Below are 57,671 nucleotides of genomic sequence, written 5' to 3'. Positions count from 1 at the left end.
GGATTTACGAGCATGCACTCCCTCATTGTCATATTGGTAATATTGACAGTAAGTATTATCTCGTCAATAATTTTTGCAAAAAAAACTGAAGAAATTTAAAATCTCTTACCGGAAGTTTAAATTAAGAGGCAATATAGCTTTCAAGGAAGCTAATGTGTTGTTTTTGCTCTTGCAGCATTTCATTCACAATATCACCTACACTCAAAACACCTATCACCTGGCCGTTTTCGACAACGGGCAAGTGCCTGAAGCGTCCCTGGCTCATAAGCTCCATACATTCTCTGGTAGTAAGTTTTGATTCCACTGTAAACACATTGCTGGTCATCACCTCAGTCATGGGAGTTGTCTTTGCTTTACGTCCTTTTATTATTCCTTTTCTGGCGTAATCACGTTCTGAAAAAATACCTACCAACTCATCCTGAACCATAACGAGCAAAGCACCGACATTGTATTGGGCCATCACCTCAAGGGCTTCATATACAGTAGTTTCGGGATTTACTGACAATACATTCTTTATGTTTTTGTTTTCAAGTATTTTTTTGATAGATGTAGGCATATCGGTTTTAGGTTAATATTACTGGCTTCAAGATAGATAAGCAAAAATCAATTTCAAAAAAAATATAAAAATAATTTAAAAAAATTGAATATTTCTTTGAGAAAACACGATCTAAAAATTGCAAGCTGATTTTCAAACAAACTCTCAGGGCACACAAAGCTTATCATTGGCAAGATTTTTGTCATCATAAGAATAAAAAGCATTCGTATTGAGGATTATTCTTAAAATATTGTTAATTGGACTTTCAAGCCTTTTGTTTTTTTCTTGTAAAAAAGATAAGGAAGAAGTTATTCCGGTCCCAAAAAACAGCTTATCGGCTCCTGCATCAAATTATGAAAGTGTAGTAGCATCTGATTGGCTTGACATGCATTTGTTTTTAATAAAATCTACTCCGGGATTTACTCCTCCCGTAGCGGCCAGAGCATTGGGTTACCATTCATTGGCTTTATACGAAAGCGTGGTTTATGGCATGAAAAACTACAATACCTTAAATGGTCAACTCAATGGCCTTACAAGTTTGACTATAGCTGACACCTCCGGGAAAGAATACAATTGGCCAATGGTAGCAAGTACTGCTCAATATACCGTACTCAAAGAGTTATATATCACAGCCAGCGATAAAAACAAAGCAAAAATAGACTCTTTAAAAACCTTGTACGAAAACAAGCTAAAGGTTGGCATTACTAATACCGTTATCGACAATTCTGTAAAACTGGGAGCCTCTATTGCTTCCGGGATACTCGAATACGCTAAAAAAGACGGAGGAGCAACAGGGCATTTGAGCAATTATCCTTCGGGTTATGTGGTGGCAACCGGAATAGGGTATTGGAAACCTACCAGTTCACAAAAAATACCATTACTGCCATTTTGGGGAAAAAACAGGCCGATGGTTAAAGAAAACGTATCTGATTATTTAGATTTACCCGTTTCTTTTTCATATGAAAAGTCTTCTGATTTTTTCAAAGAAGCAAAAAATGTATATGAAACTTCGCAAAAACTCACTACAGAACAAAAAGCCATAGCCGCATTTTTTGAAGACGGAACCGGGTCTGTTACCCCTCCTGGTCATCATTTTAATGTGGTAAAGAATATTCTAAAAAGTAAAAAAGCAAAACTTGACGAAGTAGCAATTGTGTATTTGAAAACCGGATTGGCTTTAAATGATGCTTTTATTGCTTGTTGGAAAGGAAAATATACCTACAATTTGATGAGGCCAATGACTTATATCAATGAAGCTCTCGACAAAAACTGGAAACCAATCCTAACTACACCACCTTTCCCTGAATACGCTTCGGGGCATTCAACAGCGGCCGGTGCGGTAGTTTCTATAATGGAAGATGCTTTTGGAAAAAAATACGCATTTGACGATATCACTAATCTGGGCGTATTGCCCAGCCGAAAATACAGTGATTTTGAAACCTACGGTCAGGAGACTTCCAATTCAAGAGTTTATGGAGGAATCCATTATAAATTTTCCTGCGATAATGGCTATAAAAATGGCAAGAAAATAGCCGAAAATGTTTTAAAATTGAAGCTAAAAAAATAATCTCTTCTTATTCCGGTTAAAATAAAATAGCTTTCAAGCAGCTACTCTTAGCTTTAATATTCTTTCCATTTCACGGGCCATGGGCACTAACACATGATCTTCAATAATAGCGTGTTTTCTGAGTTCCATCTCAAATATCTCTACTTGATTAAGAAAAACACGGTAAGGCAATGGTGTCTCCTGATTTTTGGAGTAATCCTGAATTATAACCGATACATTTTTTAAATCATCTTCGATGGGACCGTGGTTGTCGTTATAATCTTCAATTGAGTTACTTTTTAACAATTCCTTAGTCTGATCATCAGTCATTTCTCCTTTTTCAGCAGCAATTAGTTTTTTTATAAATGGAAAGAAATCTCTTTCTTCGGTTCTGATATGTTCAACAAGGCGATTTTTATAATCGTTAAAAAATATGGTTAGACTAGTAAGCAAGGAGTGAGTCTGTCCGTATTTATTGAAAATATGAACCATTGTCTGCTCAATTTCCGGGAGTTTTTTTGAAAGGTACAATTTATGTGAAGCCTGAAGATATGCCAATACCTGCTCGGCAGAGAATTTATGAAGTTTATGATAAGAAATATTATCGTCCTCCTGATTATAAAAATCAAGAATCAGCTCCATTAATTCTGCCTCCATGTTAAATCTGGCGTAAAGATTTTGAGCATCGGGGTCAATTACCTCCAGTCTTTCAGTCACCAACTGATACATTTTGTTGGTTTCAATCAAGTCATCAAAAGTTTTACTTTCCATATCAATCAGTATTTAAAATTATTAGAGCTACAAATCTCTTTTATCAAAGATAATTTATATATGAGAAAAATCATAGCTGCAAACACAAAAACTAATGGTATAATTTGCGAAATTTGAAATTATTTTACCAATCAAAAGGTATTGTTGTCACAGAAAGTGCAAAACCTTTTTTTTATTATTGGCCTTACTTTTTAGAATTGATATTTTTTGGGTATTATTACTCAAAAATTCAACCCTGAATATGAACAACAAAAAAAGTAGAAGAGAGTTATTAAAGACGATTGGAGTGGTTTCAACTGCTTCTTTGATTGGAGTTAAGGAAGGTTTTTCACAAAATACCATTAAACTGAAAAGCAACATCAAGCATTCAGTGTGCAGATGGTGTTACGGCTCTATACCATTTGAAGAATTGTGTCAGGGTGTAAAAGATATTGGAATGGCTTCCATTGAGCTTACAGGCCCAAAAGAATGGCCAATTTTGAAAACCTACGGTCTTACGGCAGCGATTGGATGGGGAGATTGGCCGAATGGCATGGGTTTACATAATTTTTTCAACAACCCAAAAAACCACGATGCTCTGGTTGATTTATATGAAAAATTAATTCCGGAAGCAGCAGCAAACGGGGTTTATAACCTGATTTGTTTCTCAGGTAACCGAAACGGGATGAGTGATTATGTGGGAATGATAAATTGTGCCAAAGTTATAAAAAGGATAATTCCGACCTGTGAAAAGTATGGTGTAATGCTTACAATGGAGCTACTTAGTTCGAGAGATTCCCATCCAGATTACCAGTGTGACCATATTGAATGGGGAGTCTCGCTTTGTGAAATGGTGGGTTCTGAAAAGTTCAAATTGCTTTATGATATTTTCCATATGCAAAGCATGCATGGTGACCATATTCGTAACATCAGAAAGTATGGAAAATACATAAATCATTATCATACCGGTGGTATGCCCGGCAGAAATGAAATTGATCATACTCAGGAAATTTATTATCCTGCAGTAGTGAAGGCCATTATTGACTCTGGTTACAAAGGATATTTAGGTCAGGAGTTTGTTCCTACCCCAAAAGATAAGGCCGGCATGTTGGCTTCATTGAAAAGATGTGTTGAGATTTGTGATATATAAAAAAAATTAAATTAAAAATAGATATGATTCCCGTTTTGATTGTTTCTCTGATTTTGGTGGCGTTGGCGTTCTTTATGTTTAGCCTTAGAGTATTGTTTGTGAAGGAAGGCGAATTCAGAGGTACTTGCTCCAGCAACAATGGCTTGTTTGAAAAAGAAGGACTTGCTTGTTCTTGTGGAAAGGATCCCAATGAACCTTGTGAGAATAGAAATAAAAAACACAAACATCATCATCATTAATAATAAATAAGTCGTTTCATGTCCAAACGAGAAACGACTTATTCTTCTATTACTTTCTTAAATCCTGATGTAGAATAATACTTGTTTTTGCCATTTTGATCATAGATGGCAAAGAAATCAATTCCTTTAGCCTCAGCAAACTTTTGTGCTTTTTCCAAACCCATCACTAGCAAAGCCGTTGCATAAGCGTCGGCGTCGGTACAATTATCGGCCAAAACCGAAATACTTAACAGATTATGTTGTACAGGATACCCGGTATGTGGATCAACTGCATGGGAAAACTTTTTGCCATCTTTAATAAAAAATTTTCTGTAACTGCCGGAAGTAGCCAAAGCTCTATTTTTTAAGTTAACAACCGAGGCAATTCCCTGTCTGTCTTCTTCAGGTTTTTCAATACCTACTTTCCAGAATTTACCTTCCCGGTTTTTACCTTTACCATAAACCTCTCCTCCGATTTCAACTAAATAATTTTTTATGCCTTTTGACTCTAAAAATCGGGCAATCACATCTACGGTGTAGCCTTGAGCTATAGCATTAAAATCAATTTGTAAATTGGGTTTATCCTTAAAAAACTTTCCGTTTGAATCTATCCCAACTTTTCCAATCAACGCTTTCAGGCTGTCAACCTGAGCATCTGAAGGTGCGGGCATATTTTTTTTAGTCACAAAACCCCAGGCTTTAACCAATGGCCCAACCGTAACATTAAAATAACCTTCTGTTTCCTTCTCGACCCTTAAAGAAGCTTCCAAAACATTTTTGAAATGGCTATCAATGGGTTCACTAAAATCGTTTCGGTTAATTTTTGAAATCAAAGAAGTAGAATCCCACAGAGACATACTTTTGTCGATAAAACGAAAGAGGCTATCGACCTCTGCTGAATAATCAGCATCATCGATAGCCTCAAATGTAATTGCAAAACTGGTTCCCTGAGCCTGTCCGCTAAGACCGACATATTCACCTGTAGGTTTGCATCCAAAAAGACTTACACCTAACAGAACTAAAATCAGGAAATTTCTCATCCTCCAAAATCGTCAAAGAATACACTTTCTTTTGGAATACCCCAATCATCACACATTTTAATTACTGACTGGTTCATCATTGGAGGTCCGCAGAAATACACTTCTAAATCTTCAGGACTTTTATGTTTTTTCAGGTATTCATCAATAACTACATTGTGAACAAAACCCTTGAATCCGTCTCCTTTAGGGTCGTCAATATCACTTTTAAGTACCCAATTGTCTTCAGGCTGAGGACTATCCAAAGCTACAACAAATCTGAAATTAGGGAATTGTTTTTCAATTTCTCTGAATTCTTCGATAAAGAAAAGTTCTTTTTTGGTACGGCCTCCATAGAAAAACGTAACCTTGCGGTTTGTTTTTAAAGTATGGAACAAATGGAACAAATGCGAACGCATTGGAGCCATACCGGCACCTCCACCCACATAGAGCATCTCTTTGCCTGTGTCTTTGATAAAGAATTCACCAAATGGACCTGAGATGGTCACTTTGTCGCCAGGTTTCCTGCTAAAAATATAACTTGAACAAATCCCGGGATTTACATCGGCCCAGCCACCTTTTACTTTATCAAATGGCGGAGTAGCAATCCTGATGGTTAGTTTTACGATATTTCCTTCAGCCGGGTGATTGGCCATAGAGTATGCCCTGAATACAGGCTCTTCATTAACCATTTTCAAATCCCAAAGCTTAAAATGATCCCAGTCTCCTTTAAATTTATCAGGGGAATCATGATAAGAAGGATGGGCGGTAATATCAATATTTTTATAATCAACTTTAATCTCAGGTACGTCAATTTGAATATATCCTCCGGCTTGAAAATCGAGGGTTTCTCCTTCAGGCAGCTTAACTTCAAATTCTTTGATAAAGGTGGCCACATTGTAATTGGATGTAACTTCACATTCCCACTTTTTCACACCAAACACTTCGTGAGGAATCTCAATCTCCATGTCTTCTTTCACCTTCACCTGGCAAGCCAATCTCATGTGCTCGGCAACCTGCTTACGATTAAGGTGGTTGGTTTCTGTTGGTAATACATCACCACCGCCTGAAAGCACATTACATTTACACATGGCACAAGTACCACCCCCACCACAAGCTGAAGGCAAAAACAAGTTTTGAGATGCCAAAGTCGAAAGTAAGGAATCTCCTTGTTTTACAACTATTGGATTTTCTGTTTGCCCATTGATTACGATTGTTACGTCTTTTTGGGGTAATAATTTTTCTTTTGCCTGAATTATTAAGAAAACAAATAATAATACTACTAAAATAAATACTACTATACTGCTGGCTAAAATAGGGATCATCTCTGTCAAAAATTAAAGTTTGATGCCGGAAAAACTTAAAAATGCCATGGCCATTAGCCCGGTTATTATCATTGCTATACCCAAACCTTGGAGAGGTTCAGGAACTTTAGAATATCTCAATCTCTCTCTGATAGAAGCTAATAAAACAATCGATAAGAAAAAGCCAATACCGGTACCAGTTGAAAACACTAATGTTTCAGAAAAATTATATTCACGTTCCTGCATAAAAAGTGAAGCACCTAAAATCGAGCAGTTCACTGTAATCAAAGGAAGGAAAATACCTAAAGAGCTGTAAAGAGCGGGTGAGAATTTCTCAACAATCATCTCTACCAACTGAACTGCTCCAGCTATGGTACTGATAAACAAAATAAATGCTAGAAAAGTAAGGTCGACTGTTGCCAATGAAGGATGTATCCAACCGAGGGCTCCCTCTTTAAGCATATAGGTTAATATAAGGTAATTAAGCGGGGTAGTTAGCACCATTACAAAAATTACTGCTACACCCAAACCAGCCGCTGTTTTTATTTTTTTTGAAACCGCCAAGTACGAGCACATTCCTAAGAAAAATGCAAATATGGCATTTTCAATAAAAATCGATTTTATAAACATTCCAAGTAAATGTTCCATATCTAATTTTATGAAATATTGGTTAATTTTTTATTTCTGGATCTATGGAACCAAATAATGATTCCGATTAAAAACAATGCCGATGGGGGAAGCATCATTAAACCGTTGTTTACATATCCATGGTCGTAGGCCCATTGAGGTACCACCTGAGTTCCGAATATTTTACCACTTCCTAACAATTCACGTATGAAAGCTACGGTGATCAATATCAAACCATAACCCAAACCGTTACCAATACCATCTAAAAATGAAGGCCATGGTTTTTGTGAAAAAGCAAATGCCTCCAGGCGACCCATTACAATACAATTGGTAATAATCAAACCTACAAACACTGAAAGTTTTTTACTTACATCAAACATGTATGCCTTAAGCAACTGGTCAACAATAGTAACCAAAGTAGCTACTACAATCAGCTGAACAATCATCCTTACTCTGTTAGGAATACTGTTTCTAATTAAAGAGATAATCAGATTGGAAAAAGCTGTAACCACCGTTACCCCTAAAGCCATAATAATAGCCGGCTTAATTTGAACCGTAACAGCAAGGGCAGAACATACACCTAATATCTGAACAGTAATGGGGTTGGAGCCATCAAGCGGGTCCTTGATTACCTCCATATTTTTCTTTGAAAAAAGCCCTTCTTTTTTCTTTTTTTCTATAGTTTCTTCCATAAGAATTATTCTTTGATTTTTTCAAAATATTTTAAATATCCTTCCACACCATTTTTTATCATGTTATTGGTACCATCTGAAGTCAAAGTACCGCCTGAAATAGCATCAACTCTGTGTTCAGGGCCGAAAGTAACTTTCGCAGTGGTCTTAATTACATTGATTGAAACAAACGTGTTATTAGCATCTTTTATTTTTTTCCCAATAAACTGACTTTGGAATGGTTTTTCGGCAATTTCCGCACCAAGACCAGGAGTTTCACCTTTGTGGTCAAAATAGGCACCCTTAACTGTGTTGAGGTCCTTTTCAAATGATAAATAGCCCCAAACAGGGCCCCACAAACCAACACCATAAAGTGGAACTACGTAATTTTTGGAACCATCAGTATTTTTGAAAATATATACCGGCAATTTTCTGTCTTTCACTGGCTTTGCTACCTCTTCTTTCATAACAATTCCTGTTGGTTTTTCTCCATCAATAACCTCTCCATCACCATTCACCACGATTTCCTCTATTTGAGAAGTATAAATTTTCTCAATTTCCTGGGCTGATTTTCCATCAATCAATAAAGATTTAAGGATATTGGTTTTTTGATCCAAAGCTAGATTGAATTCCTGCTTTGGTTTTAAAGTTTCTGATGTTAAAACTAAAACTATTGCTGTAAGAATAGACAGTCCAATAGAGTACATGAAGGTATATTTATTACTATGCATTTTTTAGTCTCGATTTAATATGTTGCTCTACTACTAAATGGTCAATAAGAGGTGCAAATACGTTCATCAATAATATGGTAAGCATAACTGCTTCAGGATATGCCGGATTAAACACTCTAAGAATTACAATAAAGAAGCCTATGAAAAAGCCATAAATCCATTTGCCTTTTGTGGTCTGGGCAGCAGTAACGGGATCCGTAGCCATAAAAACTACGCCGAATGCAAAACTTCCCATAAACCAATGCATATACGGAGCCAGATGCATTGCGTGCTCAGGATTAGAGGCAGGTGCCAAAAGATTTAATAAATAACCGGTGAGCAAAGATCCGATAAATGCGGAAAGCATTACCCTCCAACTACCCACACCTGTCAAGATTAATACAGCTGCACCAATCATGATTGCGATGAAGGATGTTTCCCCTATAGAACCCTGTTCTACACCTGAAATCATGGTCCAGAGTGATGGAAGCTGCGATATACTTTTATCAAAAGTTACAAGACTGGTTGCTCCCGAAAATGCATCTACTATTTGATGACCAACTTCAGGGGAAAGGTCTGTCCAAATATCACCACTTAAAAAAGCCGGAAAAGCAAAAAACAAAAATGCTCTGGCTAATAATGCCGGATTCATGAAGTTCATTCCGGTACCACCAAAAACCTCTTTACCTAACAGTGTACAAAAAATAGCACCTAAAGCGACCATCCAAAGGGGAACAGTAACCGGTAAAGTTAAGGGAATCAACAAGCCTGTCACGAGATATCCCTCACTTATGGCGTGTCCTTTAAAATAGGCATAAATAAACTCTACTCCTAAACCTACACCATAGGATACTACAATGATGGGAAGTGTTTTAATGAGGCCAAACAGAAAGTTTTGCATCAGTGTACTATCCATTCCGAATGCATGATAATGCTGGTATCCAACATTCCACATTCCGAAAAGAGTTGCAGGTAGCAAAGCTAAAATTACTACCGTCATGGTTCGTTTCAAATCCATCGCATCTCTAACGTGAACTCCAGTTCCATTGGTGGGAGTTTCGGGCACAAAGAGGAATGTCTCAAATGCAGTAAAGAGATGATGAAATTTTTCGTATTTACCGCCGTGCGAAAAGTTCGGCTTTACGGAATCTACAAATTTTCTTATAAAACTCACTTTTATTTTCTTTTAAGATTACTCAATTTATTTATCAACCCTCTGATTTTAGAAGATCAAGTCCTTGTCTGATAATATTTTGCACGTCGATTTTTGAAGTACAAACAAACTCGCAAAGTGCAAAGTCTTCTTCAGAGACTTCATGAATACCCAGATTTTCCATACGTTCGATATCCCCTGCAAGTATTGATTTCAATAAAACCACAGGCATGATATTCATTGGTAAAACCTTTTCGTATTCACCGGTAACTACAAACGCTCTTTCTTCCCCGTTGATTCTGGTATCGAGATTATACACTTTTTTGGGCATTAGCCAGGAAGGGAACGAATGATTGAGACTGAGCTTACTAAATCCAGGCAAGGCCCATCCAAACAACTCAGGCTCTTTACTTTCCTTAATTACGGTAACTTGATTTGTATAATATGACAGGAAGTCGTCTTTCGTGGTAATTTGACCATGAAGTACATTTCCTTGTATAATTCTCATAGGTGCATCTGTAGTTTTTCCAGCAACCAAACTATCGATAGTTTGACCTGAAATCACACTATAATATTGAGGATTTTGTACCTCACTACCTACTATGGCAATTTTTCTTTGAGCCTGATATTTTCCAGAATTAAAAACTCTGCCTATAATAACCGCATCCTGAGGTGCAACATACCAAACAACCTGTCCAGGCCTGATAGGGTCGATATGGTGAATCTGAACACCCACATTTCCTGCAGGATGGGGACCATCAAATGTATTGATAGTGGCATTGACTCCCTGATACAATTCCGAGTCTGTATTTGAAGATACGCCGATATTTAATTTCCCGTCGGAAAGAATTCCAAGTACTTCCAAACCTTTCTTCAAATCGGCTAGTTCGTCTTTCAATACATAACTGTAATCTGGTGCCAAAGGGGAGGAATCAAATAAAGAAACGAATATTGCTTTAGGTTCTGAATCTATATCAGGAATAGAGTCAAATGGACGCTGCCTGATATAGGACCATGTACCTGTACTTAAAAGTGTTTCTTTTACCGATTCTTTTGTTAGGCTTGAGGGGGTTTCGAAAGTTTTGAATTTGGTATCCTGGTCGGCAAGGATCCTAATGTGAGTTACACGCCTTTTTTCAGCTCGAACGATTTCGACAACCTCACCACTCACTGGAGAAGGAATAAAAATCTCAGGTCTTTCTTTATCAAAAATAATACTTTGGCCGGCAAGAACTTCATCGCCTTCGGCTACAGATAATTTGTAGCTGAAATTTCGAAAATCTGAAGGCTTAATTGAGAATACTTTTGAAGGCTGTAGTTGGCCAATTTGTTTTTGGGCAGCACCCGGAATTTTTATGTCAAAACCTTTTTTTAGTTTTATCTGTTTACCCATTGATTTAATTATTAGGGTTTATCCGAAAACAATTCTTATGTTTTCTATTTACGCAAAACTATGGCTTAGTAATTAAAAACCCAATAAAAAAATGATTTTTTTGAACCTTTATTAATGCCTGACATTCAGGCAGGAACAGTATAATTGTAAATAAAAAAAAATATTAGGTATAACAAACTATGTTTCAACACTTAATATAAAAACATAACCAAAGTCATTGTTTTTTAAATGATGATATTTTCATGTGTTTTTCAAAATAATCTTATAAAAGCTCGTCAGAATCTTTAGGTTTTAAATCCTGATTTTGCAAAGCCGGAGCCTCAGATGCCGGGAAGCCTTCATTGGGACTAAATACGCAATCTCCGCTTATTCTTATGCCTTCTGGTACTTTAAATTTGGTCTTTTTAAATTCGATGGTTTTGTCGCCATAAACCTTTTGCATAAACATTCCCCAGGCAGGCATAGCGACTCTGGCACCCTGCCCCAACTCTATGTTTCTGAAGTGAACGGCACGGTCTTCGCCTCCTACCCAAACGCCTGCTATCAGATCTTGGGTAAGACCCATAAACCAACCATCAGAGAAATTTGAGGTTGTACCAGTTTTTGCGGCTACTTCATTACCATCTAATACGCCGTAACGACTGAGTCCTATTGCTGTACCACCGGGCAGGGTTGCTCCCCGCATCAGGTGAATCATTTTAAAAGCAGATTCTTTACTTAAAACTTCTTTTTGTTCAGGAAAATATTCTTTCAGCACTTCACCATTTTTATCTTCGATACGCAACAAAACCTGAGGCTCTGAATAAGTACCCTGATTGGCAAAAACGGCATAACCTGCCAACAATTCATAAAGGGAAACTTCTCCAACCCCTAAACATAAAGACGGTTGGTCAGGCAATTCGCTTTTTATTCCTAACTGATGGGCTTTTTCTATTACTTTTGAAGGTTTAAACTCTTTAATCAATCTAGCACTTACGGTATTGATTGATTGCCCAAGTGCCTGTCTCAGCGTAAGTGATTGGTATGAATATTTGCCATCTGAATTTTTTGGGGTATAAATACTCCCATATACTCCGTCTTCCACTCCAAATGAAATAGGCTCATCTACTACTTTTTCACAGGTAGAAAAACCATTGTCGATGGCAGTAACATAAACAAAGGGTTTAAATGTGGAACCCGGCTGGCGTCGGCTTTGGTATATATTGTCAAATTTGAAATATTTGTAATTTATGCCACCCACCCAAGCTTTTATCTGGCCGTTTCGGGGATCCATGGCCAACATTCCGATATTAAGAAATTTTTTATAATATCTGATTGAGTCTAAATGCGACATAACCGTATCCCGCTCTCCATCCCAGGTAAAAACCCGCATGGGTACTTTTTTTCGCATTTCGGCGAAAATTTTCTCTTCATCATTACCTATTTCTTGTTTGAGAGAACGGTATATATCAGTACGTTTGGCGGTATTTTCAATAAAATCTTTAATCTCCACATATTTATTATTCTCAAGCCTTACCCATGGATTGCGACCTTTCCAGTGAAAATTAAATTTAGCTTGCTGGTCTTTCATATGCACTTTTACTACTTCTTCAGCATAGGCTTGCATCCTGGAATCTATAGTAGTGTATATTTTGAAACCTTTGGTGTAAAGGTCATTTTCTTCATAGCCCAATTTGTCTAGTTCTGTCTTTAAGATTTCCTGAAGATGTTGTCTGAAATATCGTGCTGTTCCATAGTTGTGACTTTCGGGCGAATAATTTAAAACGATTGGTTCTTCAGCCAGGGTTTTCCCTTCTTCCGGGCTTATTTTATTAAATTTCACCATCTGAGAAAGTACTATATTTCTCCTGGCCTTCGAATTTTCAGGAAAAAACTTAGGGTTAAATTTGGAAGGATTTTGTATCATTCCTACTAATAATGCTGACTCTTCCTGACTCAATTCATGAGGGCTCTTCTTAAAGTATGTTTTAGCTGCTGATTTTAAGCCATAAGCCCCACTACTAAATTCGATAGTATTGAGATACATTGTCATAATTTCAGCTTTGGTGTATCTCCTTTCCAGTTTAATGGCGGTAATCCACTCTTTGGCTTTTATCACGAAGGTCCTGACCACCGGCACTTTATAGAGTAGCCCTTCGTAAGATTCGTCTTTTCTGAGTTTATATAAGTTTTTAGCAAGCTGTTGAGGAATTGTACTACCACCACCATTTGGATTAAGTGTGATAAGCCCTACAAACACTCTGACCATACTGCGGGCGTCAATTCCGGAATGCTTTAAATATCTTACATCTTCGGTTGCAATGAGTGCATCTACAAAATTTTGAGGGATTTCCTCAAAGGTCATAGGACTTCGATTCTCAAAGAAAAATTTTGCCAAAACCACACCATCTGACGATATTACTTCAGAGGCAATTTCACTTTTGGGATTATCCAGATCATCAACACCCGGAGTTTTTCCAAATAGCCATAAAAAATTGAAATTTATAGCAATGATGAGAATCAAAAAACTTATGATTCCGAAATAGAAAAGCCTGTAAATAAGCTTAATCAGCGATTTGTAAGTACCTGTGGCTAAATTATTGACAACCGGAAACTTCATAGTTTTTTGGAAAGATTTTCAGAAAAGATTCTCAAATTTAAAAGTTTTCAGGATAAACAACGACACCCTACCGCATTTATTGATTATTTGGCTTCAATTATATTGCGTACCGGGGCATAGGACTCACCTTTTGATTGGCAAATTTCCCTTCCAAAAACATAAAATGTGCTGATATGGCTATCATACCTGCATTGTCGGTACAATATTGAAATTCAGGAATATATAATTTCCATCTTTGTTTTTCTGCGGTTTCGGAAAGTGCTTTTCTAAGGCCTTTGTTAGCAGCTACCCCTCCTGCGATGGCTATTTGGGTAATTTTGTGCAACTTCGAAGCTTTTTTTAATTTCCTGATTAAAGTCAAAATCAATGTGTGTTGATACGAAGCACAGATATCAGCCATATTTTTTTCGATAAATTCTTCACCGTGTTTTTGAATAAAATAAAGCAGGGAAGTCTTAACACCACTAAATGAAAACGTAAGGTCCGGCATTTCTGAAATTGGGAAAGGGAATGCCAAAGGATTTCCTTCAGCTGCCAAAGCGTCGATTCTGGGGCCACCCGGATACCCAAGTCCCAGCATTTTAGCTGCTTTATCAAAAGCCTCCCCTACTGCATCGTCAGCGGTTTCACCCAAAACCTCCATGTCTAATGGGCCCTTTATCAATACAATCTGTGTATGTCCTCCGCTCACTGTCAGGCATAAAAATGGGAATTCGGGATGCGGTTCATCAATAAAATGGGCGAGAACATGTGCCTGCATGTGGTTGACATCAATCAGAGGAATGTCTAAACCCAAGGCCATAGATTTAGCAAATGAAGTACCTACGAGTAAGGATCCCAACAATCCGGGCCCTTTGGTGAAAGCAATTGCAGACAGCTCGGTTTTTGAAATTCCTGATTCACTCAAAGCCTCGCTTACTACTCTCACAATGTCTTTTTGATGTGCCCTGGATGCCAGTTCGGGCACCACACCACCATGAACTTCATGAATTAACTGTGAAGCCACAATGTTAGTAAGCATTTTACCGTTTTTTATGACTGCTGCAGAAGTCTCATCGCAAGACGACTCTATGGCCAAAATCGTTATATTTTCGGTATTAAAAGGCATTAAGTTTTTATTTTCGTTATTTTTTGAGAAATTTTGCAGTGCATTTTAAAAAATAAAAAGCCTTTTCACCGAAAAACACTCTCAGTCAGATACCAAAAGCAAAATTACGGATAAGATTTGAAGCGAATAGCCAATATATTACTAAAATTTCTGGGAGTGCTGGCACTTCTGGTTTTTTGTTTTGGTATTTTGGCTTATTATTCTCTGCAATTGCCCGAAGTTCAGACCTCGATAACACAACGGGGTACCGAGTGGCTCAGTGAAAAATTGGGTGGCAATGTAACTGTATCTCAGGTAAGAATCTCCTGGTTGGATGAAATCACATTTGAGGACGTAAATATCAAAGATCTCAAAGGCCGTGATATGATTTTTGTAAGAGAAATATATGTCAACTGTAAGACTAATTTTAGTTTTGATCCTGCAAAAATCATCAGGTTTGACAACAATCTGGACTATGTATTGCTCAAAAGCCCGGAAGTGAAAATTGTCAGGGAAAAAAACGGTGCATTAAATATCGATTATTGGATTGCAAAAGTGCAGGATATTGGTCGTGATCCTAAAAAACCCAGAATAGCCGACCATAATTTACCTTTCACGATTGACAATGCTTATGTTAAAAACGGAATGGTGAGCCTGGAAGACAACCGCAGGCCTTTGATGCCTAACGAGCTTTTCGATTATTACAATTTCAGGTTTGACAATATAAATGGTAATCTGGAAAACGTGTTAATTTTGGGTGATACGGTTTCTTTTAAAGCTAAAAGTATCAATGCTGCTGATAAAAGAAGCAAATTGGTGGTAAAAGACATCAAAACCGATTTCCTGTATTGCAAAACAGCCATGACTCTCGATAAACTTTCGGCATACATCAACGAATCGTATGTGGGAGACAGGCTACATTTATATTATGACCGGCCATCTGCTTTCAATGATTTTTTTAATAAAGTAAGGATGGATGCTGATATTAAGCATGCCGTTCTGAATTCAAAAGACCTGGGTAGGTTTTCGTCAAATATGTATCAATATGATGAACGATACCTGCTTGATGCCAGAATGAAAGGCAAGTATGTGGACCTAACTTTTGAAGATTTTAAGCTTAAGTGGGGTAAGACTTCGAACCTTAATGGAACGGCTAATTTTAATGGATTTCCTGACCTGAAAAAAACTTTTACAAAACTTGACCTCAAGGCTTCCACAATGGCCTGGCAAGATGTAAGTCAATATAGTCAAAATGCTGATTTTCAAAAATATATCAGAAAAATTGACCAATTGGCTCTATCCGGAACATTTGAGGGTTTATACAATGACTTTAAATCCAAGCCTTTATTAGTTTCAGAGCAATTGGGCAAAATAAGCGGGGAAGTCAATGTGAAAATCACAGACCAAAGTGAACAATCAACCTATTTCGGTGATCTTGATGTAAATTCTTTTGATTTAGGTAAATTATTTGATCAGGAAATAGTTCAGAAACTCACTTTTGCCGGGAAAATAAAAGGTAAAGGTTTGAAAATCGACGATGCTTCGGTTGAATTGGATGGCATTGTTTCAGAAATTGGATATAACAATTACAACTATCGCAACATAACCGTTGATGGAAAACTCGGTCAGTCGATATTTGATGGGTATCTGGAAATAAATGACCCCAATCTGGTAGCTGAAGTGGAAGGAATGGTAGATTTCAATAAAGATCTCAATACATTTAAAATAAAAGGGTTGCTTGACAATGCCAATCTTAAACCGTTGGGTTTTACCAAAGATGATTTTCAGGTACAATCAACCATAAATTTTGATTTTATTGGAAACAAGCTGGATGACTGGATTGGTCGAGCGAGGTTTTTAGATACAAAAATTAAAAAAGACAATAAAGAATTTGCCGTCGATTCTATGTATTTTAATTCCGGAATATTTGAAAATCAAAGACGATTTTCGATGGTTACCGAATTTTTTAACTTTTATGTCAACGGTGACTTTGTACCTTCCACACTCATCAATGATGTAAACACACTTGTAAAAGAATATTTGCTTTATTTCAATGAAACAGAAACTGAAAGAAACAAATACTATCTTACCAAAAATATAAAGTCTGAAAAAGATAATTATGAGGCCAATTACAGGCTTTATTTTAAGGATTCCAAAAGGTTTTTTGGTTTTTTCTATCCTGATGTTTATGTGTCCCCAGGATCATTACTTAATGGTTTATTGACGAGCAGGGCTACCACAGAGATGTCACTTGAAGGTCAGGTAGATACCCTTATTTATAAAAAGAATGAATTTTATAATAATCAACTTGACTTTTCAACTTCTAAATATTCTTCTACTCCTAAAGTTCTTACTTCTTATATTATCAGGTCGGCAAGTCAAAAAATGGCAAATGGCTTAAAAACTCAAAACATTCAGGCCAATGCTTATTGGGGAGAGGCCAATGACATTGATTTTGACGTTTCGATAGAGCAGGCTGATAACCGAAGTTATGCAGAAGTATTTGGTAATGTGACCTTTACCCCTCAGGGTTTCGACATCCGTCTTAATCCTAAAAACAGTAAAGTAGTGTTGATTGATAATAAATGGACACTTTCTGATAAAAACCAAATTCGGGTTTTTAAAGATAAAATCACCATTTCTGACCTTAGACTTTCTAATAAAAATCAAATGGTAAGTGCAAACGGAATATTGGCCAAAGATCCTGATTTAGAATCCATCTTTGTATTGCGGGATTTTGACCTCATGACCCTGAAACCCTTTACAAATGTAGAACTACGAGGAAGAGCCAATGGAGAATTGCGATTAAAAGATTTTTACAAAAACACATATTTTACAAGTAACCTTCATATCGAAGATCTGGAATATAGAAAAAGTAAGCTGGGAACTATCACTACTGAGGCTGTTTGGGATGCACTGGATGACAAACTCAAAATCAACGGAAACGTTTTCAGAGACATGAATGAGGTTGTCAGAATAAGCGGATATTATGATCCTGCCGAAAGGATAAATCCACTAAGCCTGAAAGGCAGGGTGCGAAATCTCAATCTCAATGTTTTTGAAGGAATGGTTGAAGGCATATTTAATAAAATTGGGGGATTGGCAGAAGGTGACCTCGAAATCACGGGCTCACCGCTTGATCCGGTATTTAAGGGTGCTATTAATATCAAAAATGGCTCAATGAATGTAGTTGCTTCGGGTACTACACTATATTTTGATGATACCATAATTTTGAATGAAGAGGGTTTTGTGGCGGGCCCTGAAGGAATCACGGTTCGAGATGCCCCAGTTGGTGGAAATATTGCCATCATTGAAGGCGGGGTATTTAATGGAGGTTCGAGTGAATTTATGGTTGGCCTTCATGCCTATGTAAAAGGCAATACCGGATTTAAGGTACTGAATCTAAAGCCATATGAAAACAACGTGATGTATGGCACCGCTTTCGCAACCGGAGATGTGCATCTTTCGGGCGACTTTGACAATGTAAACATTACCGGAAATCTGGTTTCAAACAAAGGCACAAAAATTACCATTCCAATGGATGGAGGTAAGGTGATTGATACTAAACAGGAAGGAATTCCATTTGTAAAAAGAAACGTTGAGGATGATACTTTAGCAAGAAGTCAAAATAAGAAACCAAAAATAAAAACCGGAGGCATCAATATGGCATTTAACCTTAGCTTCACCCCTGATGCTGAATGTGAAATCATATTTGATCGTGCCAATAATGATGTTTTAGATGTTTACGGTGAAGGTCGCCTGAGTATTCTGTATGATACCCGGGGTGAGTTTACAATCAATGGCCCATATACGGTAAGAAGCGGAAAATATAATTTCAGCTTTCAGAATGTTGCATCACTCAGGAGGTTCAATATCGTTGATGGTAGCACTATTACCTGGTCTGGCGACCCCTATGAAGCAAATCTTGACATGCGGGCCAACTATACAGCCAATATTCCAATTCCATCGAGTATTTCTCCGGAGTTAGCCAATACTTCCACCCGATACCCGGTTAACGTAAGCGTACTTTTGACCAACAGGTTATTGACACCAACCATCAAATACGATGTGAATTTTGATTTTAAACAGATTCCTTTGATAGGGCAAAGCCAAACTCAACTGTTGGGATTTGAACAAAAACTCAGGAATGACGAGCAACTGCTTAGCCGGAACGTTTCCAGTATTTTGGTATTCAATGAGGTCTTCCCTGATAACCTAACCGATGCTATTTCTCAGCAGTTTTTGATAGATAATGTGAGTAATATGCTTTCCAATCAAATCGGAAATCTGGCCAATAAACTCAATCCCAATCTGGAATTAGGAGTACAGTTTGGTAATTTCCGGGAAAATATTCTGAATAACATGCAGTTTAACTTTAGCTATAGATTTCTGGATAACCGAATCAAACTTTCAGGAAAAAGTGCCTTTATCAATAGCCTAGAGAGCAGTATCAATGCCGCGAACACAGGCCAGCTTTCAGTTGGTGGTGAACTCGAATATTTACTTTCTGCCGATGGAGAATATAAATTCAGATTGTTTTCGAGGAGTGTGCCTGCAAATTTTTATACTTTTAATTCCGCTGGAAATGTAGTTGTGTCGGGGGGGAGTTTGATTATTTCCCGAAATTTCAATTCTATTTTTACAAATAAAAAACCAAAACCATTTCCATTAGGAGTTGGTAAAAAAGAAGATTTATCTTTAAATATTGAAAAAGCTTCTGATTCAACATTGTCAAAATGAAACAACAACGAAGGAGATTTCCTGATAACCCAAAGCGGAATCCCGAACAAGTTTTCGATTTCCAGCAAGCCAGTCATATAGTTGAACTGGAGGCCATGGTATTGGGAGGCGTAATCAAAGAACGCGACGCTCTCACTTCAGTGATTGACGTGCTGAAATCTGAAAGTTTTATTTCTGAAAGGCATCAGGCCATATATCAGGCGATATTGTCTCTTTTTGGTAAGTCTGAACCCGTTGACCTTTTGACAGTGACCAACCAGTTGCGGCAAACCGGTGAACTGGAATTCATTGGTGGAGCAACCTATCTGGCCAAAATTACCTCAAAAGGCACCTCCACCCATATTGAGCAAGATGCCCGCATCATTGTGCAATATGCCATGCGGCGTAGCATTATTAAAATTATGGATGAAGTAGTGGCCAAAGCCTATGAAGACACCACAGATGTTTATAACCTGCTGGATAGTACCGAACAAGGATTGAGAGAAATACAGGAAGGAAACCTTAATAAAAATATACCTGAGCTGAGTTCGGTTGTATTGAAAACCATACAGGAACTACGGAATAAATCGGAACAAGATGCCGGCGTGGCCAGTGTACCATCAGGTTTTCCTTCTTTGGACAGAGTGACAGGGGGCTGGCACAATACCGAATTGATCATTATTGCTGCTCGTCCCGGTATGGGTAAAACGGCCTTTGTGGTATCGGCTTTACGCAATGCTGCCATTGATTTCAAAATGCCGGTTGCTTTGTTTTCGCTCGAGATGTCGAGCCAACAGGTTATGCTTCGATTGATTTCTGCTGAGGCGGAAATTGATTCACAAAAACTCAGAAAAGGCGAACTCGACAATGAAGACTGGCAGGCACTGCATTCCAAACTCAATGATTTGGCAATATCACCAATCTACATTGACGATACTCCTGCCCTATCGGTGCTGGAACTTAGAACAAAAGCCCGCAGACTGAAGGCTTTTCATAATATCAAACTTTTGATTGTCGATTATCTACAATTGATGACTGCCGGAAACGGTCGCATGGGAATGAACCGCGAGCAGGAAATTGCGGCCATTTCGAGGTCATTGAAAACCATAGCAAAAGAACTGAATATTCCGGTGATTGCACTTTCACAGTTGAGTCGTTCGGTTGAAACCCGTGCCGGTGACAAACGTCCACAGCTTTCTGACTTACGTGAATCTGGATCAATAGAGCAGGATGCCGACGTAGTAATGTTTTTGTATCGTCCTGAATACTACAACATTACAGAATCAGAAACCGGTGAAAGCACCAAAGGAACGGCAGAGGTAATCATTGCCAAAAACCGAAGTGGATCAGTTGATACCGTGAATTTGAGATTTGTCGGAAAATACACCCGTTTCTCTGAATTTGATGGTTTCAGCCTTTCAAAAGAAAAGTATGAAGAAATCAGCGGAACAAAAGTATTTGGCAGCAAGGCGAATGATATTTAAAATAAGTGCCGGGTTGCGAGTGTCGAGTTGCGAGTTTTTCTGTGTAATTCTGTGTTTTCCGTGAGAAAATAAGTACCGGTTATGAGTGTCGGGTTGCGAGTGCGGGTTTTTTCCGTGAAATTCTGTGTTTTATGTGAGACATTTAAAATTTAGAAATAGTTTTTATCCCAAATATTTATTCAATTTCCAAAGAAAATTATTCATGAAAAAAGTGTTTTTGTTTCTATTGCTAAGTACTTCAATAATTGCTCAAAATCAACCTCTTGAACAACAAATATCCAATTTTCTGAAAGAAAAAAAAGCTACAGTTGGAGTAGCTATTAACTTTGAAAACGGAAAAGAAGTGGCATACATAAACCCTGATGTGCATCTGCCTATGCAAAGCACTTTCAAGTTTATGATTGGACTAAAAGTGATGGAACTAATAGAAAAAGGCAAACTTTCACTGAACCAGAAAATAAGCATCTCGAAATCTACCATGCAAACTGACCTTTACAGCCCTATAAAAGAAAAATATCCCAATGGTGCCGAGCTAAAAATTTCAGAAATCCTAAAATACACCGTAGCATCAAGTGACAATGTAGGCTGTGATATTTTACTCGATTTAATAGGCGGACCCAAAGCCGTACAGGATTTTATTCACAACAAATTAAAAATAACTGACATCGCCATTGTTCACAACGAAAAAGTGATGCAAAGCAACTGGGAAAATCAGTTTAAAAACTGGAGTACAGCCAGAGCTATGAACCAGATTTTCATCAATTCTTTTGACAAAAAAAGCAAGCCAGTTTTGAGTAAAAAAAGTCTGGATTATATATATGAAATCATGGTAAAAACCGAAACCGGCCAAAAAAGGATAAAAGGCCTTTTACCCAAAAACATAGTGGTTTCTCATAAAACAGGCACATCAGGCACTCAAAATGGCGTTTCGGCTGCCACCAATGACTTCGGTATAATAGTCTTGCCTAATGGCAAAAGAATTTATATTACTGTAATGGTGTCGGACTCAAAAGAGAATGCTGAAACCAATGAGTTAATTATCGCAAAAATCGCCCGTATGGCATTTGACCATTTCAATAAATAATCACTGCTGACATAAGGTTGTCATTTGGGTTTTTTACTTTTGAAAAAATATCCTTTTAAAAAAAATCCTTTTGCAAAAAAAATGAAAACTCATACTACCAATTACTACAATACTTTCATCGAAATAGCCGAAGACACCAAAGCTGATTGCGGCGAAAAGCCAAATAGCAAAGGGGAAAAAATGACTGTAGCCGAGATGCAGTTTGAAATGATTTCCCGGAACCCATACCGATTCACTTCTGATGAAGTTTTGTTTGAAATTTTTGCTGAAAGAAATGATATTTCTGAAAGCGAAAAAGAAAATGCCAGAAATGAGTATTTTTCTAAAGGGCAAGCCTGTTTCCGGGCGTCTCCACTTACCAAAACTTATGGATTTGGAGTTCATTTTGATGCCGAAGGCAAAATGGCCATTTATCCCATGGAATCAGAACAATATGAAAAATTTTTGAATGATAACTCAGTAAAAAAACTGAAGGCGATGAGAAGCTCGAGAAAATAAAAAAATCATCAGGTTTTATTTATCCCCAAAAATTAGTTCAGCTTTGGTAAACCAGGAAACCGCAAAGGCTTCCAATGCCACCACTTCCATCCAAAAAACCAGATTGATTTTGTCGGCGTAGGTTTCGTGAATCACCAGACTATTATAGCTGAGACCGGCAGTAATCATTGCTAAAACAATTATTAAAGCACATATTCTGTAAATTGTATTTCTGATTTTTTTCTTATCGCTCATGCGACCATTTTCATGAGTTTTTGTAAACAAAAACATTGACATATAAGCCAATAAGCCCAGAAAAACAGCTGCTGAGATATAATGCAGTTTAATCCGCCAGGAGAATTCCGGCAAAGAAGTAATAGAGCAATTGCGGCACAATAGATTAGCATCAGAATTGATATTTCCAGTTGGAAAAAATACCACTATCAAAGCAGCCAATCCGGCAGCGGAAGAAACCCAAAAATCAGCCGGTTCGTAATCTTTATATATAATCAGAAAAAAAGCTAACAGACCCAAAACCAATACAAAAACACTGCCTGCCCTTGTATAAAAATAATGACTAATTGAATCCAAAGGCTCAAAAACACCTTTATCAATCCAAAGCACGGCACCCAAAATTACAGGCAACAATGCCCCAAGAATCCCTACCGTAAACTTAAAAGTGTCTCTTTCAAAAGAAAATTTATCGTTTTCGCCGGGGAGTACGATATCTTTAGCCTCAAGCAATTCCATAGTCTAAGAAGGTTGATTATTACTTAAAAATATAATAATCAATCGATTATATTTCAAGAAATGAATCTTTTTTATTAAGTGGGAAAAATCAGTAGGATTAACCTTCTAAAACCTGCCAGCGATTGGTGCCTTCTATCCTTTCCCACTCTGAGCCAACTGGCTTTTTGAGTATCGGTAATATGGCCTTGTCATAATTGGCTACTACGTTGAGGTCAACCATCATCATATTTTCGGGGTCGTCCATGTACTCGTCATCTTCAGTTCCGGAAAGAAACCTCCAGCCAGAATCATCCTCGTCGTCAGGCTCTTCGCGGTACATAAAGCCCACTTTCATACCATCAATCGTGATTTTATTAGTTACCAGACAAGTTTTCCCCGATTCTATCAGGTCGTCGAATTCTGTGATTTTGAAGTTTTTCATGGTTTAAAATTAGTCAATATGACCAATAGTTACAAACCGGGGTATTTAAAATTGATTTCAGGAAATAGTTTGATCTACTCAAAAACAAAAAGCCCACCGGGCCAAAAAAGGCATCGGTGAGCTTTTCGATAAATCAAATTTTAATTCCTTCCCCTACCTTGACGACCCCCGGATTTTTGACAACATCCGTCACAACCTTTCCGGTTTCTACCCTGACCTTTACCGTTCATTTGCTGTCTGTTTCCGCTAAAACCATTAGATCGGTTCCCGAATTTTTGCATTCCTGCTTTTTGATTGGCTTCAAATTTTTCCATTTGCTCTTTGTTAAGAACTTTCCCAAGATCATTTTTGAAAGCATCATTTTGCTTGTTAAATACCTCACGGTGAGCCAGCATCATTTCCTGACGTTCTTTGGCTTGTTTGGTATTTAGTGCAAGCACCAGTTTATACTGGTCTTCTGAAAGTCCCAGATTTTCTTTCATTCTATCTGCACGAAATTTGCCACGTGCCTCAGGATCAAACTGTTTTGGTCCATTTTGCTGTGCAAAAGTAAAAGTAGAAGCAGCAATCAAAATACTAAATAGAACAACTAACTTTTTCATAATTTTTATATTTAAATTTTTACAAATGATAAAATTCCTTTTTGCGTTTCGTTCAATTAATAGACATAAAAAATGACTATTGGTTTAGTCCTGAAATAAGAAGAATGTACATTTGAGGCACTTTTTCCGACAATCGCTAGTATTTTTTCGACAAACGGGATACAGTAAAATTTACTAATTTGAAGACTACGCAGATTATTATGAACTATTGACTCAATAAATTCATTTTCCATTTATTATAAATTCGTTTTTTGAAAAAAATAATGACATACTTTTTCATTTTCCTGCTTATTTCGGCAGGAGGCATAGCTTGGTTTGTAAATCTGCCAAAATTTGGAAAACTACCATCAGGTGAAAGACTGGAAAAAATAAAAGCTTCGAAAAACTACCGGGATGGGGCTTTTCAAAATAAAGAAGTTACGCCAGACCTGGCAGATGACGCCAACTATTTTAATGTTCTTAAAGAATTTATCTTTTCTGATAAAAACAATAAGCCGTCAACCATAATACCATCGATAAAAACCAATCTGAAAGCCTTGAGACCAGATGAAGATGTATTGGTGTGGTTTGGTCACAGTTCTTATTTTATACAAACTGATGGCAAAAAATTCCTGGTTGACCCGGTATTTAGTGGCCATGCATCACCTATGTCTTTCAGTATCAAAGCCTTTGATGGGACCGACGTGTATTCCGCTGATGACATGCCTGAAATAGATTTCCTGATTATAACCCATGACCATTGGGATCATCTGGATTATGAAACAGTACTAAAATTGAAACCCAAAATCGGAAAGATAATCTGTGGCCTTGGCGTAGGCGAGCATCTGGAACTATGGGGATTTTCTCAGGAAAAAATAAAAGAAAAAGACTGGGATGAATTTATTGATTTAGGCCACGGTTTTGAAATTAACACTGTGACAGCCAGACATTTCTCTGGCAGGAGATTTAAACGCAACCAGTCGCTCTGGATGGCTTATGCTATGAAAACTCCAACTAAAAGAATATTTATAGGTGGTGATAGCGGCTATGGAAAACATTTCGCTGAAATTGGAGAAAAATTTGGTCCATTTGACCTGGCAATTCTTGAAAATGGCCAGTATAACAAAGCCTGGCCATATATTCATCTTTTGCCGGAGCAGCAAATTAAAGCCTCAACAGAATTAAAGGCATTAAGAATTTTGTCAGTACATTCCTCAAAATTTGCCCTTTCAAACCACAGTTGGACTGAACCGCTGGAACTTTTGACTCAAAACAACAAAGAGGGAATTTTGAATATCGCCACACCAAAAATCGGGGAGAAACTAATGCTGAATGACAAAAGTCAGAAGTTTGAAAAGTGGTGGAGGGAATAAGTTTGTAATGTGTTAATTGACAAGTTGTATTTGTAAAAAATGGTTAACATGCAAAATCCTTAATTTCGAAAAGAAGTAAAAGACTCTCATTGATTTATAAAAAAATAATTTCCTCCACATTCTTTTTGATGTTTGAAGCAATTTTTTCGATAGGAAGGTCATCAGAATCTACCCCAAATGGTTCTTCAATCGACTCTGCTATGAGCTCCAAAGAAGCCAACACATAAAATACAAAAGGTACAGCAACTATAACAAAATAGCCTATTGAAAAAACATAACCAACCGGTAAAGTAGCCACATAAACCACAATAAATTTTTTTATAAAAGAACTGTAAGATTGAGGAATTGGAGTATTCTTTATTCTCTCGCATGCCCCACAAACATCAGTCAAGGAACTTATTTCATTGTCAAGAATCCTGAATTCTTCCGGTGAAATAATTTTTTCCTTATGTAACTGCAGCACTGTTCTGAAAATAAGCGAAGCCACCTGATTGGGTCCATGCTTTTTATGATCCATATCCAGCTCGGGGTGAGGCAGTTCATCCAACATATATGTGGTATAGTCAGATCTTAAATGCCTGTAAAGAGAAGTGGCATAAAATGGAATGGCTTTACGAAAAAGTGCCCTTTTGTTTTTTTCCTTTTCGGGCAACATTCCATTGAGTTTAATGGCCAGGTTGCGGCTAGTATTCACCAGATTGCCCCACTGTTTACGGGCTTCCCACCAGCGATCATATCCTGTATTGGTTCTGAATACCAGTAACAAAGATAGTGCAAAGCCCAATAAGCTATGAACTACATTTACATTTTTTACCCAGCTTTTTTCCGAAATTTTAAAATATTCGAGCTCCAAATAGGCAACAAACCATGAAAATATTGCCATCAAAATAAGATAGGGCAAAAGTTTTCTTACTGTATCTGATTTATGCAGATAGAAAACAGCCTTTAGCCACTCTTTTGAATTATATATTTTCATTATTCTTTATTTCTAATCAATATAGTATTTTCAAAAATAGGGATTATTTATGAAAATATACGGGTGTTACAAGGACGATGACTTGATGCCTTTAATAACCGGTCTGACCTGCGGTGCTGACCTAATCTGGTTAAAACTCCATTTTCAACAAATGTGGCCTTTCTTTTTCGATTTTCAGAATTAATTCTCCAAAAAGGGTATTGGCCCATGCAAACCATTTTCTGGAAAATTTCGATGCATCGTCTTTGTCAAAAGATTCATGCATGAAACCCGTGCCGGCATGTGTTTTTTTCAGGAATTTTATTTGTTGGATAATTTCAGCATCAGAAGTGGAGGTCATAGCCCGTATAATGATAGCAATTGGCCATATTTGATTTACCAATGTATGCGGACTGCCGATACCTTGTGCGGCTTTTCCTTTGAAAAAATATGGATTTGAATCGCTTAAAACGAATTTTCGGGTTCTGACATACAATGGGTCATTCCGATCAATAGTTCCTAAATATGGCATAGCCAGTAAATTGGGAACATTGGCATCATCTTGTAACAAGTGATTGCCAAATCCATCGATTTCCATAGGAATTATTTTTCCAAAAACCGGATGGGAATATTGAGCAAATTTATCTAATGCAGCTTTGATTTGACCAGCCATTTTGGTGCAATCTGCTGCAAAAGCATCATTGTGATAAATTGTTTTTGACATTTCGGCCATTTGTTTCAAAGAAACCAATGCAAAATAATTGGCCGGAATTAGAAATGGATATAAAGTGGCATCATCAGAAGGCCTGAAAGTACTATGAATCAAGCCATTGGGTCTTGTATTGTTACCATATCCATTTCCCGGAACTGTATCGGTTGACCAGCTGGTGGTTCTTCCAAAACGGTATGGACCCGGACCATCAAACCGCTGTTGCTCTTTAAATGTCTTAAAAATGGTTTGGGCGGTCTTAAACCAACTGTCCGAAAATGCAGTTTTGTCTCCAGTTTTTTTCCAGAAATGATACGCCAATCTAACCGGATAGCACAATGAGTCGATTTCCCATTTCCGCTCATGTAGTTCCTCTTTCATGTCGGTATGGTCAGAAAACCAGTCACCTCTATGCGGATGATGATTGAAGGCGTTGGCATAAGGATCAATCTGAATACATTTTGATTGCCTATTGATCACTCCTAGAATTAATTTTTTGATTCCATCAGATTTTACAGCAAGGTCAAGATAGGGCCACACTTGTGCAGTACTGTCACGGAGCCACATAGCATCGATATCGCCGGTAATCACAAAAGTATCTGGCACCCCATCTTTTTCTTCATAACTTACCGTAGTATCAAGCGTATTGGGGAAGCAGTTTTCAAAGAGCCAGGCAATTTCCTTGTCTTTGCAATTTTCTTTAATTCTTAAAATAGTAGCTTCCACTACCTCATCTTTATAGTTTCTTTTGGAAATATCGACTCTAACTTTAGGAAAATCAGATGAGATTTTATTTTTAATAACTAAATTTTTATAGGAAAAAAAAGGAATTGCCGCCGCTGAGAGTAAACTCAGTTCAGAGAATTTTCTACGGGAAATTTTAGTCATTTTTGAAAATATTTTGAGCAACAAAGGCATTCAGTCCAAAAAGTCGGGCTGAATTTCCCAGTTGAGAAACTTCGATTTTTAATTGATTTTTAAAATCAGGAAGGCAATATTTGTTTATTGAATGTTCTATTGGATTGACAATAAACTTGCCGGCTTTCGATAAGATACCATCAATAATAATAATCTGAGGATTAAAAAGATGTACAGCAATAGAAAGCCCTTTTCCAATTTCGATACCAATATTATATAAAAGATCAATTGCGAACTCATCTCCATTTTGTACAGCATCGATAATCATCTCCATATCAATAGATTCGAGGTTATCTCGATATTTTGATAATAAGGAGACTTTTCCTTCCTTTAAACCTTTTTTTATACTTTTAAGCAATGACTTGGCAGAAGTGACCGTATCAAGACATCCAACTTTTCCGCAACTGCATAGTTCGCCATCGGGAGCAACCTGAATATGTCCTAACTCACCTGCGAAGCCATTGGCACCGGTAAATATAGTGCCCCCAGTGTAAACAGCAAGACCTATCCCCCAGTCCATATTTATACTTAATACATGCGATAAATCAGCACCCAGGCCAAACAATGCTTCACCATTAACTGTAGCTTTGGAGTCATTGAGTTCAAAACAAGGCATGCCAAACTTTTTTAAAACAGACTTGCAAAGTCCATTGGAGCCTAATTTTATTTTTGGATAAGTGTAGTTAATGTTGATTTCTGAATTGACCAAACCAGGCATAGATACCCCTGCCGAAACAATTTCGAATCCGGCATTTCCATACGTTTTTAAAAAATGGTCAATTAACTTAAGAAGTCCTTCGAGATATTTAGAACTATCTTCCAAAACATAGTCATACGAGTTTTCACAAATTATATTGTTTTGAAAATTGATAAGATAAAGCCCAACCCCATTTACTGAAATATCAATCAAAAGATTGGCTTTTTTATTGGGATTTAAAGAATAATAGGTTGGTCTTCTCCCTTGCTTTTTATTGTCAACTTCCTCACCAGTTAACCATCCATCAATGAGTAAGTCTTCTACATGCTGGGTTAGAGAAGGGATACTAATGTACAGAATATCCGAAAGTTCGGCTATTGTATATGATTTGTCTGCAAAAAGGGTTTTTAGAATATCCTTTTTTTGTCTTCCTTTTTTGATCTCAACTGCAGATTCTTTAGATGAACCGAAAGAATCTAAAATTACGGTTTCCTGAGTTTCCAATGTTTTGGCTTATAATGAAATTGTAACAATAACAATTTTGGGTTTCAATACAAAAAAACGAAAAAATCCCGGACAATAAAAACAGAAAGAAAAAAGAGGAGTAAACACTCCCCTTTTTTTGTATCACCAATTAACCCAAATTACTTTAAGTCCCAAAATATTTTGGTATTCAAGTTGTCTTTTGATTTTACTGTCTCATAATTAGCAACATTGTATGTTGTTTCATTACCCGGATATTGCCATCTTGAGGGAACAGTTTTTTGAGTTCCGGCATTATCGGTCCAGAAAGTAAGCGACGGAAGGTCGGTTCTTCTGATTTCCGCCCAATTCTCTGTAGGTTGAACCACATTAAAGTGTATCCAACGTTGACCAGCTATCAGGGCCATTTTGGCCGCATTTGAAGTCGCTTTACCCCAGCTTTCAGGGCTATCGTTCAATAATTTCTCAGGAGTAGTTTCAGCCACACTTGGTGTAGTGTTATCATTACTAATCTCTCTCATTTTTTTATAGAAAGAGATTGAATTTTTTATACCACTTTCATAAGAAGTTTTTGCTGCGGCATCATTACCGTTATTCAAATAATATTCGGCTTTTAGATAGTCAACTTCTGAAGCAGTAATCAATACGCCCGGAAAATATTCGTTACGACTAATTGTAGAACGGTTATACCTGGAAACTTTACCGTCAGTAACCAATACCTGTTGATTAGATGGTAATCCAAGAGGGTCTAAGCCAACATGCTCAGTTGCGGCCTGACCTTTTTCAAAAATGACATCAAGCCTTGGATCAGAACTTGCCACCATTTTGTCAATCATAACTTTACCTGCTACGTTTCCGTCCCAATCTTCCAGTCCGGTTCTAAAACCGGTAGAATTAATCTGAGATCCAAGATTGAAAATATCAATCTGAATATTCTCATCGTATTTTGTAACCACCGGGTATTTTGTTGGGTCAGCCAAAATGGCACCAATTTCAGTTTTTGATCTGGCACCCAGGGTTGAGCTTCCACTTACCCTTGTTAGTAACCTTAATCTTAATGAATTAACATATTTTTTCCAAAGCGTCAAATCACCATTATTGATTAAATCCTGAGTTTTAAAACCGGCCATAATTCCGGGGATTACCGAAATAGAATTCAATTCGTCACTAAAAGTTTTCAAATCATCCAACATTTTAGTATAAATGGCTTCGGCTGTATCATACTTTGGATTGGCATTGAGGTAGTCGCCTCCTTTTGCACTTAACATTCCGGCTTCTGAAAAAGGAATGTCACCATGCAAATCAACCACTTTATGCAGTTGGTCATAAAGGAAGGTAGTTGCAGCTATAATATAAATCCTGCGATCTTTCTTTTCGACATCAGTCAATCCAGCATATATTTTCTCAATTTCACGAAACTGAGCCAAACCTTTGTAAAAGTTAGTCCATCTGTCGCCAACCGCTGCCGATCCCGGCACGTATTGATTTTCTGAATTTACCCAGCCAACTACCTGGCTATAACGATTTACAGTGATTCGGTTAATTACAAAATAATTCCAATAGGAAGGTATTACTGTTTCTCTGGTAGTGTAAATAAACCCTGCAAACTGCTTTTCAACCGTCGATTGTGATATTTTGGAAGGATCGGTGTAAGCATCTTCAAAGTCTGACTTCTGACAAGAGGTGACCACCAGTCCGAAGCTCAATGTTGCTATTATTAAAAGTTTTTTCATTTTCAAAATTTGGTTTAGAATGATGATCTCAACATGATACCAACTGTACGCGAGGCAGGGTTTGTACCTGCATTATTGATGGTTTGTGTCCATCTGGTTCCAGCTGTAAGTACTTCAGGGTCAATATCTTTAAGTTTTCTATACAAAAAGAAAAGATTTCGGCCAAAAACGGAAACAGTTACTCTTTTAGCTCCAATTTTCTTTGTTAAGTTAGCAGGAAGAGAATAACCTAAAGTCAACTCACGCATTTTTACATAAGTAGCTTTATCCATATACAGCTCATACCTGGCACTACTATATTGAGGACCTCCCCAGTTATATACATTCCAGTAGTAATATGCCTGAGAAATAACGTTTGTATTTTTTTGACCTTCGCCAGTAACACCTTCCAGAAGCATACCATCATGATAAACAGTTTCGCCATTTGGCCCGGCAGAAGCAGTAGTTTGAATTCCTTTTCCATCTTTCATATAATAAGAAAGACCGCCACTTTCTGCATCCATATATTTGGTAGATTCTTCGGTTAGACCTCTTGATGTCATCCAGTTAACTCCGGTAGGCATAACATAACCACCTAGTCTATAGTCTATTGATGCATTTAAAGTGAAACTTTTAAATGTTAAAGTATTAAAAATACCTCCCACCCCAACAGGTTGTGTATTTCCAATTTTTTTCCAGTTAGCATCCAATTTATATAATCCATCGCTTTGGATAATATTATTACCACTTGCATCGGTTGCGATACCGTGTGCGTACAAATCACCCATTGGCTGACCCACAGTAGAACGAAGTTGGGCCGCATTTCCATCGTAATCTGCATGTAAGATTTCGTTAGAATTATCAGTAAGTTTTTCTACTGTATTGCGGTTCCAGGCATAATTAACGCTCAAATCCCAGATAAAATCTTTTCTTTTGATTGGCGTAGTATTAAGACCAATTTCTATACCTTTATTTCTAAGTGTACCGGTATTGGCTAAAATCTCACCTGCACCAGTTGTAGCCGCAAGAGTAGTTCTCAGGATTTGATTTCTGATCTGGGCATTGTAATGAGTGATATCCAAACCAATTTTGTTTTTAAACAGCCTGGTTTCTAAACCAATTTCATATTCATGTTTACGTTCAGGAGCAATATTATCGTTTCCAAATGACCACGGAAGCTCGGTGTAAAGCACTGAACTACCTCCAGAAATCTGGCTGCCCAATGTACCTTGAGAATAAGAGAGCGGTGCATCATAAATACCAGGATAGTTACCCACAATACCCCATGATGCTCTCAATTTTCCATAATCCAGGAATGAAGGCATTGTCCATTTTTGTGAGAAAACCAAACTTGAGTTAATAGATGGATAAACAAAACTATTATTATCTGGGTGCATTGTTGAGGTACGGTCTCTTCTGATTGTTCCTTCCACATAAACAAAATTGTCATAATCAAAATTTACTACACCAACTATAGCATCAATTACTCTATTCTGGCGACGAGTATCACTGTTTGCTTTATTTACCGAAGCTGCTACATCAAAGAAATTCTCTGAACTTAATCCTCCATCGGTGGACCTGCTGGTAAGATTAAAAGTACTATTGGTGGCATTATAACCTCCACGTACTGTCAACTCCATTTTATCAGTCAATTTTTTAACATAGGTAGCTAAGAATTCGCCATATAAAACACTGTAAAGCTCGTTTGTAGATATGTATTCACCTGAATATCCAAATGCGAGAGGTTTCTCTGTTGCCCTTCTGTCGTCAGTATTTTGAGAAGTAAAGTCGTTTGAGAATCTGGCTCTTAAACTAAAATTTGGAGTAACATTATAAGTATTGGTAATACTTGAAATTACACGGTTACTTTTCTCATCGACATTGTATCTGTAAACTCTCCACATGTAGTCCAAAATATCGGCCCTATATCCATTGTAAATAATGTTCTCACCAGGAGTTACTGATTGACCAGTCGCTCCAATAACGGCCTTATACCCCTGGCTGGTTTCATATCTGTTTTTATACCAATCACCATTATCAAACCTACCCAGCATACCGGTGAAGTTGTTGATCATTCGGTCTGTTGAATAAGGCCTGTTCATGGTATTCTGATTGACATAGTTTACCATTACATCGGTCTTAAAATTCTTCGAGAAATTAAAAGTGGTATTGAGGTTGGCGATATTTCTCTGGTTTTTTGCATTTAGGCTCACGCCTTCATTGTCCTGACGGGTAAATGAAAGACGGGAAGAAACCATACTGTTAGATTGGGTAACTGCCACATTGACTTGTGAGTTTTGAGCATCCTGGAACAAATTTTTATAACCATCAGGCTGTGCCGAATATGGGCGAACCACTCCGTCCCATGACATAATAGGCTGGCCATCAAACTTAGGTCCAAAATTTATAGAATATTGCAATAATCCTCTGGTATCTTTGGTGCCATCACCGTTGGTATCATAATATATGAATCCATTGGCGTCCTGACCTCCATTGCTTACATTTAAAGGAGCACCGGCACCTCTGACATTTTGAAAACGTGGAAGGTAGGCCACTTTGTCAACTGAAAAATTAGTATTAAAATCTACAGAAAACCCTTTGCCAGTTCCTTTTTTTGTAGTTATCAAAACTACACCATTAACAGCTTCAGAACCATAAAGAGCTGCTGCTGATGCACCTTTTAGTATCGAAAGGCTTTCAATATCCTCAGGGTTGATGTCATTCAGACCGTTTCCTCTCTGACGTTGGTCACCCCAATAATTGTCATTGCTAACTGCACCGTTTCTGATAGGCACACCGTCAAGAATAATAATTGGCTGGGTTTGAAGCGAAAGTGAGTTACCTCCCCTTACGGTAATATTTACAGGACTGGTAGCACCACCAGGACCACTCGCAATACGAACACCTGGGGCTTTACCATACAATGAGGATGCCACATTGGTATTGGCTACTTTTATTAACTCATTGGCTTTGATTTGAGTTGTAGCATAACCTAGCGATTTTTGCTCACGAGCAATACCCAGGGCTGTTACCACTACCTCGTTTAAGTTAAGAGCACCCTCTTCCAAAGTAATATTAAGTACACTTTTCCCGGCAACAGGTACATCCAGAGTGTTGTATCCAATAAAAGACACAATCAAAACAGCATTGTTGTAGAGAGAATTAGGAATTGTCAGGGCAAATTTTCCATCGCCATCTGTAGCAGTTCCTACCGTAGTTCCTTTCAATGCAACAGATACGCCGGGCATTCTTTCCCCTTTAGCATCTGACACGGTACCTATCAAGCTTTGAGCCATCGTTCCGACACTCAGAAGCATGAAAAGGACCACCAAATAATGTAGCTTTCTTACCATATTGATATTTGTTTAAAAAAATATTATAAATTTTTGTCAAATTTTAATAAAAATATTTATTAAAAAAACATTTTATTAAAAATATTTTAAACAAATATTAAACTTTTACTAAATAGATTTATTTGTATGATGGAAACATTAAACTAAAAAAAGAAGATTTTTATAAAAAATTTAGATAATTATGCTCTGAAAATAAGCGATGAATACCTAAAGGTCTCTAAAAATGTCAAATGAGGTTTTTAGAAAATAAGCGAGAGCAGCCCTTAAAGATTGAATCCAAACAAAATTGTCAAAAAACTTGGTTCTTATGAAAATAACTTTTGGGAAATTTGAAAAGCAGTATAGTTTGGAAGTTGTAATCTTAAATATGAATTTTTGAAGAAACATAAAAACTATAACATAAAACAATCAAAATATTATTTACTATTAATTTTTCGCCACCTAAGCTGATTTTGAAGATTAGAAATCTGTCGATTGTAAATAATGGTTTGTGCTGGCTCAGCTTTATTTATCAACACCGCTTCTTTACAACCGCCCGAAGTTAAGCCACCTGGCTGCCAAAGACTATTGGCTCCCACTTCTGTCCCGTTTGGAATCTCGAAATTATACTTTTCCCAATTAATATAAAATACAAATAACTCATTCTCAAAGGGTTTTAAAGTTCCGGATGAATATCCCAATGCGTTTTCGATGACGGTAAGTTCTTCGGTCCTTTTGTATTTTCTGATTATCTTATTCATATCAGTTTTCAACATACAATATTTCCGTGGGGGGAAACTATCAAATGGTCCACTTTCAACCCAACTTTTTATAACTATAAATGCTGCCCCTCTTCTTTTAAATTGTCTTTCATGCTTTTTGATATATTTTTTATTTAAGTAAAGCTCAGGGAGGGGACGTTCCATTTTAGAAACAGAAACTACTTTTTGGGCTGTAAAACCAGAATGATACGCTTTTGATAATCGACGTAACCTGTATTTTGTTTTAATTTTTCCAACTGGATGCTCCTTATCTGATTTGAAAAAAGCTTTTTCCGGAGCTTCGTAAATAGTAGCATTTATTGTATATGTATTTAATACGAAGGTTAGAAAAAATACCTTTGAAAGAATTCTCAAAATGTTCATTTGTTTTCAGGCAATAATATGATCTTTAGACAAAAACTATGCCGTGGAGGGTTATTTAGCATACTTAAAACCGGCGAACAATTTCAGGAAATTGTTTTTCTGAGATTATACTTTTCTAAAAATTCCAAAATCAACCTGTCGTAAGCTCGTGCCCCTTCTGAATAATTTTTCCTATCCAGAATAACCGGCACCTGTTTGGCAGTAGAATCAATAAATGCTCCATCGCGTGGTATGTAGGTATCAAAAATCTGATCTCCGAAGTTTTCATGCATCAGGTGTAATATCTGATTGGACAATAAATTTTCTTCCTCGTGCATAGTGAGTAATATTCCCTCAACATAAAGTTCAGGCTTAAGGCGTTTTTGAATGATTTTTAAAGTTCCTAAAATCAGTTCCAAACCTTCAATCCCAAAAAACTCGCATTGCAGAGGTATTATGATGGAGTCGCTGGCCATTAAGCTATTGACAGGCACTATGCCTAAAGACGGAGGACAATCTATAAAAATAAAGTCATAAAGTGGTTTTATTGGCTCCAGAATTTCTGTCAGAATATATTCCCGTTCGGTAAAATTAACGAGTTCGATTTCGGCACCAACCAAATGTGGCGTTGAAGGAATAATGTCGAGATTGGGATATCCTGAGCGTATAATACAGTCCTGAATGGGACTTAAACCGACCAGAGCAGAATATATACTTCGGTTGTCGTATTCGGTTTTTAATCCAAAAGCCACAGTGCAACTAGCCTGATGGTCAGTATCAATCAGCAGCACTTTGTACCCACGGGCAGAAAGGCCGGCAGACAGATTGACTGCAGTGGTGGTTTTACCAACTCCACCTTTTTGGTTAGTTATTGCAATGACCTTAGGAAGCATTTTTTAAAATATTGAACATGCAAATTAAAATTATTTTGAGGCCTTTCAATATTTTTTTTCTTAAAATTATTTTAAAAAAAATATTCATAAAAAAAGGGCTGATTGCTCAACCCTCATTTTTATTTAATTTCAATATTTTTTTCAACCGCCTCAAGTGAAAAACTTTCTCCATAATCCAACACACCAAGTATGGAATATTTACCAGGTTTAATATCAGCTGGAAGCTCAAACGGGACGATGCGGGTACCGCCGGGAAATATAGGAAAAGATTTGGCCGGCAAAATAGTTTCAGCTGAGGTAGCAAGGTTAGTTATTTCTAAATGAAAATTCCCTGTAATCATTACTTTTCCGGTATTTTTCACCTCAAAATCATAAACTCGGGGCTCTTTTAAGTTTTGAGTCAAGCTTACTGCACTAGCTGAGGTTTCAGTAAGGCTGGCCGGAGTTTGATATATATGTATTCCTATCCTAATAATTTCCTGAATGGAGGCTTTTGCTTCATTTGGGCCATTGGTAACCGGTTTTTTGAGATTGGCACTTTGAACAAAAAGCATAGCCCATTTCATTGCTTCCAATTCTTCAGGTTTATTGGGTGCCTGAATATTCACTGTGATTTCACCCGATTTTCCGGCTTCAATCTCAAGGAAATTCTTATCCAGCTTAATCCACTCGGCACATGAAAAAGGCGTTGTATTAGGCTTAAAATATTCATGAGACCCGTCGGCTTTTCTGTTCCAATCGCCCAGACTTAACTCAAATGACTGCCTGGAAGTGGAATTATTGGTAATAACCACTACCTGAGATTCGGACGAACCTACATTATCGATATGAAAATCTATGAGCGAAGGGTTGATATTAATTTGCTGAGCCGAAACCCGGACAAGCATGAAAAAAAAGAAAATACCTGCAAAAAGACGTTTCATTTATAATTTTTAGTTTACTTTAAATTTCAAAAACATTTTAAAAGCGAAATGCTCAAAAAAAGACACTTCGTAAGTATATTTTTTGTTCTGTTGTTTTGGATTTTAATGTCAGGCAAAGTTACGGCACAAACATTTTCATACGTACTCCAAACCTCCACTTTAACATTTGATTATACAAGTAGCTCAAATTTTACTTCCACAAGGGTAATTCCCAAAGCCTTTGTACTTTCAATAAATAATTCAAACAGAGGCCGTTATAATATTTACTGTAAAATCGTGCCAATTAATTCATTATCAACGATTATCGACCCATCCACTTTTTTTTCTGTCAAATTTAACAGTGCCAATTTCAGTATGTCAAGCTCTTATCAACAAACTTTTAATATTGGAATCAATGACCAACTTATAGGTACAGCTACCGGAAGATCCAAAAAGTCAGACACAATTAATTATGATTTGATTCTTAATCCTTTGGACTTAAGTAATCCACCAAATATTTATAACTATACGATTGCAATCACAGTTTCAGAATATTAAAATGGCCTATTCAAAAAAAATACTATATCTTATTTTTGGGCTTCTTGCAATACCGAAACTTGTGGCAGCTCAAAGCACTATAACCCGAAATGCGATTATCAACGTAAGGGTAAGTCCATATACTGAACTCGATTTATCCTTTAGTGGCAGCTCAAATATCAGGTTTAACACCAGTCAGGAACTCAACGACGGCATAATACTAAGTAACCGATTCACTGTCAGGATTAATACCAATCAAAACTGGGTTTTAAATGCATCCAGCCTAACTTCTAATTTTTTGTCAATCGGGCCTAACGCCCCAACTCAGATGCCAGCTTCTGTCTTAAGTGTAAAGAAAAACTCAGATGTCAATTTTATCCCCTTCTCACTCAACCCCTCTCCGGTAGCAACCGGCTTCAGAGGAACCAGATATGCTGCCGGAAATGATTTCAAACTTGACTTAAAAGCCGCTCCCGGTCTTGATTACGACGGAGGTAGTTTTGCACTGGTTGTAGTTTTTACACTTACCGCACAATAAAACCCTAGTTTTTCTTAATATTTATCTGCCGTTTTTTTTGTGTAACCTTAAAAATCACTTCGGGTACTTCTCCTTTTGTTAAATCTACTGATATTATCGGTCTTTCAATTGTTGTTCCTTCTTCGAAAATATTAGTTGGAATCTGAATATTATACTTATCACTATTTAAGTTAAAAAAGAACTCCCCATTGTTATTGGTAGCAGTTTTAATCAACTCTCCAGATTTGTTTATTGCAAAAATCAAAATCCCACCTAAACTTTCTTTTCGTTGATCTTTATTGTCAGTACCAAGTACCACTCTTCCAGATACAGATTTACTTTGTTTAAATGGAACTCCCAATGAAATATTCCTTTGAATATTCAATGTATCTAAAGTACCTCCGTCAATTACCCATCCTCTTAAATTCTGAATTTTGCGATAATCGACAATGTATTCGCCTTTATCAACATTTTTCAAAAAAGCCATCCCTTTTTTATTAGTTTGCAGAGTTACACCATTGACCTGGATATTTACCTCAGAAACAGGCTCTTCCCCTTTGTCAAAAATATCGTTGTTGTTTTTGTCTTTAAACATAAAAATACTGGCCGAATGATATTTTTTCTTAAATACTAAAGGAATACCCAAAGCTTTTTTGAAAGAAATATTGAAAGACGGTGCCAATTTTACATTTATCAGATTGATATTGGAATAAAAATTAAAAGAAGCTTTTATTCGGGGAATCTCGACAAAAACTTCATTAGAAAAATTCAGTGATTGTTCGCTGACCCCTGTATTTTTTACTAAGGAAACAAAACTTCGGTTATAGAAAGTCCTCGATTTGTTATTTAAAGTATATGATAATGAGAGATTATAAGAATTGGGTTTAATATCTGAATTAGCAAAATTTTGATAATCAAAATAATAAACCGCTCCATCGTTGTAATTACCATTAAAACCAAAATCTTTAAATTTCATTTGATAAAATACACTATATGTTTTGTCCAGATTCTTATTGGTAGCTCCTTTAATTGTTGATTTTACATAATTTAGCATTAAAGACTGACTAAATTTTATTCTGTTGGTCGAAAAATTTAGTCCTACTTTTTGTCCGGTCATTTTTCCAAATTCTGTATTTTTTTGATATTGATCTAAAAGCGAATAGCTCAAAGTGGCAATTTTCACATTGTCATTAATTCTCAGTCGCACGCCATGCTCATTGATACTCGAATTCTGATATAAAGAAACAGCTTCATTAGGCTCAAGGTAGGGATTTCTGAAAGTGGATTCAGAAAACAAATAAAATCCCCGTGTTTTTCGACCAACTGAAAGCTCATGATTGCCATATTGCAAGCCTTTGAACAGACCCGGAAAAAGATCTGAATAATAATGATATGAAGACTGTATTCTTGCTGCCCCTTTTTTCCATTCGAGCCTGTAGCCTCCCATCAATCCTTTGTTATTTTCCTTATTTTCAAGTTTCAAAGTATTGCTGTAACCCGCCGTAAGCATCAGTTGGTTAGTGGTTGAGAATCGTTTATCAAATCGGTGAATACCAAAAAAAATGTTTTCAGCTTTCTCATGTTCCTTTACAATTAAAAAATTTGAGGAAAAACTGGTTTTACTTTCGTTTTGATATTCCTGCTTAAATCCAAACATTTCTGAATCAGAAAGCCGGCTTTTTAATGCAAAAGTTTGAATTTCATTTTGCTTATTAAGTTTTAAGCCTAATTTGAGACCATCACCATTGATCTGATAATTAACAAAATTTACCATATTTCCTGCGAAAGCATTAAACTTTTTGCCCTGGTAATTAAGAAACAAAGAATTTGTATTAAACTTTTCTTCTTTCGAGAAAGAGTTGGTTCTATAGCGGAAAGTAAAACTGTTATTGGCTGAAGGTTGGTATTCACCATCAATATTTAAATAAGAATAACCTTGATTTGGCAAAAATGCATTTACACCCACATATTCTATGTCAAAAGGGAGGACACCATATTTTTTTTTATGACCTATGTATGTATCTTCTGCAAAATAAACGGTACCGGTTATCATCTGGGTTTCAGCTTTTGATTTTACATAAAAAACTATGTTGTTATTCTGAGAAGTCTTAATATTATTCGAAACATATACGGTCAGCAAAGTGTCTTTTCCCGGATAAAGAAATATTTGATTGCCGGTAGAAGGAAGGCTCACTCTCAGGTCGGTTTTTATTTCAATATCGAAAAGTTCCCTTTTATTTCCGGAATTACGAATTTTTAAAACGAATTTAGGAATACTGTCTATTTTTGAAACGACAATCCCTGAGGAGATTAAGCTTGCAGACCAATTTGTATTTTGCTTAATTTTAATGATAAAACTTATTATTTTTTCTTTGCCCGTCAAACTATTTTTTAGAATTATTGAAACAGGATAATTGAAATCACCCAAGGCAGCTCTGGAAGGAGAAATGCGGAATGGAATCGTTAAAAACTCCCCTCTTTTTATTTCAAATGATGCACTGGGATTGGTTACAAAGTTCCACCCGGCAGGTAAATTATACTGAACATTGAAATGTTGTGCCTGGCTCGAATTATTATTAACCGTGAGAGAGTTGAATGCAAACTGACCATTTTTCACGACTATAGTGTCATTGAGAATCTGCATTCCGAAAGTTTCGTGTTCATCAAAGTTCTGTCCGGAAGCGAAAAAATTCACTCCTAATAAACAGAAAACCAATGTCCATATTTTCAAAACTTTCAACATTTGAAATTTATAATTTCAGGAAAAATTTTAAGGTGCTGTAACTGTGAAAGTTACATTTAGTGAATAAGTAGCAGGAGAGATATACCCCGGATTGGCGATATAATCGATTTTAAATGTATTGGCACCAAAGCCCCCCTTGTTTCCATTGGCCAAAGGCTGATCTGAGGTCGTTAATCCAAAACTATTGGTTGTACCATTTTTCCTGATACTAAGAGTCCCTGCACTTATATTGGCATCACCCCCACTTGTAGCTGAAAAATTTGCCGAATTAGCTTTTACGTTTACTATCCAGTTTTTATTTGACCTCACTCTGAACCCCGCTGCCGAACTGTTGGTAATCCCATTTTCAAATGCTGTGGCATTATCAAATGTAAAACCAAGATTTGGAGCTGTATTATCAAAATCCAGCTCCAGAATATTATTAATGGTAAGTGTAATGGTTTGAGATCTCGAAGTACTTTGAGACCAGGCATTTATCAGGATACCCGACAAGAATAATGTCAGAATTAATTTTTTTTTCATTTTTCAAAGCACGTAAGGTTATTTTTCTCCCGGTAAATTAGATTCAGGGAGCTGTCACGGTGTACACCACAGGCAAAGTATAAGTTGCCGGGGCAATATATCCGGGATTTGCAAAATAGTCTATTTGGAAAGTATTGGTTCCATAACCTCCTTTGGTTCCGGTAGTCAGAGTTTGGTCGGCTGTCGTTAAGGCCATCCAGGCTGTAGTTCCGGCCCTTCTTACTGAAAGTTTGTTGGAGGCCACATTGTTTTCACCACCGGCGGTTGTTGTAAAATTAGCGGCATTGGCTTTCACGCTTACTGTCCAGTTTCGGTTAGACCTAACTCTAAATCCACCAGCAGTAGCATTGGTTTTGCCAGATTCAAAATCGGTTGCAGTAGCAAAAGTAAAACCAAGGTTTTGAGTGGTGTTGTCAAAATCCAACTCTAAAACTGTATTGACGGTGTAGGTTACGGTATGAGATCTGGAAGTGGTTTGCGAAAAGCCCAAATAGGGTATCCACAAGCACAGCAAGTAAACTAATTTTTTCATGTTATTAAAAAAGCAATTGTTAATTATGGTTGGTCAAAACCGAATCTCTCCGATTTTACTGACCTGCACATGTTCTTACTAATTGATAATTCAATATTTATGCCAAAACTAACTTACAGGATACATTTAATATACAAGTTGCTATATATCAATATTTTAAATATTAAAATAATTTCAAAAGTCTTCTTAAAAACCAGGATTGTAAAATAAATGGGAGGGAAAATTAGTGTAGATAATTGCCCAATTCAGGAGCATAATTCATGAAAATTTATTAAAAACTTCCGATTTTTAAACAGAAAATTTAAGTAAAAAACAACATTTAAAAAGAAAAATTAGGGAGCTGTAAGAGTGTATGTAAGTTCGATTACATAAGAGTCAGGACTTATAAAACCGGGATCAGCTTTATAATCCAGCATAACTTTGTTTTTATCAATTCCTCCTGCGGTACCATTGCTAATTGCCTGATCATAAGTCGTCAAAGCAATATTTTCAGAACCACCTGATTTTTTGATAATTAATGCTGAAGAACTAATTGAAGAAGTTTGGCTTCCCGAAGCTTGAAAACTTTCAGTACCAGCTTTGACATTCAAAACCCACGGTCGGTTAGCTTTGATTTTTAAGGAAGCTGCTTGTGTTTTTTCAACTCCATTTTCGTAGTCGGCAATTGTCCGAAAGTTAAATTCAGGAGAAACTGAAGCATTCTCAAGTTTTAAATCCAGAATGGGATGGGCTATTATTTTGACTGTATGTGAAACTGTTGTCTGTGCAAATCCGAAACCGGAAAATAGCTCAAAAACTAATACAGTTATTGCGATTCTTTTCATTTTTCTAGTTTTTTCCTGAGCAAAAAAGTCTTTTTCCAAAGAAATATAGACCCTCTGACAGGAACAAACATAGAAAAACAAAATCTGGTTTCCTAATAAATAAGGAATAAATTATTAATCGGCATCACTACGAAAGGGGGCGATTCGAAAATCGTCCCCTTTTGGTATAAAAGTAAATTTTTACGTCAATATTAGTCGTGGCTTACTGTGTAAACAACTGGTAATGTATAAGTATCCTGTGCAAAATAGCCCGGATTCAATTTGTAATCCACTTTAAATGTGTTACTAGTAGCAGAATGTCCACCTTTGGTACCAGTAGCCACTGTAGCTGAAGCACTCATTCCTGCAAATGTCGATCCTGTGCTTTTCTTAAACTCAAGAGCACTTCTTGCCAATTCGGTATTATTGTTTCCAGAAGTTGAGGTAAAATTAGCATCTGCAGAACCTACAGAAACAGTCCATGGCTTAGTTGATTTTACTTTTAACTCAGCGGCATCAGTTTTAGTAATTCCAGCCTCATAGTTTGCAGAAGTTGCAAAGTTAAACTCTACGTCTGTAGAAACTGACATTTGAATGTCTAAAACCGAAGATGCAATGATTTTAACATTGTGACCAACTCTGTTGGTGTCAGCCGGTGCAAATGCAAATGCACTAAATCCTAGAATTGTAAGTACAATTGTAGTCAAAATTGACTTTTTCATAAAAAATAAATGGTTAATTTTGGGAATGTGCTTTTATTAGTTTTTCCTGACTAATAATCCTTTTTTTAACACGCTTCCACGTTGAACAAAAATTTTAATTTGGGAATGTTACCGCTCAATATTTTTATTAGAAACACTCTGGATATTTGTGTTCAAAATTTATGCCATAAATACAAATGGAAACCTGTACAATTTTTGGAAGTTTTTTTTTATTCTGGAAAAAAAACAAAAATAACCTAAATGTAAAATATTATAAAACAGCTAATTACACTTACTCTCTGGTAAAAAAGACGTTTTTATTCCTATCATTTTTATATACTAAAGGTAATAAAAAAGAATCTATCAAATGTTTGAAAAAAAAATTGGCACAAGTACAATTCAGTTCTGATGCCAATCTTTGATACTTTCTGAAAGCGTTTTATAAACTTTGGCAAGGTCGTCGTCATCGGAAATAAAATCAAGATGCGATTTTAAAGTCAGAAGGTCGTTTCGCATGGCGGGGCCGGTTTGCACTTCGGCAGGGTGTCGCGATGAGAGAGCTTTTTTGAAAGTTTCAGTAATTATGGGTTTTAATATTTCAAAATCCAGATCTTCGGCATCTAAAATCGCTTTGGAAAGGGCAAGTAAGTGATTGGTAAAGTTGTTGGCAAAAACTGCAGCAACATGTAGAGCTAGCCTTTCTTCAGAGTTAAGTATATAAACCTCATCAGAAATGACTTTCGCAAGTTTTATCAACGTTTGTTTGGTGTTTTCGTCGTTGGACTCTATGCAAACCGGAATTTTTAAAAAATCGACTGATTTACCTTTTTTAAATGTCATCACAGGATAAAATACCCCGGTTTTCACTTCCAAATCATGATAAATCTTCAAAGTTCCGTCTAAAATTTCTATGCTTTTTGCTCCGGAAGTATGCACAAGAATCGAATTTTCAGGCAGCACAATTCGGGCACAAATCTGCTCGATGGCATCATCTGAAACACAAATTATGAAAATTTTGGCTTTGCTATCTGAAAAATCGAGTTGATCTGTTGGGTTCGATTGATAAAGATCGTCGGTGAGTAAAATGGCCTTACTCAGCTCCCGACTATAAATTTCAGAGATTTCGATGTTATTTTTTTCAAAAACACGTGCCAAATGCCAGGCAAGATTACCTGTTCCTATGATACTTACAGTCATCGGGGGTTAGAATATACAGGCAAAATAACCACAAAATGTCAATCTACCTGCTTTTTGCTAAATATTTAAGAATATCATCGGTTGCTCCTGCTCCCGATTCAATATAGCTTTGGGCCAGATCTTTTACTTTTTGTTTTGCTGTTTTATTTTCCAAAAAATATTTCATTTTTTCAACCATTTCGCTACTGTTTCCAACCGAAAAAGCTACGGCTAGTTTTTCAAGATCTACAGCTTCCTGAAATTTTTGATAATTTTTATTTCCAAAAAAAACAGGGACACCAAAAACTGCTGCTTCGAGAATATTATGCAGGCCCTTACCGAAGGCTCCACCCACGTAAGCGTAATCGGCATACTGGTAAATAGCTGACAAATAGCCCACTGCATCAATAATTAAGAGTTGTTTTTCAGTATTTATTTCCTCCGAAAACAAGACCGCATCCAGGGAATTTTTCCATTCATTTATTTCTTCCGGATGAATATCATGCGGCACAAGAATAATTTTCATTTCGGGAAAAGCTTTGAAAACCGGCTTCAATACTTCCAAATCCTTAGGCCAAACACTCCCAGCGACCAGAACGGAATTTTCCTGAACAAAATTTTTGATTTTATCTATTTGGGAAACATTCTTTGCATTTTGTTTAACTCGGTCAAAACGGGTATCTCCCGAAACAGTGAAATTTTCCAATGTTAAATCTTTTAGAAGGTTTCCTGAGGATTGATTTTGGACAAAAAAATGATCAAAATTTCTGAGAATATTCCTGAAATATGAACCGTACCATTTAAAAAAAATCTGTTTTGGCCGGAAAATAACCGAAATGCCTATCAATTTTGCTTCTGAATTTTTGATTGCGTTTACAAAATTTGGCCAGAATTCATATTTCACAAAAACTACAACTTCGGGCTTGAAAATCTTTAAAAAACTTTCAGCATTTTTTCTGGTGTCAACAGGCAAATACATTACCTTATCGACCTGATTATAGTTTTTTCTAACCTTGTAACCCGAAGGCGAAAAGAAAGTCAGCAAAATGAAATAATTGGGATATTGTGCTCTGAAAGCCTCGATGACGGGCCGACCTTGTTCAAATTCACCCAAAGAAGCACAATGAAACCAGACAACAGGTTTGAGGATAGGATTTGATTCGAAATTTTTCAAAACGTCTTCACTTTCAAGCCTTCCACGATAAAACTCATTCAATTTGGGGCTAACCCTGGCCAAAACGGGCAGTACCACCGAAAAGGCATTTATCAATACCTGATAGAAAAAAGAGGTAATATTGGCTATCAGGTTCATTGATTTTGGAGGATTTTGGGTAAGGAAATATTGAATTTGACCGCCAATAATCTTATTAAAATGATTAGCCCAATCACCAGATTCTGAATGATACCGGTTTGTAAACCAAAATATTGTAACACAAAGTAAAATAAACAGCCAAAAATAACCGCAGTAGCATAAATTTCTTTGTGAAAAATCGCCGGGATTTCATTCAAAATAATATCTCTGACCACACCTCCAAAACTGGCAGTGACAGTAGCTAAAATCATACAGGCAATTTTCCCAAGGCCTATATCTAGCCCGGCTTCGAGCCCTTTTACGGTAAAGAATGCCAACCCGATGGTGTCAAACAACAGGAGTGTTTTGTCGAGTTTGATGATATATTTTCTAAAAAAAACTGTGATAACCGATACTACCACTATCAGCAAAAGAATCTGACTATCAAAAAGCCAGCGGATGGGAAACTTGCCCAAAAGGATATCTCTTACCGTACCACCACCAATGGAGGTCACAAAGGCCACCACCGTAACACCGAAAATATCCAGCCCTTTCCTGATTCCTGCCAAAGCTCCCGAAGCAGCAAATGCAATGGTTCCCCCAATAGTCACATAAGAGATTAACTCCAATTTGGTTTTGTTTTTTTGCAAAAATACAGAGTAATAAACTTTAAATTCTTTGTTTTATTAATTTTCACAGATACTAAACTCTATTTTATATTTAGAAAAATCAATAAACTTAACAATAATAAACCTCACCCTAAATCCCTCTCCAGAAGGAGATGGACTTTAATTAGGGAGATATTGACTCTTGAATTGCTTAATTTTTACATACAAAATTCGTAACTTGCGGACTTATTTTAGATTACAAAAGAATATTTTATCTTGATAATGAGATACCCCGAGTACAAGTCTGTGAATTATGCCGATCTGGCGGATGAAATTTTAGATTTTTGGCAAAAAAACGACATATTTCAAAAATCCATTGAAGTAAGAGAAGGAAGCCCAAGTTTTACATTTTATGAGGGTCCGCCATCAGCCAACGGCACGCCGGGCATTCACCACGTGATGGCTCGTACTATCAAGGATATTTTTTGCAGATACAAAACACTCAGGGGTTTTCAAGTAAAACGCAAAGCAGGATGGGACACGCATGGTCTGCCTGTAGAGCTACAGGTTGAAAAAGAACTGGGTATAACAAAAGAAGACATAGGCAAAAAAATAACTGTCGCCGAATACAACCAAAAATGCCGTGAAGCTGTGATGCGATTCACTGATTTATGGCAGGACATGACCGACAAAATGGGCTACTGGGTGGACATGGAAGACCCATATATCACCTATAAAAACGAATACATTGAGTCGATTTGGTATCTTTTGAAAGAGCTTTATAAAAAAGGCATGCTTTACAAAGGATATACTATTCAGCCGTTTTCACCTGCCGCCGGAACAGGTTTGAGCTCACACGAGCTGAATCAACCTGGTTGCTATCGTGATGTAAAAGACACCTCACTTACGGCACAGTTTAAACTGATTAAAAATCACAAATCAGAGTTTTTGTTTGATGCTGCTAAAGGCGAAGTGTATGTGTTAGCATGGACTACCACTCCATGGACGCTTCCATCGAATTCGGCACTGACGGTTGGAAAAAATATTGATTATGTGTTGGTAAAAACCTTCAATCCTTACACTTATCTACCTATAAATGTGATTATTGCCAAAGATTTGGCAGGAAAATATTTTACAGAAAAAGGAAAAGAGGGAGATTTTGAAGGTTTTGAGAATTCTGACAAAAAAGTGATTCCATGGACCATAATTACTGAAGTAAAAGGCAGCCAATTAAATGGTATGGAATACGAACAACTGATGCCTTATGTACAGCCCAAAAGTCCGGCATTCAGAATCATCATCGGGGATTTTGTAACAACCGAAGACGGTACAGGTGTTGTACATACTGCTCCTACTTTCGGGGCGGATGACTTCAGGGTAGCTCAGCAACATGGCATCCCGGCCATAATGGTTGAGGATGAGTCAGGAAAAGAGATGCCATTGGTTGACCGTAAAGGTCGTTTTGTGAAAGAAGTAAGTGACTACGCCCTTGAGTATGTAAAAGAAGCGTATTATTCGGCAGAAGAAATAGAAGAAGAAAAGAAAAAACAGGGTCGCGACAAATACCTTTCGGTAGATGAAAGGATTGCCATCAAGCTAAAAACTGAAAACAAGGCCTTCAATGTTCAGAAATTTGACCACCCCTACCCTCATTGCTGGCGAACAGACAAGCCGGTTCTTTATTATCCTTTAGATAGCTGGTTTATCAGAACAACCGCTGCCAAGGAGAAACTGGTAGAACTCAACAAAACCATTAACTGGCAGCCTGAAAGTACGGGTTCTGGAAGGTTTGGCAACTGGCTGGAAAACCTGGTTGACTGGAATCTGAGCCGTAGCCGATATTGGGGCACTCCGTTACCTATCTGGAGGAGTGAAGACGGTGAAGAAGTATGTATAGGCTCTGTAAAAGAACTGATTGAGGCAGTGAACTCAGCTTTGGATTCAGGGAAATTGGGGGAAAAAGAGGCTGAGAAGAACAGAGAGTTTTTGGAGAGGTATGAGGCGAGTAAACCTCAGGTTGATGAAAAGATAAATGATTCTTTAAACCTCACCCCCAGCCCCTCTCCTGAGGAGAGGGGAGTTAGTTCTGAAGAGAACCGAGTAAATAGAGTATTTAGGGCGGATGCTAAAGTTTGGCTTGAAAAATTAAAGAATTATGCCCGTGAAAATAGAAAGAATCCAACCGAAAGCGAGGATTTAATATGGCAAGAGGTACGAAATAACAAACTGGGAGTAAAATTTCGGAGACAGCATGCAATTGAGGGTTATATTGTAGATTTTGTTTGTATTTCTCTAAACCTGGTTATAGAAATAGATGGTGAAATCCATGATATAGAGGAACAAAAGATATTTGATCAAGCAAGAGAGGAATTTTTAAACTACGAAGGATTCAAGGTTATAAGATTTACAAATGATGAGGTAAAAAGCGATTTAAATAAAGTAATTTCTTCAATCTGTGAAATTATTGAAAATCTTAAAAAAGATTCTTCCTATTATTCAAATAAAAAAACTCCCCTCTCCCCAGGAGAGGGGCAGGGGGTGAGGTCAAATGAGTTATTCGACCTCCACCGCCCGCATGTGGATGAAATCTATTTATTATCCCCATCAGGAAAAGTAATGTACCGTCAACCTGACCTCATAGATGTTTGGTTTGACTCTGGTGCTATGCCTTATGCTCAGTGGCACTATCCGTTTGAAAATCAGGATATATTTGATAAATCATATCCTGCAGATTTTATTTCTGAAGGGGTAGATCAGACCCGTGGATGGTTTTTCACATTGCACGCCATTGCCGGGATGCTGTTTGACTCAGTGGCATTCAAAAATGTGATTTCAACGGGTTTGGTGCTCGACAAAAACGGCAACAAAATGTCGAAAAGATTGGGCAATGCTGTTGATCCATTTGAAACCCTGAAAAAATATGGTGCTGACCCTACCCGCTGGTACATGATCACCAACGCCGAGCCTTGGGATAACCTCCGCTTTAACATCGAAGGTATTCAGGAGACCCAAAGAAAGTTTTTTGGAACATTGACCAACACTTATAATTTCTTTGCCCTTTACGCAAATCTCGATGTCTATCAGATAGAGCAGTTTAACCGTGTGCCCAAAGAAAAGCTCACCGAACTTGACCGCTGGATTATTTCGAAAGTCAACACTTTGATTAAGAAAGTATCTGAAGAATTTGACAATTATAATCCTACAAAGGCTGGTCGTTTGGTTCAGGATTTTGTCAATGACGATCTTTCCAACTGGTATGTGAGACTCAACAGGAGGCGTTTTTGGCAGGGAGAATTGACCGATGATAAACGTGGGGCCTACCAGACACTTCAGCATTGTCTGGCAGCTGTAGCCCAGCTGATGTCTCCGATAGCTCCATTCTATGCTGAGTGGCTCTATAAAAACCTTACCGACGGTATCAGGGAGGAATCAGTAGAGAAAAACACGCCATTCAAATACGAATCGGTGCATTTTACCGAATGGGCTCCTTACGAAGCCGACTGGGTAGATGCTGATCTGGAAGAATCCATGACGCTCGCTCAGAACATCTGCTCTATGGTACATGCTCTGCGTAAAAAATCAGGCCTGAAAGTAAGACAGCCGCTCCAAAAAATTCTGCTGCCGGTTTTCTCAGAAAAAGTCAAAAAGCAGATTGAGCATGTGATACCGATTATCAAATCTGAGGTGAACATAAAATCAGTCGAATTCCTGGACGATGAAAGTGGTGTATTGAAGAAAAAAGTGAAGGCTAATTTCAAAACTCTGGGACCTAAATACGGCAAAGACATGAAGGCAGTGGCCGACGCTATCTCAGGAATGGATGCCGCAACTTTGAAAAACCTTGAAAATGAAGGAAAAATAAGTCTGAATGGTTTTAATATTGAATTGACCGATGTGGAGATACTAACTGAGGATATACCGGGATGGTTGGTAACCGTGGAAGGTGGACTTACAGTTGCCCTTGACATCCATATTGACGAAGCTCTTAAGCAAGAGGGTATCGCCCGTGATTTTGTAAACCGTATTCAGAATCTGAGAAAAGACAGTGGCTTTGAAGTGACCGATAAGATTGTGATTAAACTCAAAAACAACAATCAGGAACTTGCCGATGCAGTAGATGCTTTCAAGGATTATATTGGTACCGAAGTACAAGCTCTATCGATTGAAATCGGAAGCGATTTTGAAAATCTTTCTGAGATAGAAATGGACGAATATATACTATTGGTAAATATTTCTGTAATTTCTTAAAAACCTCACCCCCCGCCCTCTCCAGAAGGAGAGGGAGCTTTTATTCAAAAAAACTTTTTATTTTAAGTAATTCATAATAAGAAAATTAAGCCAAATGGATTAAAAAACTTAATATAATTTTTCCGGTGGGGTATTGACAAGTAAAATTAAGATGCTATCTTTGCACCACGTTTACAAAAAACGCCTTTTGGTTCGGTAGTTCAGTTGGTTAGAATACCTGCCTGTCACGCAGGGGGTCGCGGGTTCGAGCCCCGTCCGGACCGCTCAATCAAGTACAAATTGATTCAAAACCCTATAAATCATTGATTTGTAGGGTTTTTCGTTTATATACCCCACCAAATTATTCACTTTTTCTCAATCCTTTGGTGACCTCTTAGGTGACCTCTTTTTTTAGAAAAATAAGGTCACCAAAAAGTATATAAAAATTTAATATTCAGCAAGTTATCTCTTGTTTTTTAGGTGTTTTTTTATTATTTTTATACATAAATAATACTTACAAATGCTTAAAAACTTATCACTTCTTTTCTACTTAAAAAGGTCGAAATCCAAATCAAATGGGGACTCTCCCATCTACCTTAGAATTACCATAAATGGTAAGCGTTCTGAAATCGCCACCAAGCGTTATGTGCAGCCAAACAGGTGGAATCCTGACAAGAATCGGGTGGCTGGAAATTCCGAAGATGCAAGAGGAATTAACACCTATCTTGAAGTCCTTCAAAGCAAAGTTTATGATGAATTAACCACTCTCACGCACAAAGGAAAAATCATAACAGCCGAAGTTTTAAAGAATCAGATTTTGGGTATTTCTGAAAGCCAAAAAACCTTAATTGAAGCATACAATTTTCATAACCAAAATATGAAAGCTTTAATTGGGAAAGACTATTCAGCTAAAACCTATTCAAAGTATTTAACTTCTCTGGATCACCTGAAGGGATTTTTAAAGAAAAACTTCAAGGTTTCGGACTATTCATTAAATGACCTTAAACATTCATTTATTACTGAATATGAATTTTACCTCAAAACAGAAGCAAACCTCGGAACCAATTGCTCCAATAAATACTTGACCCATTTTAAAAAAATCATCAGAATTTCTTATGAGAACGAATGGATTGAACGAGACCCATTTTTATCATTTAAGATGAAAAATGAAGACGTACAAAAAGATTTTCTTACTGAAAATGAGCTTGGGGTTCTTACCTCTAAACCATTTAAAATAAACAGGCTTGACCAGGTAAGGGATATCTTCGCATTTTGTTGTTATACCGGCCTTTCATTTTCTGATGCTCAGAAATTAAATACTGATAATATTATCCAGGGTGTGGATGGAAAAAAATGGATACATATCAATAGAACCAAAAACCAAAAGAAATCAAGAATACCATTACTGCCCCAATCAGAAGAAATTTTGAAAAAATACCAGGATCACCCACAATGTGAAATAAAAGGCACTTGCCTTCCGATGTTAAGCAATCAGAAGATGAATGCCTACTTAAAAGAAATAGGTGATCTCTGCGGGTTTACTAAAGTCTTAACCATGCACATTGCCCGGCATACTTTCGCTACCTGGGCTCTTAGCAGTGGAGTACCTTTGGAAACCGTAGCCCAAATTTTAGGACATAGTAGCCTGAAAACAACACAGATTTATGCCAAGCTTACAGACCACAAAATCGCCCGTGATACAGAGATTTTGATGAAAATGAATAAACCTTCAAAAAAACTTTTAAAACTTGGCTAAAAAATTTAGCAATTATTGCCAAAAAGTGCCTTTTTTTACCCTTACTTTATTAGTAATCAACACAATACTTTTGCACGGTATTGTGTTTTTTTGTATATTTGTGTTATGATACTACTAAATAAAATAATCTAAATTCATTTAAATAATATGGTTATCGAGTTTATAACAAAAGACGAGTTTTCCTCATTTAAAGAAGAACTGATCCAGGAACTAAAAAGCATTTTCGCTGAAAAAACTTCTGGAAAGAAATGGCTTAAATCCAGCGAAGTCAGAAAAATGCTTTCGATCTCTGCCGGTACGCTACAGACACTACGATCCAATGGGACACTGCCCTATACCAAAATTGGCGGTACCATGTATTACGAGCTAAAAGACGTTGAATCGATACTTATAAATAATAAAATTAGTGCTTAGAAGTGAAACAACTAAAAAAAAGACTTACAATACCAGAAAAATTCACAAATGACCTAGAGGAATGTATTAAGAAAAACCCTCCTCCACATGATTTCAAAATAAGTCATGCTCAGTTATTTATACATTATATAATTACCGCACCGGCAAAAAGAAATAACTATCTCACTAATGAGGGCTATACCCTTCTAAATCACGACCTACTAAAGAAAAAAGGGATTTCAAAACCAACTGTAATCAAAGCCTACCTCTTAGAAAATAATTTTATTTATTGTGACAATATATATTTCAAAAACTATTTGGTTGACAACAAATCCAAAAGTAAAAGCCTTGGATACAAACTTGATGTAAAGTACGATTTTGATATTTCAAGCATTTGGTCAGAGGATAAAAATATAAACAGAGCATTTATTAAAAAAAGAAACCAAAATAAAATTCATAACTCAGGAAATCATGCACATTTAATAAAATTTCTTAATAAAGCTTCCATTGACTTTTCTGGTATAAAGCAAGAAATAATGAGAAGATTGGTCTTTGACAATAGTCAAGCAGACCTTGGCCAAATTAAAAAGCCCAAAAAAAGCAAGAAGAAAAATTACAGTGTGAATGATTTCAAAGAACATGCTGCCATAAAATATGCTTTGGCCACCCACAAACTTCATTGTTTAAAACATGACCTATATTATGACCATGTAGACCCCAAGGGCGGTAGGTTGCACACCCCATACACAAACATGCCAAAATATTTCCGAAACTATATTACTTATAATGGGCAGAAATTAATTTCTTTGGATATCAAAAATTCTCAACCCTATTTCTTCCTTGCATTGCTTAAAAATTTATGTTCTGAGAGGAAGTCTTTACCTTATATTTATAATAATCCCATAAATCTACACAATATTAATCATAATAATCCCAACCTCACCATCCTACCCTATATGACGCAAAAAATCAATGAAGTTATTCAAAATAAGGATGTTATGCTATTTTTCGACTTGGTTAGAACTGGGAAATTTTATGAATACTTAGAAGAAGCAATAAAAACCTCAGACAATCCAATTATAAGAGATTTTTTAGGTCCCGATAGCAGCCGTAAGGCTCTAAAGGCAATTATTTTTGTAGCTATGTTTTCAGACAATCGTTTTATAAACAGCCCAACCAGAAACGGTTACCAAGGAAGTGAATTAAAAGATCTATTTAGAGATTTATTTCCTAGTGTTTATGATATATTCAAAACAATTAAAAAAAGTCATAAAGAAAATCTTGCCCTGATACTACAAAATATTGAGGCCCACAGCATCTTAAATGTTATAACCAAAAGAATTGCAAAGGAAAGGCCAGACTTATTTATGATTACCATTCACGATTCGATAGTTACAACAGTTGGCAACGAAGATTATGTTAAAAGAGTAATGGAAGAAGAGCTTGTTAAAATTGTAGGAGTGGCACCAGAAATTGACTTGGAACCTTGGTTTAATAAAGAAAGAGATATCTCAAAAACTATAAATGAAGCATCTTATGAATCAAATATTCTTAAAGTAGCTTAGATATTTTTGATTTAGATTTATTTTTAACCTACATTTGAAAAACCAAGAATATCTAATTTTTAGCTGAAAAATCTAATCCCTATATTAAACTAAGGCCGCTATTTATGGAAAACCTCCCACAAAACGCCACCCAAGAAGAGGCAATAATCTATTGGTCAGATATCATTCTGAATCATTTATTAGAGCTTCGAAAATCAAAGTATCCAAACCTAACTTTTTGGCTTAGAAAAACTGACAGTGATCGATTAAGGAAAGGCTATTGGTTTCAAGGTAGCTTTTACATCTTTTTAGGATTTACAAGCAAAGGAGATTGGAAAAACAAAACCCGTCAATTTGGCTTTGTGATAAATTTCTCCGATCCTCAAAATCCAAAACTGTACTTAGAGGTAGCTTATCAGTCAGAAACTAATCAAGAAATTATTAACTGTTACGAAAGGCTTGTGACAGCTATTGAAGGTTTCGAAAAACGAAGCGAGGGGAACTATTTTAAATATTATGATAGTGGAGATATAATTTCAACTATCGACAAGTTTTTGGAAACTTCTTGGCCTTTATTCCTTGAGACTGTCAGTTTGTTCAAACTCGAAGAAGAAATACTAATTTCAGAAGGTAAATTTCAAAAACTGCTCAATCGAACTCTAAGTATCCGAAACGACAAAACCTCAATTATTCCCGAAGATACTGAAATAGAACCCGACGATGAAATCAACTACTGGTGGCTCAATGCCAATCCCAGAATTTGGAAAATAGAAAGCCATAACATTGGCAGCAAGCAAACCTATACCACCCACAACGAAAAAGGCAACAAAAGAAGGATATATAAACATTTTGAAGCTGTTAATCCTGGCGACCTAATAATTGGCTATGAAAGTACCCCATCAAAACTCATTAAAGCATTTTATAAAGTCACCAAAGGAAAACATAATTCCGACAAAGATGAAGAAATTGAGTTTGAACTTATCAAAATTTTGGATGTACCAGTTCATTGGAGTGAGCTGAAAGAAAACCCATTACTTGATAAATGTGAGGTTTTTATAAATAACCAAGGTAGCTTATTTAAACTCACAGCCGAAGAGTTTGAAATTATCAGAGATATAATCGATGAAAAAGCAATCCTGCTTGAAACCGAATCTGAAAATATAACTGTTGAAAATTATACAATTTTTGAAGATAATGAAAAGCCTTTTATATCTGAGACAGCTTTAGATGAAATCACAAAATCTCTCAAATACAAAAAAAACATAGTCCTTCAAGGTCCTCCAGGTGTTGGTAAAACTTTCATAGCCAAAAAAATAGCCTATCAAATGATGGGTAAAACTGATGATTCAAAAATCCGAATGGTGCAGTTTCATCAGTCATATGCCTACGAAGATTTTATTCAGGGAATTAGACCAGCCAGTAATGGCACATTCAAAGTCAAAAACGGATTATTCTATGAGTTCTGCAAAAAAGCTGAAATAGACGCATCTAATGATTATTTCTTTATTATTGACGAAATAAACAGAGGAAATCTTAGCAAAATATTTGGTGAACTTATGATGCTCATTGAAGCTGATAAAAGAGGGAAATATGCTGTACCTTTGACTTATTCTGAAAAAGACGAATCGCCATTTTCAGTTCCTGCCAATCTGCATATCATTGGAACCATGAACACAGCTGATCGTTCTTTGTCAATTGTAGATTATGCCTTAAGAAGGAGATTTCGATTCATAGACCTACAACCTGAATTTTCTGACTCCTTTATTGGATTTCTCGAAAGTCAAGGCATTTCAAACTCAGATGCCAAATCATTGTGCAATAAAGTTAACCAGCTAAATCAAGACTTAAGCAAAGACAAACACCTTGGTCCAGGCTTCCAGATAGGCCATAGTTATTTCTGTTCTAAACCCGATGGTCCTTTCGGTACTTGGTTGGCTGATATTATTAATTTTGAAATCAAACCATTGTTAGAAGAATATTGGTTTGATAATAAATCGAAAGTGGAGGAGGCTGTAAACTTGCTAAGGGCATAATGGATATTCCAATTCAAAATATCTATTATTTATTATGCTACGCATGGGATAAACTCGAAGAAGCAGAGCCTGTTAGCGTTGATTCTGATACAGAACATCAATTGCTTAACCTTTTCGCCAAAGTACTCTCAGAAAGGCTTAAGTGGCTTTTAAAAAAAGGTTTGGATAGAAGCTATATTCCTATTGAAGAAGAAATATTCGGCATAAAAGGTAAGCTTGATTTTTCCAAAACCATCAAAAATAATTCCTTAAGAAAACACCATACAGTTTGTGAATTTGATGATTTCCAGTTTGATATTTTATCCAATAGAATAATTAAAAATACCCTATCAAAATTATTGAAAACCGAAAATATAGATTCAAGAATTATTGAAGATGTTTTCATGGTTTTCCATAAACTGCCCGATATCTCTGATTATCAATTCCGTCTTTCTGATTTTGATAAAGTCAGGATACACCGCAATAATTATCATTACGATTTTATTCTGAAAATATGCAGGATTATTCAGGAAAACCTGCTGATTAACGAAAAAAGCGGCAAATATCGTTTTTTTGATTTCGTAAGAGATGAAAAAGCCATGGCCAGATTGTTTGAAGCATTTGTTCGTAATTTTTATAGAAATGAAACTAACTTCAATGTAGAATCAAAACAAATTAAATGGCAGTTTACTAATGTTTTAGAAAACACTGAGTCGTTTCTGCCTTTGATGAAAACCGACATAACTATAAATGCCCCTGACTGGAAACTCATCATTGATACCAAATATTACAAAGACGCTTTTAAGTTAAGTTACGACAAGCCTAAATTTGACTCAGGCAACCTTTATCAATTGTTTGCTTATCTTATTAATCAAGAAGATGGCACCACATACACCAAGACTTGCCTGGGAATGCTTTTATATCCCAGCACCAAAG

47 protein-coding genes and 1 tRNA gene (2 of these 48 running past the window's edge) are annotated in these 57,671 nt (G+C 36.7%); 18 read left to right on the top strand and 30 right to left on the bottom strand.

Features of this window, described 5'->3' with window-relative positions; genetic code table 11:
- Window positions 1-99 carry the end of a TerC/Alx family metal homeostasis membrane protein gene (locus IPP61_10270; protein MBL0325549.1) on the top strand. The gene continues 969 nt to the left of window position 1, outside the view, so the window shows 99 of its 1,068 coding nt (coding positions 970-1,068); the start codon falls outside the window, past its left edge; the stop codon is at window positions 97-99.
- 22 nt (window positions 100-121) lie between these two features.
- Here IPP61_10270 and IPP61_10265 read toward each other — a convergent pair whose 3' ends face one another.
- Window positions 122-556, bottom strand: a complete 435-nt coding sequence (locus IPP61_10265; protein ID MBL0325548.1) for a CBS domain-containing protein — start codon at window positions 554-556, stop codon at window positions 122-124.
- Between the two features lie 208 nt (window positions 557-764).
- On the opposite strand from IPP61_10265, the gene IPP61_10260 reads away from it, so the two are divergent.
- Window positions 765-2,102, top strand: a complete 1,338-nt coding sequence (locus tag IPP61_10260; protein ID MBL0325547.1) for a vanadium-dependent haloperoxidase — start codon at window positions 765-767, stop codon at window positions 2,100-2,102.
- 33 nt (window positions 2,103-2,135) lie between these two features.
- Here the strand turns inward: IPP61_10260 and IPP61_10255 are convergent, their stop codons facing one another.
- Window positions 2,136-2,852, bottom strand: a complete 717-nt coding sequence (locus tag IPP61_10255) for a hemerythrin (GenBank protein ID MBL0325546.1) — start codon at window positions 2,850-2,852, stop codon at window positions 2,136-2,138.
- Between the two features lie 241 nt (window positions 2,853-3,093).
- Here IPP61_10255 and IPP61_10250 point away from each other — a divergent pair, with 241 nt between their 5' ends.
- Window positions 3,094-3,981, top strand: a complete 888-nt coding sequence (locus IPP61_10250) for a TIM barrel protein (GenBank protein MBL0325545.1) — start codon at window positions 3,094-3,096, stop codon at window positions 3,979-3,981.
- Window positions 3,982-4,004: 23 nt separating this feature from the next.
- The gene (locus IPP61_10245; GenBank protein ID MBL0325544.1) at window positions 4,005-4,220 is read left to right on the top strand and encodes a hypothetical protein; all 216 of its coding nucleotides are present in this window, start codon (window positions 4,005-4,007) and stop codon (window positions 4,218-4,220) included.
- Between the two features lie 38 nt (window positions 4,221-4,258).
- Here IPP61_10245 and IPP61_10240 read toward each other — a convergent pair whose 3' ends face one another.
- The 9 genes from IPP61_10240 to tsaD form a co-directional block, all read right to left on the bottom strand.
- Window positions 4,259-5,239, bottom strand: coding sequence for an FAD:protein FMN transferase (locus IPP61_10240; protein MBL0325543.1), 981 nt, complete (start codon window positions 5,237-5,239; stop codon window positions 4,259-4,261).
- Window positions 5,236-6,540: an NADH:ubiquinone reductase (Na(+)-transporting) subunit F gene (locus IPP61_10235; GenBank protein ID MBL0325542.1), complete on the bottom strand. Its 1,305-nt coding sequence runs from the start codon at window positions 6,538-6,540 to the stop codon at window positions 5,236-5,238. The genes IPP61_10240 and IPP61_10235 overlap by 4 nt, the downstream gene beginning before the upstream one ends.
- A 12-nt stretch (window positions 6,541-6,552) precedes the next feature.
- Complete coding sequence (gene nqrE / locus IPP61_10230; protein ID MBL0325541.1) at window positions 6,553-7,167, bottom strand: NADH:ubiquinone reductase (Na(+)-transporting) subunit E; 615 nt, start codon at window positions 7,165-7,167, stop codon at window positions 6,553-6,555.
- 8 nt (window positions 7,168-7,175) lie between these two features.
- Complete coding sequence (locus IPP61_10225; GenBank protein MBL0325540.1) at window positions 7,176-7,838, bottom strand: NADH:ubiquinone reductase (Na(+)-transporting) subunit D; 663 nt, start codon at window positions 7,836-7,838, stop codon at window positions 7,176-7,178.
- 5 nt (window positions 7,839-7,843) lie between these two features.
- On the bottom strand, window positions 7,844-8,548 hold the full coding sequence (gene nqrC, locus IPP61_10220) for an NADH:ubiquinone reductase (Na(+)-transporting) subunit C (GenBank protein ID MBL0325539.1): 705 nt from the start codon (window positions 8,546-8,548) through the stop codon (window positions 7,844-7,846).
- On the bottom strand, window positions 8,541-9,701 hold the full coding sequence (locus IPP61_10215; GenBank protein MBL0325538.1) for an NADH:ubiquinone reductase (Na(+)-transporting) subunit B: 1,161 nt from the start codon (window positions 9,699-9,701) through the stop codon (window positions 8,541-8,543). Before IPP61_10215 ends, nqrC begins: the two co-directional genes overlap by 8 nt.
- A gap of 34 nt (window positions 9,702-9,735) precedes the next feature.
- Entirely contained in the window at window positions 9,736-11,073 is a 1,338-nt protein-coding gene (locus tag IPP61_10210; GenBank protein MBL0325537.1) for a Na(+)-translocating NADH-quinone reductase subunit A, read from the bottom strand.
- Between the two features lie 262 nt (window positions 11,074-11,335).
- The gene (locus IPP61_10205; protein MBL0325536.1) at window positions 11,336-13,672 is read right to left on the bottom strand and encodes a transglycosylase domain-containing protein; all 2,337 of its coding nucleotides are present in this window, start codon (window positions 13,670-13,672) and stop codon (window positions 11,336-11,338) included.
- Between the two features lie 97 nt (window positions 13,673-13,769).
- Entirely contained in the window at window positions 13,770-14,780 is a 1,011-nt protein-coding gene (gene tsaD / locus IPP61_10200; protein ID MBL0325535.1) for a tRNA (adenosine(37)-N6)-threonylcarbamoyltransferase complex transferase subunit TsaD, read from the bottom strand.
- A 117-nt stretch (window positions 14,781-14,897) separates the two neighbouring features.
- On the opposite strand from tsaD, the gene IPP61_10195 reads away from it, so the two are divergent.
- The 4 genes from IPP61_10195 (at window position 14,898) to IPP61_10180 (ending at window position 22,544) form a co-directional block, all read left to right on the top strand.
- Entirely contained in the window at window positions 14,898-19,499 is a 4,602-nt protein-coding gene (locus tag IPP61_10195) for a translocation/assembly module TamB domain-containing protein (protein MBL0325534.1), read from the top strand.
- A complete protein-coding gene (gene dnaB / locus IPP61_10190; GenBank protein ID MBL0325533.1) occupies window positions 19,496-20,962 on the top strand; it encodes a replicative DNA helicase in 1,467 nt (488 codons plus the stop codon). Before IPP61_10195 ends, dnaB begins: the two co-directional genes overlap by 4 nt.
- 202 nt (window positions 20,963-21,164) lie before the next feature.
- Window positions 21,165-22,046 carry a class A beta-lactamase, subclass A2 gene (gene bla / locus IPP61_10185; protein ID MBL0325532.1) on the top strand — a complete coding sequence of 294 codons (882 nt, stop codon included), beginning with the start codon at window positions 21,165-21,167 and terminating at the stop codon, window positions 22,044-22,046.
- Between the two features lie 81 nt (window positions 22,047-22,127).
- Entirely contained in the window at window positions 22,128-22,544 is a 417-nt protein-coding gene (locus IPP61_10180) for a hypothetical protein (protein ID MBL0325531.1), read from the top strand.
- Window positions 22,545-22,559: 15 nt separating this feature from the next.
- On the opposite strand, the gene IPP61_10175 is transcribed toward IPP61_10180, so the two are convergent.
- From IPP61_10175 to IPP61_10165, 3 genes are all read right to left on the bottom strand, one after another.
- Window positions 22,560-23,273 (bottom strand): hypothetical protein, encoded by a 714-nt coding sequence (locus IPP61_10175; GenBank protein ID MBL0325530.1) that lies wholly within the window; start codon window positions 23,271-23,273, stop codon window positions 22,560-22,562.
- A gap of 97 nt (window positions 23,274-23,370) precedes the next feature.
- Window positions 23,371-23,694, bottom strand: coding sequence for a DUF2185 domain-containing protein (locus IPP61_10170; GenBank protein ID MBL0325529.1), 324 nt, complete (start codon window positions 23,692-23,694; stop codon window positions 23,371-23,373).
- 140 nt (window positions 23,695-23,834) lie between these two features.
- Window positions 23,835-24,296, bottom strand: a complete 462-nt coding sequence (locus tag IPP61_10165) for a hypothetical protein (GenBank protein MBL0325528.1) — start codon at window positions 24,294-24,296, stop codon at window positions 23,835-23,837.
- Between the two features lie 263 nt (window positions 24,297-24,559).
- On the opposite strand from IPP61_10165, the gene IPP61_10160 reads away from it, so the two are divergent.
- On the top strand, window positions 24,560-25,648 hold the full coding sequence (locus IPP61_10160; protein MBL0325527.1) for an MBL fold metallo-hydrolase: 1,089 nt from the start codon (window positions 24,560-24,562) through the stop codon (window positions 25,646-25,648).
- A gap of 94 nt (window positions 25,649-25,742) precedes the next feature.
- Here the strand turns inward: IPP61_10160 and IPP61_10155 are convergent, their stop codons facing one another.
- From IPP61_10155 to IPP61_10120, 8 genes are all read right to left on the bottom strand, one after another.
- On the bottom strand, window positions 25,743-26,624 hold the full coding sequence (locus IPP61_10155; protein ID MBL0325526.1) for a hypothetical protein: 882 nt from the start codon (window positions 26,622-26,624) through the stop codon (window positions 25,743-25,745).
- Between the two features lie 130 nt (window positions 26,625-26,754).
- Window positions 26,755-28,200: a glycoside hydrolase family 125 protein gene (locus tag IPP61_10150; GenBank protein ID MBL0325525.1), complete on the bottom strand. Its 1,446-nt coding sequence runs from the start codon at window positions 28,198-28,200 to the stop codon at window positions 26,755-26,757.
- Window positions 28,193-29,410, bottom strand: a complete 1,218-nt coding sequence (locus IPP61_10145; protein ID MBL0325524.1) for an ROK family transcriptional regulator — start codon at window positions 29,408-29,410, stop codon at window positions 28,193-28,195. The genes IPP61_10150 and IPP61_10145 overlap by 8 nt, the downstream gene beginning before the upstream one ends.
- A 161-nt stretch (window positions 29,411-29,571) precedes the next feature.
- Window positions 29,572-31,143: a SusD/RagB family nutrient-binding outer membrane lipoprotein gene (locus IPP61_10140; GenBank protein MBL0325523.1), complete on the bottom strand. Its 1,572-nt coding sequence runs from the start codon at window positions 31,141-31,143 to the stop codon at window positions 29,572-29,574.
- Between the two features lie 14 nt (window positions 31,144-31,157).
- Window positions 31,158-34,475: a SusC/RagA family TonB-linked outer membrane protein gene (locus tag IPP61_10135; GenBank protein MBL0325522.1), complete on the bottom strand. Its 3,318-nt coding sequence runs from the start codon at window positions 34,473-34,475 to the stop codon at window positions 31,158-31,160.
- Window positions 34,476-34,891: 416 nt separating this feature from the next.
- The gene (locus tag IPP61_10130) at window positions 34,892-35,599 is read right to left on the bottom strand and encodes a hypothetical protein (protein ID MBL0325521.1); all 708 of its coding nucleotides are present in this window, start codon (window positions 35,597-35,599) and stop codon (window positions 34,892-34,894) included.
- 83 nt (window positions 35,600-35,682) lie between these two features.
- Complete coding sequence (locus IPP61_10125) at window positions 35,683-36,471, bottom strand: ParA family protein (GenBank protein MBL0325520.1); 789 nt, start codon at window positions 36,469-36,471, stop codon at window positions 35,683-35,685.
- A gap of 119 nt (window positions 36,472-36,590) precedes the next feature.
- Entirely contained in the window at window positions 36,591-37,394 is an 804-nt protein-coding gene (locus IPP61_10120) for a hypothetical protein (protein ID MBL0325519.1), read from the bottom strand.
- A 48-nt stretch (window positions 37,395-37,442) separates the two neighbouring features.
- Between IPP61_10120 and IPP61_10115 the strand changes: the two genes are divergently transcribed.
- A complete protein-coding gene (locus IPP61_10115) occupies window positions 37,443-37,931 on the top strand; it encodes a hypothetical protein (protein ID MBL0325518.1) in 489 nt (162 codons plus the stop codon).
- 1 nt (window position 37,932) lies between these two features.
- Window positions 37,933-38,448 carry a hypothetical protein gene (locus IPP61_10110; GenBank protein MBL0325517.1) on the top strand — a complete coding sequence of 172 codons (516 nt, stop codon included), beginning with the start codon at window positions 37,933-37,935 and terminating at the stop codon, window positions 38,446-38,448.
- Window positions 38,449-38,452: 4 nt separating this feature from the next.
- On the opposite strand, the gene IPP61_10105 is transcribed toward IPP61_10110, so the two are convergent.
- The 8 genes from IPP61_10105 to IPP61_10070 form a co-directional block, all read right to left on the bottom strand.
- Complete coding sequence (locus IPP61_10105) at window positions 38,453-41,170, bottom strand: hypothetical protein (protein MBL0325516.1); 2,718 nt, start codon at window positions 41,168-41,170, stop codon at window positions 38,453-38,455.
- A gap of 27 nt (window positions 41,171-41,197) precedes the next feature.
- Entirely contained in the window at window positions 41,198-41,692 is a 495-nt protein-coding gene (locus IPP61_10100; GenBank protein MBL0325515.1) for a hypothetical protein, read from the bottom strand.
- A 43-nt stretch (window positions 41,693-41,735) separates the two neighbouring features.
- On the bottom strand, window positions 41,736-42,224 hold the full coding sequence (locus IPP61_10095; GenBank protein ID MBL0325514.1) for a hypothetical protein: 489 nt from the start codon (window positions 42,222-42,224) through the stop codon (window positions 41,736-41,738).
- A gap of 332 nt (window positions 42,225-42,556) precedes the next feature.
- Window positions 42,557-43,048, bottom strand: coding sequence for a hypothetical protein (locus IPP61_10090; protein ID MBL0325513.1), 492 nt, complete (start codon window positions 43,046-43,048; stop codon window positions 42,557-42,559).
- Window positions 43,049-43,239: 191 nt separating this feature from the next.
- On the bottom strand, window positions 43,240-43,749 hold the full coding sequence (locus IPP61_10085; protein ID MBL0325512.1) for a hypothetical protein: 510 nt from the start codon (window positions 43,747-43,749) through the stop codon (window positions 43,240-43,242).
- A 378-nt stretch (window positions 43,750-44,127) separates the two neighbouring features.
- A complete protein-coding gene (locus IPP61_10080) occupies window positions 44,128-44,925 on the bottom strand; it encodes a DUF2520 domain-containing protein (protein ID MBL0325511.1) in 798 nt (265 codons plus the stop codon).
- Between the two features lie 43 nt (window positions 44,926-44,968).
- On the bottom strand, window positions 44,969-46,216 hold the full coding sequence (locus tag IPP61_10075) for a 3-deoxy-D-manno-octulosonic acid transferase (protein MBL0325510.1): 1,248 nt from the start codon (window positions 46,214-46,216) through the stop codon (window positions 44,969-44,971).
- Window positions 46,213-46,815 (bottom strand): trimeric intracellular cation channel family protein, encoded by a 603-nt coding sequence (locus tag IPP61_10070; protein ID MBL0325509.1) that lies wholly within the window; start codon window positions 46,813-46,815, stop codon window positions 46,213-46,215. Before IPP61_10070 ends, IPP61_10075 begins: the two co-directional genes overlap by 4 nt.
- A 270-nt stretch (window positions 46,816-47,085) precedes the next feature.
- On the opposite strand from IPP61_10070, the gene IPP61_10065 reads away from it, so the two are divergent.
- From IPP61_10065 to mcrC, 7 genes are all read left to right on the top strand, one after another.
- Entirely contained in the window at window positions 47,086-51,051 is a 3,966-nt protein-coding gene (locus IPP61_10065) for a class I tRNA ligase family protein (GenBank protein MBL0325508.1), read from the top strand.
- 189 nt (window positions 51,052-51,240) lie between these two features.
- Window positions 51,241-51,314: transfer RNA gene (locus tag IPP61_10060), tRNA-Asp, on the top strand.
- Between the two features lie 236 nt (window positions 51,315-51,550).
- Window positions 51,551-52,786: a site-specific integrase gene (locus IPP61_10055; GenBank protein MBL0325507.1), complete on the top strand. Its 1,236-nt coding sequence runs from the start codon at window positions 51,551-51,553 to the stop codon at window positions 52,784-52,786.
- A gap of 147 nt (window positions 52,787-52,933) precedes the next feature.
- Entirely contained in the window at window positions 52,934-53,200 is a 267-nt protein-coding gene (locus IPP61_10050) for a helix-turn-helix domain-containing protein (protein ID MBL0325506.1), read from the top strand.
- A gap of 2 nt (window positions 53,201-53,202) precedes the next feature.
- Entirely contained in the window at window positions 53,203-54,744 is a 1,542-nt protein-coding gene (locus tag IPP61_10045) for a hypothetical protein (protein ID MBL0325505.1), read from the top strand.
- A 104-nt stretch (window positions 54,745-54,848) separates the two neighbouring features.
- Window positions 54,849-56,756, top strand: a complete 1,908-nt coding sequence (locus IPP61_10040) for an EVE domain-containing protein (protein MBL0325504.1) — start codon at window positions 54,849-54,851, stop codon at window positions 56,754-56,756.
- Window positions 56,756-57,671, top strand: partial view of a 5-methylcytosine-specific restriction endonuclease system specificity protein McrC gene (gene mcrC / locus IPP61_10035; protein ID MBL0325503.1) — the 5' portion only. 113 nt of this gene lie beyond the right edge of the window; the window shows 916 of its 1,029 coding nt (coding positions 1-916); it begins with the start codon at window positions 56,756-56,758; its stop codon lies off the right edge, out of view. The genes IPP61_10040 and mcrC overlap by 1 nt, the downstream gene beginning before the upstream one ends.

The organism is Cytophagaceae bacterium, assembly GCA_016722655.1.
In the GTDB taxonomy this organism is placed as follows: domain Bacteria; phylum Bacteroidota; class Bacteroidia; order Cytophagales; family Spirosomataceae; genus Leadbetterella.
Note: the sequence above shows the minus strand (reverse complement) of the source record. Positions and strands in the feature narration are given on the sequence as shown.

What these genes read in the sequence shown, in the direction of transcription:
- IPP61_10080 (MBL0325511.1), bottom strand. Translation starts at nt 44,925, where the DNA reads ATGACTGTAAGTATCATAGGAACAGGTAATCTTGCCTGGCATTTGGCA.
- IPP61_10225 (MBL0325540.1), bottom strand. Translation starts at nt 7,838, where the DNA reads ATGGAAGAAACTATAGAAAAAAAGAAAAAAGAAGGGCTTTTTTCAAAG.
- IPP61_10160 (MBL0325527.1), top strand. Translation starts at nt 24,560, where the DNA reads ATGACATACTTTTTCATTTTCCTGCTTATTTCGGCAGGAGGCATAGCT.
- IPP61_10235 (MBL0325542.1), bottom strand. Translation starts at nt 6,540, where the DNA reads ATGATCCCTATTTTAGCCAGCAGTATAGTAGTATTTATTTTAGTAGTA.
- IPP61_10150 (MBL0325525.1), bottom strand. Translation starts at nt 28,200, where the DNA reads ATGACTAAAATTTCCCGTAGAAAATTCTCTGAACTGAGTTTACTCTCA.
- IPP61_10115 (MBL0325518.1), top strand. Translation starts at nt 37,443, where the DNA reads ATGCTCAAAAAAAGACACTTCGTAAGTATATTTTTTGTTCTGTTGTTT.
- dnaB (MBL0325533.1), top strand. Translation starts at nt 19,496, where the DNA reads ATGAAACAACAACGAAGGAGATTTCCTGATAACCCAAAGCGGAATCCC.
- IPP61_10075 (MBL0325510.1), bottom strand. Translation starts at nt 46,216, where the DNA reads ATGAACCTGATAGCCAATATTACCTCTTTTTTCTATCAGGTATTGATA.
- nqrE (MBL0325541.1), bottom strand. Translation starts at nt 7,167, where the DNA reads ATGGAACATTTACTTGGAATGTTTATAAAATCGATTTTTATTGAAAAT.
- IPP61_10255 (MBL0325546.1), bottom strand. Translation starts at nt 2,852, where the DNA reads ATGGAAAGTAAAACTTTTGATGACTTGATTGAAACCAACAAAATGTAT.
- IPP61_10250 (MBL0325545.1), top strand. Translation starts at nt 3,094, where the DNA reads ATGAACAACAAAAAAAGTAGAAGAGAGTTATTAAAGACGATTGGAGTG.
- nqrC (MBL0325539.1), bottom strand. Translation starts at nt 8,548, where the DNA reads ATGCATAGTAATAAATATACCTTCATGTACTCTATTGGACTGTCTATT.
- IPP61_10140 (MBL0325523.1), bottom strand. Translation starts at nt 31,143, where the DNA reads ATGAAAAAACTTTTAATAATAGCAACATTGAGCTTCGGACTGGTGGTC.
- IPP61_10205 (MBL0325536.1), bottom strand. Translation starts at nt 13,672, where the DNA reads ATGAAGTTTCCGGTTGTCAATAATTTAGCCACAGGTACTTACAAATCG.
- IPP61_10210 (MBL0325537.1), bottom strand. Translation starts at nt 11,073, where the DNA reads ATGGGTAAACAGATAAAACTAAAAAAAGGTTTTGACATAAAAATTCCG.
- IPP61_10240 (MBL0325543.1), bottom strand. Translation starts at nt 5,239, where the DNA reads ATGAGAAATTTCCTGATTTTAGTTCTGTTAGGTGTAAGTCTTTTTGGA.
- IPP61_10155 (MBL0325526.1), bottom strand. Translation starts at nt 26,624, where the DNA reads ATGAAAATATATAATTCAAAAGAGTGGCTAAAGGCTGTTTTCTATCTG.
- IPP61_10105 (MBL0325516.1), bottom strand. Translation starts at nt 41,170, where the DNA reads ATGTTGAAAGTTTTGAAAATATGGACATTGGTTTTCTGTTTATTAGGA.
- IPP61_10175 (MBL0325530.1), bottom strand. Translation starts at nt 23,273, where the DNA reads ATGGAATTGCTTGAGGCTAAAGATATCGTACTCCCCGGCGAAAACGAT.
- IPP61_10110 (MBL0325517.1), top strand. Translation starts at nt 37,933, where the DNA reads ATGGCCTATTCAAAAAAAATACTATATCTTATTTTTGGGCTTCTTGCA.
- IPP61_10135 (MBL0325522.1), bottom strand. Translation starts at nt 34,475, where the DNA reads ATGGTAAGAAAGCTACATTATTTGGTGGTCCTTTTCATGCTTCTGAGT.
- IPP61_10265 (MBL0325548.1), bottom strand. Translation starts at nt 556, where the DNA reads ATGCCTACATCTATCAAAAAAATACTTGAAAACAAAAACATAAAGAAT.
- IPP61_10040 (MBL0325504.1), top strand. Translation starts at nt 54,849, where the DNA reads ATGGAAAACCTCCCACAAAACGCCACCCAAGAAGAGGCAATAATCTAT.
- IPP61_10120 (MBL0325519.1), bottom strand. Translation starts at nt 37,394, where the DNA reads ATGAAACGTCTTTTTGCAGGTATTTTCTTTTTTTTCATGCTTGTCCGG.
- IPP61_10095 (MBL0325514.1), bottom strand. Translation starts at nt 42,224, where the DNA reads ATGAAAAAATTAGTTTACTTGCTGTGCTTGTGGATACCCTATTTGGGC.
- IPP61_10125 (MBL0325520.1), bottom strand. Translation starts at nt 36,471, where the DNA reads ATGCTTCCTAAGGTCATTGCAATAACTAACCAAAAAGGTGGAGTTGGT.
- IPP61_10090 (MBL0325513.1), bottom strand. Translation starts at nt 43,048, where the DNA reads ATGAAAAGAATCGCAATAACTGTATTAGTTTTTGAGCTATTTTCCGGT.
- IPP61_10170 (MBL0325529.1), bottom strand. Translation starts at nt 23,694, where the DNA reads ATGAAAAACTTCAAAATCACAGAATTCGACGACCTGATAGAATCGGGG.
- IPP61_10165 (MBL0325528.1), bottom strand. Translation starts at nt 24,296, where the DNA reads ATGAAAAAGTTAGTTGTTCTATTTAGTATTTTGATTGCTGCTTCTACT.
- IPP61_10050 (MBL0325506.1), top strand. Translation starts at nt 52,934, where the DNA reads ATGGTTATCGAGTTTATAACAAAAGACGAGTTTTCCTCATTTAAAGAA.
- IPP61_10085 (MBL0325512.1), bottom strand. Translation starts at nt 43,749, where the DNA reads ATGAAAAAGTCAATTTTGACTACAATTGTACTTACAATTCTAGGATTT.
- IPP61_10065 (MBL0325508.1), top strand. Translation starts at nt 47,086, where the DNA reads ATGAGATACCCCGAGTACAAGTCTGTGAATTATGCCGATCTGGCGGAT.
- tsaD (MBL0325535.1), bottom strand. Translation starts at nt 14,780, where the DNA reads ATGCCTTTTAATACCGAAAATATAACGATTTTGGCCATAGAGTCGTCT.
- IPP61_10100 (MBL0325515.1), bottom strand. Translation starts at nt 41,692, where the DNA reads ATGAAAAAAAAATTAATTCTGACATTATTCTTGTCGGGTATCCTGATA.
- bla (MBL0325532.1), top strand. Translation starts at nt 21,165, where the DNA reads ATGAAAAAAGTGTTTTTGTTTCTATTGCTAAGTACTTCAATAATTGCT.
- IPP61_10245 (MBL0325544.1), top strand. Translation starts at nt 4,005, where the DNA reads ATGATTCCCGTTTTGATTGTTTCTCTGATTTTGGTGGCGTTGGCGTTC.
- IPP61_10180 (MBL0325531.1), top strand. Translation starts at nt 22,128, where the DNA reads ATGAAAACTCATACTACCAATTACTACAATACTTTCATCGAAATAGCC.
- IPP61_10130 (MBL0325521.1), bottom strand. Translation starts at nt 35,599, where the DNA reads ATGAACATTTTGAGAATTCTTTCAAAGGTATTTTTTCTAACCTTCGTA.
- IPP61_10055 (MBL0325507.1), top strand. Translation starts at nt 51,551, where the DNA reads ATGCTTAAAAACTTATCACTTCTTTTCTACTTAAAAAGGTCGAAATCC.